At 58.1% G+C, this 54934-nt stretch carries 65 protein-coding genes (2 of these 65 running past the window's edge); 39 read left to right on the top strand and 26 right to left on the bottom strand.

The genetic code is table 11. The features are described from left to right. Positions 1–3, bottom strand: partial view of a UvrD-helicase domain-containing protein gene (locus tag AO353_RS00305; RefSeq protein ID WP_054593156.1) — the beginning only. 1989 nt of this gene lie to the left of the window's left edge; 3 of the gene's 1992 nt are visible here — the first part of the coding sequence; its start codon is at positions 1–3; its stop codon lies off the left edge, out of view. Further along, on the bottom strand, positions 1–1736 hold the 5' portion of the coding sequence (locus tag AO353_RS00300) for a DEAD/DEAH box helicase (RefSeq protein ID WP_054593155.1). Its footprint begins 1 nt before the window's first position; only the first 1736 of its 1737 coding nucleotides appear in the window; the start codon lies at positions 1734–1736; only part of the stop codon is in view: it crosses the left edge, with 2 bases visible at positions 1–2. The genes AO353_RS00305 and AO353_RS00300 overlap by 4 nt, the downstream gene beginning before the upstream one ends. A gap of 213 nt (positions 1737–1949) precedes the next feature. Then, entirely contained in the window at positions 1950–2960 is a 1011-nt protein-coding gene (gene dusA / locus AO353_RS00295) for a tRNA dihydrouridine(20/20a) synthase DusA (RefSeq protein ID WP_081013683.1), read from the bottom strand. A gap of 102 nt (positions 2961–3062) precedes the next feature. On the opposite strand from dusA, the gene AO353_RS00290 reads away from it, so the two are divergent. Then, positions 3063–4187 (top strand): site-specific integrase, encoded by a 1125-nt coding sequence (locus tag AO353_RS00290; protein WP_054593154.1) that lies wholly within the window; start codon positions 3063–3065, stop codon positions 4185–4187. A 1-nt stretch (position 4188) separates the two neighbouring features. Here the strand turns inward: AO353_RS00290 and AO353_RS00285 are convergent, their stop codons facing one another. The 8 genes from AO353_RS00285 to AO353_RS00250 form a co-directional block, all read right to left on the bottom strand. Beyond that, a complete protein-coding gene (locus AO353_RS00285; RefSeq protein ID WP_054593153.1) occupies positions 4189–4464 on the bottom strand; it encodes a pyocin activator PrtN family protein in 276 nt (91 codons plus the stop codon). Further along, positions 4461–4727 carry a hypothetical protein gene (locus AO353_RS00280; RefSeq protein WP_054593152.1) on the bottom strand — a complete coding sequence of 89 codons (267 nt, stop codon included), beginning with the start codon at positions 4725–4727 and terminating at the stop codon, positions 4461–4463. The genes AO353_RS00285 and AO353_RS00280 overlap by 4 nt, the downstream gene beginning before the upstream one ends. 77 nt (positions 4728–4804) lie before the next feature. After that, positions 4805–5200 (bottom strand): hypothetical protein, encoded by a 396-nt coding sequence (locus AO353_RS00275; RefSeq protein WP_054593151.1) that lies wholly within the window; start codon positions 5198–5200, stop codon positions 4805–4807. 31 nt (positions 5201–5231) lie between these two features. Next, positions 5232–7925 (bottom strand): toprim domain-containing protein, encoded by a 2694-nt coding sequence (locus tag AO353_RS00270; protein WP_054593150.1) that lies wholly within the window; start codon positions 7923–7925, stop codon positions 5232–5234. A 2-nt stretch (positions 7926–7927) separates the two neighbouring features. Then, positions 7928–8161 (bottom strand): hypothetical protein, encoded by a 234-nt coding sequence (locus AO353_RS00265; RefSeq protein ID WP_054593149.1) that lies wholly within the window; start codon positions 8159–8161, stop codon positions 7928–7930. A gap of 72 nt (positions 8162–8233) precedes the next feature. Continuing rightward, positions 8234–8599 carry a hypothetical protein gene (locus AO353_RS00260; RefSeq protein WP_054593148.1) on the bottom strand — a complete coding sequence of 122 codons (366 nt, stop codon included), beginning with the start codon at positions 8597–8599 and terminating at the stop codon, positions 8234–8236. Then, on the bottom strand, positions 8596–9075 hold the full coding sequence (locus AO353_RS00255; protein ID WP_054593147.1) for a YmfL family putative regulatory protein: 480 nt from the start codon (positions 9073–9075) through the stop codon (positions 8596–8598). The genes AO353_RS00260 and AO353_RS00255 overlap by 4 nt, the downstream gene beginning before the upstream one ends. Positions 9076–9104: 29 nt before the next feature. After that, on the bottom strand, positions 9105–9305 hold the full coding sequence (locus AO353_RS00250) for a DNA-binding protein (protein ID WP_054593146.1): 201 nt from the start codon (positions 9303–9305) through the stop codon (positions 9105–9107). A 92-nt stretch (positions 9306–9397) separates the two neighbouring features. On the opposite strand from AO353_RS00250, the gene AO353_RS00245 reads away from it, so the two are divergent. Further along, positions 9398–9745, top strand: a complete 348-nt coding sequence (locus AO353_RS00245; protein WP_054598141.1) for a helix-turn-helix domain-containing protein — start codon at positions 9398–9400, stop codon at positions 9743–9745. Between the two features lie 102 nt (positions 9746–9847). Next, on the top strand, positions 9848–10033 hold the full coding sequence (locus AO353_RS29435; RefSeq protein ID WP_081013681.1) for a hypothetical protein: 186 nt from the start codon (positions 9848–9850) through the stop codon (positions 10031–10033). A 75-nt stretch (positions 10034–10108) separates the two neighbouring features. Here the strand turns inward: AO353_RS29435 and AO353_RS00235 are convergent, their stop codons facing one another. From AO353_RS00235 to AO353_RS31450, 3 genes are all read right to left on the bottom strand, one after another. Next, positions 10109–10366 (bottom strand): ogr/Delta-like zinc finger family protein, encoded by a 258-nt coding sequence (locus AO353_RS00235; protein WP_054593144.1) that lies wholly within the window; start codon positions 10364–10366, stop codon positions 10109–10111. 65 nt (positions 10367–10431) lie between these two features. After that, on the bottom strand, positions 10432–11310 hold the full coding sequence (locus AO353_RS00230; RefSeq protein ID WP_054593143.1) for a phage portal protein: 879 nt from the start codon (positions 11308–11310) through the stop codon (positions 10432–10434). After that, positions 11222–13273, bottom strand: coding sequence for a terminase large subunit domain-containing protein (locus AO353_RS31450; protein WP_054593142.1), 2052 nt, complete (start codon positions 13271–13273; stop codon positions 11222–11224). Before AO353_RS31450 ends, AO353_RS00230 begins: the two co-directional genes overlap by 89 nt. 163 nt (positions 13274–13436) lie before the next feature. Between AO353_RS31450 and AO353_RS00220 the strand changes: the two genes are divergently transcribed. The 24 genes from AO353_RS00220 (at position 13437) to AO353_RS00110 (ending at position 30899) form a co-directional block, all read left to right on the top strand. Beyond that, positions 13437–14351 (top strand): GPO family capsid scaffolding protein, encoded by a 915-nt coding sequence (locus AO353_RS00220; protein WP_054593141.1) that lies wholly within the window; start codon positions 13437–13439, stop codon positions 14349–14351. 1 nt (position 14352) lies between these two features. Continuing rightward, positions 14353–15372, top strand: coding sequence for a phage major capsid protein, P2 family (locus tag AO353_RS00215; RefSeq protein ID WP_054593140.1), 1020 nt, complete (start codon positions 14353–14355; stop codon positions 15370–15372). Next, complete coding sequence (gene gpM / locus AO353_RS00210) at positions 15369–16091, top strand: phage terminase small subunit (protein ID WP_054593139.1); 723 nt, start codon at positions 15369–15371, stop codon at positions 16089–16091. The genes AO353_RS00215 and gpM overlap by 4 nt, the downstream gene beginning before the upstream one ends. A gap of 97 nt (positions 16092–16188) precedes the next feature. Continuing rightward, positions 16189–16650: a head completion/stabilization protein gene (locus tag AO353_RS00205; protein WP_054593138.1), complete on the top strand. Its 462-nt coding sequence runs from the start codon at positions 16189–16191 to the stop codon at positions 16648–16650. Then, positions 16647–17099 (top strand): phage tail protein, encoded by a 453-nt coding sequence (locus AO353_RS00200; RefSeq protein ID WP_054593137.1) that lies wholly within the window; start codon positions 16647–16649, stop codon positions 17097–17099. The genes AO353_RS00205 and AO353_RS00200 overlap by 4 nt, the downstream gene beginning before the upstream one ends. After that, the gene (locus AO353_RS00195; protein WP_054593136.1) at positions 17086–17769 is read left to right on the top strand and encodes a phage virion morphogenesis protein; all 684 of its coding nucleotides are present in this window, start codon (positions 17086–17088) and stop codon (positions 17767–17769) included. Before AO353_RS00200 ends, AO353_RS00195 begins: the two co-directional genes overlap by 14 nt. Positions 17770–17780: 11 nt before the next feature. After that, a complete protein-coding gene (locus AO353_RS00190) occupies positions 17781–18896 on the top strand; it encodes a DUF2586 domain-containing protein (protein ID WP_054593135.1) in 1116 nt (371 codons plus the stop codon). A 6-nt stretch (positions 18897–18902) separates the two neighbouring features. Continuing rightward, positions 18903–19355, top strand: coding sequence for a phage protein (locus tag AO353_RS00185; protein ID WP_054593134.1), 453 nt, complete (start codon positions 18903–18905; stop codon positions 19353–19355). Further along, the gene (locus tag AO353_RS00180; protein WP_054593133.1) at positions 19355–19564 is read left to right on the top strand and encodes a hypothetical protein; all 210 of its coding nucleotides are present in this window, start codon (positions 19355–19357) and stop codon (positions 19562–19564) included. Before AO353_RS00185 ends, AO353_RS00180 begins: the two co-directional genes overlap by 1 nt. Beyond that, positions 19564–19887 (top strand): hypothetical protein, encoded by a 324-nt coding sequence (locus tag AO353_RS00175; RefSeq protein ID WP_081013679.1) that lies wholly within the window; start codon positions 19564–19566, stop codon positions 19885–19887. The genes AO353_RS00180 and AO353_RS00175 overlap by 1 nt, the downstream gene beginning before the upstream one ends. After that, on the top strand, positions 19884–20411 hold the full coding sequence (locus AO353_RS00170) for a lysozyme (RefSeq protein WP_054593131.1): 528 nt from the start codon (positions 19884–19886) through the stop codon (positions 20409–20411). The genes AO353_RS00175 and AO353_RS00170 overlap by 4 nt, the downstream gene beginning before the upstream one ends. Beyond that, positions 20408–20875 (top strand): lysis protein, encoded by a 468-nt coding sequence (locus AO353_RS00165; protein WP_054593130.1) that lies wholly within the window; start codon positions 20408–20410, stop codon positions 20873–20875. The genes AO353_RS00170 and AO353_RS00165 overlap by 4 nt, the downstream gene beginning before the upstream one ends. Positions 20876–20927: 52 nt before the next feature. Then, on the top strand, positions 20928–21218 hold the full coding sequence (locus AO353_RS00160) for a putative phage tail assembly chaperone (RefSeq protein ID WP_054593129.1): 291 nt from the start codon (positions 20928–20930) through the stop codon (positions 21216–21218). A gap of 23 nt (positions 21219–21241) precedes the next feature. Continuing rightward, entirely contained in the window at positions 21242–21382 is a 141-nt protein-coding gene (locus AO353_RS31995) for a DUF6890 family protein (RefSeq protein ID WP_371917622.1), read from the top strand. Positions 21383–21387: 5 nt separating this feature from the next. Further along, on the top strand, positions 21388–23373 hold the full coding sequence (locus AO353_RS00155; protein ID WP_054593128.1) for a phage tail tape measure protein: 1986 nt from the start codon (positions 21388–21390) through the stop codon (positions 23371–23373). Beyond that, entirely contained in the window at positions 23370–23687 is a 318-nt protein-coding gene (locus AO353_RS00150) for a DUF2590 family protein (protein ID WP_054593127.1), read from the top strand. The genes AO353_RS00155 and AO353_RS00150 overlap by 4 nt, the downstream gene beginning before the upstream one ends. Continuing rightward, complete coding sequence (locus AO353_RS00145) at positions 23684–24859, top strand: baseplate J/gp47 family protein (RefSeq protein WP_054593126.1); 1176 nt, start codon at positions 23684–23686, stop codon at positions 24857–24859. The genes AO353_RS00150 and AO353_RS00145 overlap by 4 nt, the downstream gene beginning before the upstream one ends. Continuing rightward, on the top strand, positions 24856–25380 hold the full coding sequence (locus tag AO353_RS00140; RefSeq protein WP_054593125.1) for a phage tail protein: 525 nt from the start codon (positions 24856–24858) through the stop codon (positions 25378–25380). The genes AO353_RS00145 and AO353_RS00140 overlap by 4 nt, the downstream gene beginning before the upstream one ends. A 10-nt stretch (positions 25381–25390) precedes the next feature. Further along, positions 25391–27064, top strand: a complete 1674-nt coding sequence (locus tag AO353_RS00135; protein WP_054593124.1) for a phage tail protein — start codon at positions 25391–25393, stop codon at positions 27062–27064. A gap of 8 nt (positions 27065–27072) precedes the next feature. Continuing rightward, positions 27073–27780 (top strand): hypothetical protein, encoded by a 708-nt coding sequence (locus AO353_RS00130; protein ID WP_054593123.1) that lies wholly within the window; start codon positions 27073–27075, stop codon positions 27778–27780. Continuing rightward, complete coding sequence (locus AO353_RS00125; protein ID WP_054593122.1) at positions 27777–28700, top strand: hypothetical protein; 924 nt, start codon at positions 27777–27779, stop codon at positions 28698–28700. Before AO353_RS00130 ends, AO353_RS00125 begins: the two co-directional genes overlap by 4 nt. Next, positions 28697–29242, top strand: a complete 546-nt coding sequence (locus AO353_RS00120) for a hypothetical protein (protein ID WP_054593121.1) — start codon at positions 28697–28699, stop codon at positions 29240–29242. The genes AO353_RS00125 and AO353_RS00120 overlap by 4 nt, the downstream gene beginning before the upstream one ends. Beyond that, the gene (locus AO353_RS00115) at positions 29239–29943 is read left to right on the top strand and encodes a hypothetical protein (RefSeq protein ID WP_054593120.1); all 705 of its coding nucleotides are present in this window, start codon (positions 29239–29241) and stop codon (positions 29941–29943) included. Before AO353_RS00120 ends, AO353_RS00115 begins: the two co-directional genes overlap by 4 nt. After that, positions 29916–30899, top strand: coding sequence for a hypothetical protein (locus AO353_RS00110; RefSeq protein ID WP_054593119.1), 984 nt, complete (start codon positions 29916–29918; stop codon positions 30897–30899). The genes AO353_RS00115 and AO353_RS00110 overlap by 28 nt, the downstream gene beginning before the upstream one ends. Positions 30900–30927: 28 nt before the next feature. On the opposite strand, the gene AO353_RS00105 is transcribed toward AO353_RS00110, so the two are convergent. Both AO353_RS00105 and AO353_RS00100 read right to left on the bottom strand, forming a co-directional pair. Further along, a complete protein-coding gene (locus AO353_RS00105) occupies positions 30928–31611 on the bottom strand; it encodes a hypothetical protein (RefSeq protein WP_054593118.1) in 684 nt (227 codons plus the stop codon). 1 nt (position 31612) lies between these two features. After that, a complete protein-coding gene (locus AO353_RS00100; protein ID WP_054593117.1) occupies positions 31613–32851 on the bottom strand; it encodes an AAA family ATPase in 1239 nt (412 codons plus the stop codon). Between the two features lie 99 nt (positions 32852–32950). Here AO353_RS00100 and AO353_RS31055 point away from each other — a divergent pair, with 99 nt between their 5' ends. Next, positions 32951–33304, top strand: a complete 354-nt coding sequence (locus tag AO353_RS31055) for a hypothetical protein (protein WP_146016096.1) — start codon at positions 32951–32953, stop codon at positions 33302–33304. Positions 33305–34050: 746 nt separating this feature from the next. Here the strand turns inward: AO353_RS31055 and AO353_RS00095 are convergent. Both AO353_RS00095 and AO353_RS00090 read right to left on the bottom strand, forming a co-directional pair. After that, a complete protein-coding gene (locus tag AO353_RS00095; protein ID WP_054593116.1) occupies positions 34051–35424 on the bottom strand; it encodes a helix-turn-helix domain-containing protein in 1374 nt (457 codons plus the stop codon). Between the two features lie 58 nt (positions 35425–35482). Further along, a complete protein-coding gene (locus AO353_RS00090; protein ID WP_054593115.1) occupies positions 35483–35698 on the bottom strand; it encodes a hypothetical protein in 216 nt (71 codons plus the stop codon). Between the two features lie 996 nt (positions 35699–36694). Here AO353_RS00090 and AO353_RS00085 point away from each other — a divergent pair. After that, on the top strand, positions 36695–37405 hold the full coding sequence (locus AO353_RS00085) for an alpha/beta hydrolase (RefSeq protein ID WP_054593114.1): 711 nt from the start codon (positions 36695–36697) through the stop codon (positions 37403–37405). Between the two features lie 9 nt (positions 37406–37414). On the opposite strand, the gene AO353_RS00080 is transcribed toward AO353_RS00085, so the two are convergent. Together AO353_RS00080 and AO353_RS00075 are read right to left on the bottom strand one after the other, a co-directional pair. Beyond that, on the bottom strand, positions 37415–37993 hold the full coding sequence (locus AO353_RS00080; protein ID WP_054593113.1) for a hypothetical protein: 579 nt from the start codon (positions 37991–37993) through the stop codon (positions 37415–37417). A gap of 166 nt (positions 37994–38159) precedes the next feature. Continuing rightward, positions 38160–38972: a hypothetical protein gene (locus tag AO353_RS00075; RefSeq protein ID WP_054593112.1), complete on the bottom strand. Its 813-nt coding sequence runs from the start codon at positions 38970–38972 to the stop codon at positions 38160–38162. 237 nt (positions 38973–39209) lie between these two features. Here AO353_RS00075 and AO353_RS29430 point away from each other — a divergent pair, with 237 nt between their 5' ends. From AO353_RS29430 to AO353_RS00065, 4 genes are all read left to right on the top strand, one after another. Next, positions 39210–39377: a metallothionein gene (locus AO353_RS29430; protein ID WP_019689605.1), complete on the top strand. Its 168-nt coding sequence runs from the start codon at positions 39210–39212 to the stop codon at positions 39375–39377. A 116-nt stretch (positions 39378–39493) separates the two neighbouring features. Continuing rightward, entirely contained in the window at positions 39494–40282 is a 789-nt protein-coding gene (locus AO353_RS00070) for an AraC family transcriptional regulator (protein WP_054593111.1), read from the top strand. Positions 40283–40375: 93 nt separating this feature from the next. Next, complete coding sequence (locus AO353_RS29425) at positions 40376–40549, top strand: DUF1427 family protein (protein ID WP_081013678.1); 174 nt, start codon at positions 40376–40378, stop codon at positions 40547–40549. A 30-nt stretch (positions 40550–40579) separates the two neighbouring features. Continuing rightward, entirely contained in the window at positions 40580–41536 is a 957-nt protein-coding gene (locus AO353_RS00065; RefSeq protein ID WP_054593110.1) for a quinone oxidoreductase family protein, read from the top strand. A 174-nt stretch (positions 41537–41710) separates the two neighbouring features. Here AO353_RS00065 and AO353_RS00060 read toward each other — a convergent pair whose 3' ends face one another. Further along, on the bottom strand, positions 41711–42745 hold the full coding sequence (locus AO353_RS00060) for a purine-nucleoside phosphorylase (RefSeq protein WP_054593109.1): 1035 nt from the start codon (positions 42743–42745) through the stop codon (positions 41711–41713). 42 nt (positions 42746–42787) lie between these two features. After that, positions 42788–43744 carry a nucleoside-specific channel-forming protein Tsx gene (locus tag AO353_RS00055; protein WP_054593108.1) on the bottom strand — a complete coding sequence of 319 codons (957 nt, stop codon included), beginning with the start codon at positions 43742–43744 and terminating at the stop codon, positions 42788–42790. Positions 43745–44011: 267 nt separating this feature from the next. Here AO353_RS00055 and selD point away from each other — a divergent pair, with 267 nt between their 5' ends. Together selD and mnmH are read left to right on the top strand one after the other, a co-directional pair. Further along, positions 44012–45046 carry a selenide, water dikinase SelD gene (selD, locus tag AO353_RS00050; RefSeq protein WP_054593107.1) on the top strand — a complete coding sequence of 345 codons (1035 nt, stop codon included), beginning with the start codon at positions 44012–44014 and terminating at the stop codon, positions 45044–45046. Continuing rightward, entirely contained in the window at positions 45046–46143 is a 1098-nt protein-coding gene (gene mnmH, locus AO353_RS00045) for a tRNA 2-selenouridine(34) synthase MnmH (RefSeq protein ID WP_054593106.1), read from the top strand. The genes selD and mnmH overlap by 1 nt, the downstream gene beginning before the upstream one ends. A gap of 46 nt (positions 46144–46189) precedes the next feature. Here mnmH and AO353_RS00040 read toward each other — a convergent pair whose 3' ends face one another. Further along, a complete protein-coding gene (locus AO353_RS00040) occupies positions 46190–47245 on the bottom strand; it encodes a permease (RefSeq protein ID WP_054593105.1) in 1056 nt (351 codons plus the stop codon). Between the two features lie 91 nt (positions 47246–47336). Further along, complete coding sequence (locus AO353_RS00035) at positions 47337–48011, bottom strand: hypothetical protein (protein WP_054593104.1); 675 nt, start codon at positions 48009–48011, stop codon at positions 47337–47339. A 329-nt stretch (positions 48012–48340) separates the two neighbouring features. Between AO353_RS00035 and AO353_RS00030 the strand changes: the two genes are divergently transcribed. The 3 genes from AO353_RS00030 to hemB all read left to right on the top strand — a co-directional run bounded on the left by AO353_RS00030 (position 48341) and on the right by hemB (position 51067). Beyond that, positions 48341–49039, top strand: coding sequence for a glutathione binding-like protein (locus tag AO353_RS00030; RefSeq protein ID WP_054593103.1), 699 nt, complete (start codon positions 48341–48343; stop codon positions 49037–49039). Between the two features lie 47 nt (positions 49040–49086). After that, positions 49087–49929 carry a PhzF family phenazine biosynthesis protein gene (locus AO353_RS00025; protein WP_054593102.1) on the top strand — a complete coding sequence of 281 codons (843 nt, stop codon included), beginning with the start codon at positions 49087–49089 and terminating at the stop codon, positions 49927–49929. A gap of 163 nt (positions 49930–50092) precedes the next feature. After that, on the top strand, positions 50093–51067 hold the full coding sequence (gene hemB / locus AO353_RS00020; protein ID WP_019689616.1) for a porphobilinogen synthase: 975 nt from the start codon (positions 50093–50095) through the stop codon (positions 51065–51067). 19 nt (positions 51068–51086) lie between these two features. Here hemB and AO353_RS00015 read toward each other — a convergent pair whose 3' ends face one another. Then, entirely contained in the window at positions 51087–52616 is a 1530-nt protein-coding gene (locus AO353_RS00015) for an FAD-dependent oxidoreductase (protein ID WP_054593101.1), read from the bottom strand. 145 nt (positions 52617–52761) lie between these two features. Here AO353_RS00015 and AO353_RS00010 point away from each other — a divergent pair, with 145 nt between their 5' ends. Next, entirely contained in the window at positions 52762–53859 is a 1098-nt protein-coding gene (locus AO353_RS00010; RefSeq protein ID WP_054593100.1) for a DUF1615 domain-containing protein, read from the top strand. A 37-nt stretch (positions 53860–53896) separates the two neighbouring features. On the opposite strand, the gene AO353_RS00005 is transcribed toward AO353_RS00010, so the two are convergent. Further along, positions 53897–54556 carry a methyltransferase family protein gene (locus AO353_RS00005; protein WP_054593099.1) on the bottom strand — a complete coding sequence of 220 codons (660 nt, stop codon included), beginning with the start codon at positions 54554–54556 and terminating at the stop codon, positions 53897–53899. Positions 54557–54934: the final 378 nt, after the last annotated feature.

Raw genomic sequence — 54934 nt, 5'->3', positions numbered from 1 at the left:
CATATCTCAAATACCACTTTTCGACACTGGCTGATCAAGTGGCGATACTGTTCCGCCCACTGTTGAGTGGTGTCGCTGCTGCAAACGATACCCTGTGCCAATTCTGGCCCGATGATGATGAGTTTGGTCATGGCGCGGGTAATAGAGACATTCAAGCGTTCGGGCTGAAAGAAAAACTCTGCCACGGCGCCGATAAACACTTCGTCTCCACTGGCCAGAGAGAGAATGATCAGCTCACGCTCTTGTCCTTGCATACGCTCCACCGTATCGGCCACCACCATCTTCGCCGCGTCCCGACCAAAGCACTTGATCAGTAGATTTCTGATTGCGCGCCCTTGGGCCCGATAGGGCGACACGATGCCGATTTCATGTAATGACAAGCCCTGTGCCTTTGCGGTCTGACACAACTGCACGACCCGCTCGGCGTCTCGGAAATTGCGGTTTTTTGCGCCGGAGTCAGCAGTTGGAATAAACACTGCGCAAGCGTCAGGATCGAACACCTGTGCCAGTGGACCATTCAGGTCACAGCTTTGAAAACGTCGAAGTTTATTGCTACCAGCCGCGCGTAACCGGTTGCCGTAATAAGCCTTGCTTGGCCACTCGGTCAGCCATTGGTTCATTCGGTAAGTGTCTTCGAGCATGACCGTGTGATCAGCATCCTGGGAGGTCAATCGTCCGAAAATCGACATTGATTCATCCGAGAGAATGGATCGCGACAACATGACCGGAGGTAGTTGTTTCTGGTCACCGATAAAGATAAACCGCTTGGCTTTGCGCATAGCCATCAAGGCCAAGGGCAGCGTGATCTGGCTGGCCTCGTCGAAGATTACGGTGTCGAACGTGTAGTTTTCCAGGCGACTGCACGTAGCAAACGGTGTTGCCCCAATAACATAACCGCTACCGTCCTTAGGCCAACGCTTCCAGTTAGCGGGGTCTTGTACCCAGTCCACCGCCTTGTCGAGGTCTTCGGGACGGCCACCAACTTTGACAGTGGGCACATTGCGTCCGGCAATTTTGCTGAGTGCATTGTTGATGGCCATGTGTGTGTGGGAAGTTACGAATACGCGCTCACCTCGCGCCACCAAAAGCTGCGCAATCAACGCCAGCGCGCGGGTCTTTCCAGTTCCCGGAGGCCCCTGAATACAGGCGACTTGTTCTGCTCCCAACGCAAGTCCAACGGCCTGCGCCTGACGTTCATTACAACCTTCATCCAATGCAAATTTCTCAGCGTGATCCAGGTCGGCCTCGTTGAACGTAATGTCTGGCGATTCGCCCAGCAACGGAACAATCAGGTTATCGCCCTGGATGCTTGCGGCGATATCTTCCAGTGCCTTCACGTAATAGTGCGTCAGGTCCATACCATCGGGGTCGGCATAGCAAGCACCGCTCTGGTACTGGTCCCAGATGGTGGACGCCAGTTTTTCACTCAGCAGCCAGCGGCCATCTTCTTCGCGCTCGAACTTCATTCTTGCGCAAAGTACTTCACTGATCGCATGGCCCAAATGCAGGCGCAGCATGTCGCCTTCACGAAACCGTGAATCACCTTCGTCGAGATAAGCCCACAGTTGTGTTGGTTCCCCAGCTTTTTCAAGGCGAGTGAAGCCTTGCGTCAAGCCCTTCGTCAGCTTTTGCTCCAGCGGGAGTAGCCATGTTTGCTGAAGTTGTAACGCATTGGCGTCGCGTTCAGCTTCGACAAAGGTGTGAAGATCCTGGATAAGCGGATGCGGTCCTTGCATAGCGATAACTCGTCCTTAATCATCCGTAACATAAGAGAGCAGCGTCACATAATGCGCAAGTATTGCGCGATTAAGGATCAGATTGCCATCATGGCCGAGTTTTTCCGTCACCCATATTTCAAAAATGCGCCATAGAAAAAGGGGCAGCTCTGATTTCTTCGAATAGAAATGAAAGTCCGCCCCTTGTCGCGACAAGATCGATGCACTTGAGTTCTAGCGCCCCTCCAACAACTCCGCCGCCTGATCCAGCAACACCAAAGGCTCTTTTGCCTTGTGAATATCCACCGACAACAGCTGCCGAAACTTGCGCGCCCCCGGAAAACCGGTGCCCAAGCCCAGCACATGCCGAGTGATATGGTGCATCGCACCGCCCGCATCCAGGTGCGCAGCGATATAAGGCCGCAACTGTGCCAGCGCCTCAGCCCGCGAAATCACCGACGCCGTGCTGCCGAACAGTTGTTGATCGACCTCAGCCATCACATAAGGATTGTGATACGCCTCACGGCCCAGCATCACGCCGTCAAAGGTCTGCAAATGCTCGTGACAGGCCTCCAGCGTCTTGATTCCACCGTTGAGAATAATCTCCAGTTCCGGGAAATCCGTCTTCAACTGCGCCGCCACGTCATAGCGCAACGGTGGAATGTCCCGATTCTCCTTCGGCGACAACCCCTCCAGAATCGCAATCCGCGCATGCACGGTAAAACTGGTGCAGCCGGCATCCCGAACCGTCCCGACGAAATCACACAGCTGCGCGTAACTGTCCCGCCCATTGATCCCGATCCGGTGCTTCACCGTCACCGGAATCGACACCGCATCGCGCATCGCCTTCACACACTCCGCCACCAACACCGGATGCGCCATCAGGCACGCACCAATCATATTGTTCTGCACCCGATCACTCGGACAACCGACGTTGAGGTTCACCTCGTCGTAACCGTGCTCCTGCGCCATGCGCGCGCAGGCGGCCAGGTCGGCTGGGACGCTACCGCCTAACTGCAGCGCGAGCGGGTGTTCGGCTTCGTTGTGACGGAGGAAACGCTCGTGATCGCCATTGAGGAGCGCGCCGGTGGTGACCATTTCTGTGTAGAGCAGAGCGTGCTTGGAGAGCAGGCGTAGGAAGAAACGGCAATGGCGGTCGGTCCAATCCATCATGGGTGCAACGCTAAAGCGTCTAGACACTGTAGAGCTTGAGTTTACTGGGTATGTAGCTGATTTCTGTACCATTTTGCTCTACGTGTTTAAAGCTGGTTTTAGGGGGTAAATGGGCGTTTTCTGAGGGTCGTTGGTACAATGTACCAACCCCTTTAGCAATTGTACCAGTTGACCATGGCCACGATCAGAGCACGGAAACGCACGGACGGCAGCACCAGTTACACGGCACAGATACGCCTGTTTCGCGATGGTGCGCAAGTTTACCAAGAGAGCCAGACCTTCGCCCGAAAACAGGCCGCCCAGGCTTGGGTTCGCAAGCGAGAAACCGAACTGGATCAGCCAGGCGCGATCGAGCGGGCAAACCGCAAGGGCGCGACGGTAAAGGAAATGATCGACCGCTATTTGATTGAAATGGAAAAGGTCCGGCCGCTGGGTAAGACCAAGCTCGCCACGCTCAAAGCGATCAGTGAATCGTACCTGGGCAAAATGAATGACCAGGACATCAACAGTCAGCAGTTGGTGGAGTATGCACTGTGGCGGATGGGCAAGGAGGGCGGGGAGGTACAGCCTCAGACAGCTGGTAATGATCTGGCGCACTTGGGTGCAGTGCTTTCGATCGCTCGGCCAGCTTGGGGCTACGAGGTCGACCCGCACGCAATGGTGGATGCCCGACGGGTGTTGAAAAAGCTGGGGTACAACATGAAAAGTCGTGAGCGCGATCGACGCCCTACATTGGATGAACTCGATAAGTTACTCACGCACTTCCAGGGTATCCAAGCCCGTCGTCCAACGTCGATCAATATGCTCAAAATGACCGGCTTTGCGTTGTTCTCAACACGCCGTCAGGAGGAAATTACGCGGATTCAATGGGCGGACCTAGATGAAGTGGGTCAACGCGTATTGGTGCGCGATATGAAAAACCCCGGCCAGAAGATCGGTAACGATGTCTGGTGCCATTTACCACCGGAAGCCTGGGCCATTCTCCAAACCATGCCGAAGGCGCTACCTGAGATATTTCCGTACAGCGCAGAGTCTGTATCCACCTCATGGACCAGGGCTTGTCGGATACTTGGCATCGAGGATCTGCACTTTCATGACTTGCGCCATGATGGCGTTAGCCGGCTTTTCGAAATGGACTGGGATATTCCCCGGGTAGCGAGTGTGTCGGGGCATCGCGATTGGAACTCGATGCGGCGCTACACCCACCTACGCGGACGAGGTGACGCATACGCGAACTGGAAATGGTTCGAGAAAGTCCTACAGGCGCCCGTAAAATTGGGCGCCAGGACGCTGAAGTGAATTAGCTACTGCGTGGCGCGCTGTTTAACTGATTGCTCTCTTTGACGGCAGCAGCGCGCTGCATATCCAAGTATTCGGAAAGATCCGTGATGTGAATCCCCTTTGCGCTCTTTTGGCTCGGCTCCATGCGCGTAATGGGGATTTTTATTTGTCCGGCCCCCACCTTGCGTTGGAACATGTCTGTGGTCAGATGGGTGAAGTAGTCTTTGCAGACTCGCTCCAAAGGAATAACCACCTGGCCGTTGTATTGGGCCATGAGGACGAATAGCGTTTTCATAGTGTTACTCCTTCGATGGAAGTTGGTTTGGCCAACAGCTGGGCCACAACTGCAGCCTCGTTCGCGCTGATGTCGCCGAGTTTGTGGGCCATGGTGGTGAGACATTCGAGGCGGATCCGCGCATCGGGCGTTTTTCGCACCTGGTAATCGAACAGAGCGGTGCCGACGATCCGGATGGCCATCAGGTGCCTTGATGACTGGATGTCATTGTTCGGCAGTGTGTTAGCCTTCGGATCGCTACCGCTTTGGTGCTGTGCTTGCATGGTATTGCCCTCAGTGGTGGTTGGTGTCGAGGGGTTGCACCCCCTCGGCGCCCTTCGTTTACTGACGATCGCCGGCTTCAGTGAATCCGGTGAAACTCCCCGTCCCACTTGAACAGCAGGTCTACGTCTTCCACTCGGTAGCAGCCACCGAGCCCACCCTTTACGACGTAACCGGAAGGGTCATCCTCAAAGCGAACCGGGAACGGATATCCATTTCGAAGTTGCATCCAGCTAATCTGAGATGCGTACTTACTTGTCGCCTTGATTTCCGCGTAAAGCTGCTGACCGAGTACCTGCGCTGGGTTCGGTTTCAACCCTTCGAGGTATGCTTCAAACACTAACTGGACCGTTTGGTTATCGAAGCGCTTACCGTTGTGCGCTAGGTTCTGCGGGGCGATCTTGTGGAACATCACGTCCATGAACGTGTTGATGTTTAACTGGTTCTCTAGTTGTTGCTTCTCGTCTTCACGCATGGTTTTTGCTCCTCTCGTTTAGTGGCGGTGATCAAGCGGCCTGGAAGATCCAGCACCGCACGGTTTTTGGTTTATTGGCAGCGTCAACGTCCCAGGAGGAACACACGTTCCTGTTGGTTTCCACGAACTTGGGGCACTTGCTGGTCTTGAGGTGGCGTTTGAGTTCGGTCAGATCCGGCACTTTTTGCCGTTTCTCTGCGGCTTCCTTGGCGAAGTCGTTGAGGTTCACCGCGATCAGGCCGTCATTGCGGGAGTGGTTCAGCCCGCCGGCGGCGCTGTTCAGGTACTCGTACAGCTCCCAGAACTCGACGACGATTGGGTGATCAGCGTTGATGGCCAGCTGGCGTTCCTTGGCCATGCTCTGGATCTCGGCATGGGCTGCATTCACCTGGTGCTTTTTCAGTGGAACAACGTGCTCCAGGGCGTCGACCAGTGCGTGCAACTGGGCGTGATTCTTCGCGATCCGAACGGTGCGGATCTCGGGCAGGGCCAAGAGTTTTTGCTCGTAGAAGGGCACCTTTTCGCGGACGGTCTGCATCACGATGCATTCCTTCATCGTCGCCTTCACCAGGAACCCGCTCACGCGGTCGACCGGCATGCGCTCGAGCTTTTCCACCAACAACTTGGTCTGCGGCGTCTGGCCGTCCTTGGTCATGGCGATGTGTATCAGGCGCTGTAGGATTGGCTCGGAGGCGTTTACCGCATGGTTCTGGCCGATGACCACGGCGCCGCGAAATGGCGGTTCACGGGTGTCGTTGCCGTTGTTCTTTACGCCGGTGGAGCGAACGCTCCGGCCGTTGTAGGCAGTTTTCAGTTCATCCCAGTCGTACTGTTTGGTCTGGCTGCCATCCGTTTTTTCCCGCTCCGACTCGATGAGCACCACCGGCAGATTGCCGACCTGTGCGAAGTTCCGCGCTCGAGCGACCGGGGTGCCCTTGGTTGGGTCGAACCCCTCATAGTCGATGCGGCCGCACAGTTTCCAAAGGAACTCGATAAGCGTTGATTTACCGGCGCCTGGCTCACCAATGATCTCTGCGAAGGGGTAGCTCTTCTGGTGCTGGCGGATCTGTTCGGCAAACAGTGACCCGAACCAAAAGGCGAGAGCGACCAGGCCTTTGGCACCGAAACATTCCCAGATGATGTCCAACCATTCGGTGTCGAACTTCTCCAGATCCGTGTTCAGGTTGAGGATGACCGACTGGCTGAGGGTCTTGATGCTCAGGCGGTCCATGTCGAAAAAGTCTTCTTCATTCAGCTTGAACACTTTTCCGTCGCGAACTGCTACGTCGCCGTAGACGTAGGCACTGTGTTCACGGGTGTAGCCAGTGAAGTCGATTGTTTGAACGGTCTTGAGAGCGTCAGTTTGCTCTTCAATGAAGGCGTCCAGCTGCTGGGTCGTGCCAGTGAACATCCCACCAGGTGCAATGCCGAGCAGGCGCTTCTTGAACTCGGCAGACGAGGCGATCTGCGAACTGGTGAAGGTGTTCTTAATTGGCGCGGCGTCGTGGGCGAACGTGATCCGGAAGTAGTACCAGGATTCGTCGGTGAGCTTGTTCTCCTGGTAATACAGGGCCTTTGGGTTACAGGTGGCGATGCGCTGGAGTGCGCCGCACTGCTGCATGGCCTTGGACCGCATCTGTTTGTTGTTCAGCAGCTGGTCGTCGTGGTGGTCGCTGTCCTCGAGCTCCTGAATCGCTTTGTTGTACTTCTCCAGGTCGAGCTTGAACCAGTACAGGCGGTTGCCGTACTCCAGATGGAATTCGCTCCGGCGCTTCCAATCGAACATCACCAAGGCCTTCTCGGTGGCGTTCTCAGCGATCAGCAGTGCACCGTGATGCCGTGCGGTGGTTATGTCTTTGTCGAGCTGAGCATCACGCTTTTCGCCTTCGTCCAGGAATTGCCAACGCTGGTGCAGATCGTTCCAGTCGACCTTTCTGTTATCCCGCTGGGGGATCTGCGCTGCTTCACAGGTGAAGCCCAGTTCTCGGGCCATACGGACCCAACGCTTGGTGTAAGCGTGTGCACCTGGTTCGTTATCAAGCGCCCAGACCAGCTTCGGCAGGTTTCCCGGGCGGGCTTTTACCAATGCAGCCAGCGAATCGGCGGGGAAGGCGTTTGAGGACATCGCCGATACGGCGGCAATGTCGTGGTGCACCAGAGCGATCGCGTCAAAGATGCCCTCGACAATCCAGATCTCTTTCGCCTCGAGCACGTCGACGCACGGCGGGCACCACCACACGCCTTTGTAGGACTCTCCCGGCTTGAAGCGCGCCTTCATCTTGCCGAAGCGAGAGGGCCTGTCGATCAAGCGCTCCCAATAGCCGCCTTTCTCTAAGGCGAATCGAACCGTCGCACTCCCTGCGTCGTGTTGGGGCGCGTAGTACGAATCCTGTGTAAACCAGCCGCCGATAAGTGAAATATCGAAGCCGCGAGCAAACTCAAGGTATGCCCGGGCGGTAGCGGTGGGGGCGTTCTCGGTGGGGGGAACGCGCTTGCTCCAGTCTTCAAAGAGGTCGTCGTAGATCTCCTTTACGTGCACCGTATGGCCGCACTTTTCCTGGCGTCCACAGATGAGTTGCCATGGACTGTCGAAGCGGGTGTACAGCTCTTTTTTGTTGCACTTGGGGCAGGTGCCACCGCGCATGTATTTGGTGGGCGCGCGGTGCTTCAGGCCGAACTCAGATTCGATGCGCTGTAGTACGTCGTGGCGGAGATCGTCTCTCATGGTTATTTCACTGCTTTGAGGCTGAGGGTGAGGGCGCCGATTAGGTGTTTCTGAGCGGCCATCACAGGGCTGTTGGCAAGGATCGAACCGTGGCGAAGGCCATCGGGAATCAGGCGATATTGGTCTGCGTACCAGAGGTCATTGAGGCTGAGACGGTATTGCTCGCGCAGGTTGGCCAAGAGCGCTTGAGCCTGGGCAGGCGTCAGTTTTGCGTTGATGTTCATGGCGTTTTCCATCGTCAAACCTCAATTTCGGGCGCAGCTCACCCAAACCCACGGCGGTGGGACGGGCGATTTATTGGGTGGGTGTTACGAAGCGGTAACGCGGAAGCGCCCGTTGTCCGGTGCGATGAGAATGCGTTCGTAGATCAGGCTGACCGGGATTGCCCAGGCGTTGCCGGTGGCTGTATCGATGATGACGGTGTGCGTGGACGTGCTGCTGACAATGTCCAACCGCTGCCGATCGCTTACCGCTGACAGTTCGCTGCAGGCCAGATGCACCAACCTTTCGGCGGTCTGAGTCAGGACGTCGTAATCCGCGACCAGGTGCTGCACTGTGCGGTCGAACAGTAGCTGATCGTCACCCAGGTGTTCGCACTGGTGACGCTCAAGGAACACGAGGGCCGCGGCTTTGAGCGTGTCCTGATATTCCTGTACTGCGGGCAGATTGTTCATTGGCCATTCCCCGGTTTGGCGCGGTACAGGTCGATGGCTGCCAGCACTTCGGCGTGTCGTGCGGCCATGTGGAGGTTGTGAGCGTTGAGGATGATTTCGGCTTCTTCTGAGTTGATCGAGCCGTCTTCCAATGCTTGGGCAATCGCTTGGTCAACGCAACCGCGCTTCGCTGAAACCTGAACCGATCGGGCGTACAGCTCGACGTTATCCAGCGTTTCGGGGTCGGCGACCGGTACAAACAATCCGCCGTACATCTGCGCTACATAATTCGGAAAGTGGTTGGTGCCGCTGGATTGTTCCAGCATGTGAACCTGAGCGTCACTCAGCGGACTGCAGCCCGCGCTTTCATAGGCGTGGTTGTCGAACTTTTTGACTTTCATTCCCAAGCGAGCTGCAGCGCCTTCGCGTCCATCGGGGTAGCTGCGAATGATCTCGCGCATCGCTTCCTTGCGCGTCTCTAGAACGGGGCTTTTCATCTTCTACTGTTCCCTGTTGGTCCGTGCCGTTACTGTTCGATAACGCCGTCTTTGATGTTGAGCAGTACGGCGGCGCGATGTGCCTCCCCACGGCGACCTTTGATCCGACCGTTCAACAGGTCGCTGACTAAATTTTTGTTCAGTCCGTGCTTTCGGCTGAACTCCGCAATACTCATACCTTTGCGATCCAACGCCTCTCGGGCTTGCTCGGGTGTAACGGTGGCGGGCATAGTGCGCACTCTGTTCGGTTGTGTTTACTTGTGTTTGTCTGTGGTGATTCTTGGTCAAAAAAATGATCAAGTCAATGGTGGTGACTAAAAAAATGCTCATAGCGGATCGAGTAGGTGAACGCCTGAGGGAAGAGCGCGAGCGCTTAGGGCTGAATCAAACAGAGTTTGGAGTGCTTCTAGGAGTCAGTCGGGGGACACAAAAGAACTATGAGCTGGGAGCGAATTCGCTCGACCTTCGTTATGTTGCCGCGCTTGAAGAACACGGTGCTGACGCGGCTTTCATCCTGACTGGCCGTCGTTCCACACCATTTGGTCAGCTGTTTACAGCGGCCGAAGAGGAATTGATAAATCAGTTCAGGAGCATTTCGGTTGATGATCAAAAAGCAATTCGTCGCTTTCTCAAAGCCATGGCCGACGATGCTGCCAAAGGATCGAATTAACTTGTAACAATGCATGTTGGGCATTCGCCATCTGTCCGTTCTAAAGCCATCACCCACCCCCCAAAACGTCGATTCAGCAATGCACTTTATGGAGTAGTAAGCATGTTGGATCGCACGAACAACGAGCGCGCCTGCGTTGGATTAACCGAGTCCGAATGGCTTGGACTGACCAAATTTGAACGCCGCCTTGTCGGTCTTTACCGACGGTTGAGTGAACAGGAGCAACTTCAACTCCGACGGCTTTCCGAGGTTCTGGCCACCAATCCAGAAGAGACAGCCAGGCGCTGAATTCCCTTCGTCGTTGAGCTTCAGAAGACTCATTCGATGCAACCGATCGCCGGCGTTGAGCCGGCGGTTTGCGTTTCACGCCACCGCCTGTGTCCCAAGCTGTTCGAAGAGTTCCCGCTGTTTTGCCCTGGGCATTTCCCTTAAACGGTCGAACAACATCCTTTCGAATGACTGAGCTGATGGGCTCAACGTGTGCGAAAACGTCAGGTTCGCGACCCAGGTGTGCCCGCACTTTGCGTCGAGGCATTGGCAGTACAGCTTCGCGAACTCCGTGGATAGCTTCTCTCGTGAAGCGATTCGACCTCTGTGTCCGCATTTGCATTCAACTCGCATTGTGTCCCTCCCCAGGGCAGCCAATAGCCAACAGTTTGCCACAATATGTAGTGGTATTCTCTTTGCTAGGCACTAGATGCGGTTGAATCAACTGTCGAATCTGGCTCGCTCCAGGTGATTCGCCTGTCTTCACGTAGCGATTCGTTGACCTGATTAAACAGCTGACAGATTGGCCGGATCTCGTTGCTGGTGTACACCCGATCGATCTTCTCGATATCACCGAAGCCAGCGCTGTTTTCCGGGATGATGCCGGCCAGCGCAGGGTTCATGCGCCAGGCGGCAATCACGTCGTTGCGGGTGATGTTTTTCACCTTCTCCAGCTCGTCCTTGGCTTGGAAATCCCCCACGGGAATGATCTGAATGGCGTTCTCCTTGCCGTTGGGAATGTTGACGAACATCGAGCGGAAGTTACCCACGCCCTTGCTGGCGCTGATCTGGGCTCGCAGGTTTTCTTCGTCCTCCTCGGTCAGATCGGGATCGTTGGTGTAGAAGATGTAACCCGCGTGGGCACCGTTGCTGTAGTAGCGCCGGCGGAACAGGGTCGCGGCTTCGTTGAGCAACAGCGCCTGCAGGCCGCCCAAGTAATCCGGGATGCCGTAAATGGTCTGCTCGACGTCGTAGTCCATGACGTGCTCGATCTCGTCCTGGTCGAAGTCCATGAATTTGTTGTCCGGCAGCAGCATCCGGAAACCGCCGTCCACTTTCACCCGCATGTTGATGGCCGGCAGATGCTGCAGCTCCAGCACCTGACCGAAGGCGTTGGTGTCCCGATAGAAGAACGCATCGCCGAACACCATGTAATCCAGTCCCGCGCAGCCCATGGTCCGAGCACTGCAGCCCGCAGACGGGATGAACTCACGCAGCAACAGGTTGCGCTTGAACTTCGGAATGGCGCCGTGGTGTGCGTTGGCGCGCAACAGCTTGGCCAGGCCGGTGCGCGACACCGGTGGCTTGTAAATCTCGCCGTCGTCGCTGGGGAATACCCCCACGTACTCGCCGATATTCCCCGACAACACCTGTTCGGGTTCCCCGAAGGTGAATGCCCGCATGGGCTGTTGCTGTTGTACCTGCTGGTTGACCTGGCGTTTTTTGTGTCGAGGCTTGGGCATTGTTTCCACTCGTGACGTAGCGGCTGCGTCGCCGCTTGTTGGTGTTCAGGGGTTCGTTGGCCAGGGCGTGCATGACCGCCCAGGCGATGTCAGCGTGGCCGGTGGCGTCGGTACGCGAAGCGCTGTAGGTGACTTGGCCACTGTTGGTGGTACCGCGCTTGATGGTCAGGAACGCCTGGGCAATATCGGTCCAGCCGGCATCCCACTCGATGCGGCTACCTTGGATCGTGTCCTGCGCCTTGAGCACCAGGGCGTTCTTGGCTTCCAGGCTGTAGTGGATCGGCGTGGCTTTCGCGTAGAAGTCGCGCACCAGGTCGAACACGCCGTAACCCACGCCGGTGACATCGATGCCGATGTGCTGGACGTTGAAGCGCTCGGTGAGCTTCTTGACCTGGGCGGCCTGGTAGGTGAACGAGTGTCCACGCCAGCTGTGCTTCTCGAGGATGCGGAACTTCGCCCCGGGCTCCAGCGGCGGCGCGATGACCACACAGGTGGCATCGTCACGGGTGCGGCTCGGGTCGTAGCCAAGCCAGACCGGGCTGTTGCCGAATGGACGATCGTCGTCAGGTTTGTAGTCCTCCCACAACGACAGGTCGGAGTAGCAACGCTCCAGGTCTTTGAGGCCGAACGCACTCTGCGTGCTGTCGATGAACTTGCAATAGAACAGCTGCTGGAACTTGTCCTCGTCGTACTCCAGCTGCAGCTGCTCGAGGTCGAACAGATCGCACCCCCCATCGATCGCGTCCTGAATGGTGATGGTCTTGCGCCACTGACCATCCGGACACAGAGCGCCCTGGGTGTACGCCGCTTCCACCGGCCAGGTACCGCCGGCCTTTTTGCCGCGCTTGCTGTTGCGAAACTCCTCGCCGGACCAGAACGGATAAGCCTGGTGCGACACGGCGCTGGGCGTCGAAAAGTAGGTTTTTCGCCACTTTTTGTGGGTGCCCATGGCGCTGGCCACGGTGCTGAGTTTGTCGAAGTCGCGGATCCAGAAGTATTCATCGACGTAGACGTGCCCGTGGTAGCCCTGGGCGGTGCTGCTGTTGGTGCTGAGAAAACGCAGTTCCGCGCCGTTGCTCAGAGTGATGGGATTGCCGGTCAGCTCGATGCCGAACCACTGCTGGGCGAACTGGATGATGTAACTGCGGAAGATCTCCGACTGCGATCGGCTGGCCGACAAGAACACCTGGTTGTCGCCGCTCAATACGGCGTCCATGAACGCTTCGCCGGCGAAGTAGTAAGTCAGGCCCACTTGGCGGCTTTTGAGGATATTCCGGATCCGGGATGTCAGCGGATTTTGCTTGGCGGCGAACAGCTCCTGCTGGTAGCGGTACATCTTGGAGATGAACTTATCCAGGAAGTCGACTTCGGTCAGGCCGCTGATGTCGTTCTTGGTCTTCTTCTCCTTTTTCTTGCCGCCACCTTCGCCACGGCCTGAACGTTCGCCACGCGATCGCTGGCGTGGTTCTGCAGGTTCACCCTCGCCGTCGCCGATGGTTGCCGGTGCCGGTTTGACCGCTTGCTTCAACAGCCGCTCGCGGACGGCGGTCAGCCGGTCCAGTTCGTTTAGGTCGTCCTTGGACAGGCTACCGACCTTGTCCAGTAGCAGGGTGATACGCCGGCCGACGGCCGTCAGCGGTTCTTCGTCCGACAGCATGTCTTCCCATCCGCCCTGGCGGATCCAGTAGTAGACGATCCGGATGTTGGGCAGGTTGAGTTGCACCTGAATTTCCTTGGCCTTGCAGCGGCGCAGAAACAGGCGTTTGGCGGCTTCTTTAACTTCGGTCGAGTAGTACATGGGCCGCAGTCTATGCGGCGAAAACAGCGGAAACGCGGGGTTAAATTCTGCGATCCACCTATATCGTGAATATAGGAGGAACGCGCAATTGAACCGTTTGTTTGGAGCGGATCGGCTCCCTATCGTGGCGGCTCAAATCACCGATTGAGCGCAGTTATCGCCCATGCCCCGTTCCCTTGTTTCGTTCTGGAAACGTGTCGCCACCAGCGGCACTACCGCCGATGGTCGCGAGATCCTTCCCCAGGAACTGCGCGACATCGCTGAAACCTACAAACCGTCCAAATACACGGCGGTTATCTGGTGCGATCACGAGCGCTGGTCTGGCTCCCACGGCACCGTCTATGCCGTGCGTCTGGTGGAAGAGGGCGACGATCTGGAAGAGGGGCAAATTGCCCTAGAAGCCCAGCTCAAACCCAACGATCGACTGCTGTACCTGAATGACCAGGGGCAGAAGTTATTCACCAGCATCGAGATCACCCCGAACTTCGCCGGTAGCGGTAAAGCCTACCTATCCGGCCTGGCTGTCACTGACGAGCCGGCCAGCCTGGGTACCCAGGAACTCTACTTTTCCAAGAAAACCAACAAGACCGCGTATTACGCCTCCTCGGTTGAGTTGGGTTCCCTGCGTGACACCCAGCCACAAGGCGAACTGCAGAAGCTGCTTACCGCGTTTACGGGGTTGTTCAAGCGCTTCGGCATCGAAGAAATCCCCGCAAACCCGCAATCCCCAACAGAGAGCAAACCCCCAATGGATGAAGCTACAGCCAAGGCTATTCAGGCCCTGATTGAACAGCAGTTGATCGTGACTGCTGGTCTGCAGGCCCTGGTCGACGGTTTCGCTGAAGTAGTGCCCGAGATCGAGCAGGAGCCTGTCGACGACGTGCAAAGTGCTGTCGACGTGATCATTGCCACCGCTGAGGAAGAAAAGAACCTCAGCCGAAACTCCGGCAATAAGGCTGTTCTGGCCGGTCTGGCGAAGCTGCAAAAGCAGTTCACCGCGCTGCAGAACACCCCGACCGGTCGCCAGTTGCCACGTAACCCTGGCCCGGTGACTCCTGCCAAAAAGCGGGTGCTCTGATATGGGCCAGCCACTGAGCGCCAAGGGCGCCAAACAGTACGCTGAGCTGCAGGAAGCGATCGCCGAAACCTACGGGATTGAGCGCGCCAGCAAGACTTTCAGCGTTGAACCGTCGATCGCTCAAGAACTGAACGACTCGATCACTGCCAAGGCCGACTTCCTCGAGCGTATCAACGTCGTCCCGGTCAGCGAGATCAAGGGTGAAAAGGTGTTCATCGGTGTCAACGGCCCAGTTACCGGCCGCACCAACACCAAGACCACCGATCGCGAAGCCAAGGATGCTTCCGCGCTGGAAAACACCACCTACGAACTGAGCGACACGCAGTCCGACGTAGGTCTGCCGTACGCGAAGATCGATGCCTGGGCGAAGTTTCCCGACTTCCAGGATCGCTACTCCGCAGCTGTGCAGAAGCGTATCGCCCAAGACCGTATCGTGATCGGCTTCCACGGCACTCACGCGGCACCCCAGACCGATCTGGGAGCCAATCCCAAGCTGCAAGACGTCAACAAGGGTTGGCTGCAGCAGTTGCGCGAACAGGCTCCGCAGCAGGTGCTCAAAGAGGGCGCCGCTGCTGGCAAGGTCAAGCTCGGCGCCGGTGGCGACTATGCCAATCTCGATGCCCTGGTGCACGACACCAAGCAGATGGTCGACGAGATCCTGCGCGAAGACGGCGACCTGGTGGCGATCATCGGTTCGGACCTGTTGGCGGCTGACAAGGCCAAGCTGTACACCAAACAGGGCGACACCCCGACCGAAAAAGAGCGCATCGAAAACCTGCAGGTCATCGCGACCTATGGCGGCCTGCCTTCGTTCAGTGTGCCGAACTTCCCGGTCAACGCGGTGTTGGTCACCAGCTGGGACAACCTGTCGATCTACTTCCAGGACTCCAGCTGGCGCAAGCAGGCGGTCGACAATCCGAAACGGTCCCGCGTCGAGGACTACAACAGCCGCAACGAAGGTTACGTGATCGAGCAGTTGGAAAAGATCGCTTTGACCGAGAACGTGGAGCTCGTGGCGTGAGCCTGGCCCTGGCGCACAAGCGCCGAACCTTGGCCCTCGATAGCGCAGCAGCAGTGGCGCTCGCCTCTGTTGCAGTGGCTTACACCCCTGGTGAAGCGCTGAGTAGTCCTGCCAATGCCAAAAAGCATCTGCTGCTGCAGGAAGCGGCCCTGGACCAGGACCTGGAACGCCTGAGCGCAATCAAGGGTCTGGCCGGTCGCCAGGCACTGAAGCGTGAGGAACTGCTGCCCAAGTACCAGGATTTTATCCAGCGCTACATGGAATCGGGCCTGGTCATGCCGAACCGTGTCCTGGTGCAGGTGATGGTCTGGCTGTTCGACACCGAGCAGTTCGAAGACGGGCTGGAACTGGCGGACTTTGCCATCGAGCAGGGCCAGCAGATGCCGGAGCGCTTCAAGCGCCGAGACATCCAGACCTTTGTCGCTGATGCCGTGATCGATTGGGCCTACGCCGAGTACAACGCCAAGCGCAGCCCGGAGCCCTATCTGTCCAATTTGCTGCCCCGGGTTGATGGCGAATGGGATCTGACAGAGCAGATCCCGAGCAAGTACCACAAGTTGATCGGCATGCGGGCCATGGAGGCCGAGGAGTGGAAAACCGCGCTCGAGCATCTTGAACGCTCCACTGAGTTGTATCCAAAGGCCGGTAACGACACCCGTATTGAGAAATGCCGCAAGGCCTTGGCAAGACAAGAAACCGCCACCAACGGCGCCCAATAACCGACTACCCCCCCAGCGGGGACCTGTGGAAGTGAGCCGCCCATTTATGGACCGTCCCACTGAAAACAGGCTCCCCGCCCTATTTGAGCGGCCAGCAATGAGCTTTTCCGGGAAACCCACCACCTTTGTGGAACAGATCATAGAGAACGACGGCTTTTGGCCGGACCTCTCCCTGGCTGAGTTCCAGAAGGGTTACCGCCTGCCGGGGGAGTACCTGGTTGAGCTGCTGGTCACTGATCTGACCACCGCGATGGCCGAGGTCAATCGCGACCTGACCCAGTGCAAAGGCAAATGGCAGGCCGTTGGCATCACCAACGTGAAATCTGCTGACCCTATGGTGCTGCCCGAGCGCACATTTCACGTAGCGACGTACAAGCGCGCCGTGTATTGCCGCGCCAAGGCTAGTTTGCTGCCGCAGTTCGCCTCGGTGGTCCGCCGCGAAAGTGCCGAGAACCTGGGCAAAGAGGAGCCGGAGCGCAAGGAAACGTTCCTGGCATTCAGCCAACAGGCCGTTCGCTCGTTGCAAGGCCGTGGCCGCATCACGGCGGCGCTGCTATGACCAAACTGCAAGCGCTGACCCGCTATCTGATCGAACGCCGCCTGGTACTGCCGGAACAGCTCGACAGCTGGACCGAGCAGGTCACCCTCGAACTGGTGTGGAAACCCGACGTCGACGGCATGCACCTGGGCAACATGCGCTACCGCGCCGCGATCGTCCTAGAGCGCTTCGCCGACCATCCCGCACGCCTGATGGCCCTGATCGGCAGCTGGCTGGAAACCAACGATCCCGGCCGCGATCGGGACGAGTTGCCGGCGGCGCAGTTCGCCATCGAGATGCTGGACAACGACCTGGCCGACGTGGACATCACCTTGGAGTTCGTCGAACCGCAGTACCTGGCCGAAGACCCTGCCGGCGAGATCCAGGCCTTTGGCAAGACCTGGGCATTTGTTCCGTTTGACCTGTGGGTCGCGGAGCGCGGCGAGGTGGCCACCCATGGCGCGGCGTAGCACCTTCGAACTCGACGCACGCGGTTACCTAGCCGTGGACGCGCAACTGGCGCTGCTCGCTTTACCACCGCAGCTGCGCCGGCGGCTGCTGAACAACGTCACCAAGCGCGTGCGGACGATGAGCCGCCGACGTGTGCGCGATCAGCAGAACCTGGACGGTTCGCCTTTCGAGGCGCGCAAGGGTTCGGGCAAGGGCAAAAAGAAGATGGAAGCCGGCCTGGCCAAGCTGATGGTGGTGACCCGTGTCAGCGCTGACGAAGCGGAACTGGGTTGGAAAAACGCTCTGACTCGCTGGGTCGCGGCGCAGCAACACCATGGCGTTAGTGAGCGCCGCACCGCCGCGCAGATGCGCCGCTGGAACAAAACCCCACCCGGCCTGGCCGCCACCGACAAGCAAGCCAAGCGCCTGCGCCGGTTGGGCTTTCGTGCGCGCCAGGCAGGCAAAAAGACCCTGACCCGACCATCAGTGGCGTGGATTCAAGAGCATGTGAACTACGCCAAGGCGGGGCTGTTGATCCGCATCCTCGACGACGAGCGCAGCGAATCCAGCGGCGCACAAAGCTGGGAAATCACGTTGCCAAAACGCCAGTTCATCGGCGTCAACACCGACCGCGACACCAGCCTGCTGATTAACCAGGTGTTGCAACAAATCCTACATTCACCCCGCTAACGAGGCACTGCATGGCACTCGGTCAAGTCACCGTCGACAATCTCAATCTGGGCCAGGGTGCCGTTACAGAGATTGAGCGCTACTTCCTTTTCATCGGTCCGGCGACCAAAAACGTCGGCCAGTTCGTTCCCTTGAACACCGACAGCGACCTGGACGCAGCCCTGGGCGTAGCGCCCAACGATCTGAAAACCCAAATCACCGCCGCCCGTCTCAACGGTGGCCAGCGCTGGGCGTGCGTGGCCGCTCCAATCGGCGCCGAAGGCAACTGGCCCGAAGCACTGGAAAAAGCCCAGCACCAGGGGTTTTCGGTCGAGGCCGTGGTGATTACCAAGCCGGTGACCAAGGCCGATGAGCTGTCGGCTATGCACGACGCGGCCATTGCTCTGAACAACACCTACGGGCGCCGCATATTCATCATGGCGGCCGTTGCGGGTATCAACGTGCAACAGACCTGGGCGCAGTACGTCACCGAGCAGAAAGCCCTGGTAGCCGATCTGGCGGCGCCGCGTGTCCTGCCGGTACCGCAACTGCACGGTAATGACCTGGGCGTGTTGGCCGGTCGCTTGGCCAACGCGGCCGTAAGCATTGCTGATAGTCCGATGCGCGTGGCCACCGGTGCCGTGTTGGGCCTCGGCCCGGTGCCTGTCGATGCCGACAAAATCCCGCTGCCGTCGGTGGTGCGCAGTGAGCTGGACCGGGCGCGCTACTCCGTGTCGCAGACCTATCCCGATTACCCGGGCGTGTACTGGGCCGACGGCAACATGCTCGACACCCCGGCGAGTGACTTTCAGGTCGTTGAACACCTGCGCATCACCGACAAGGCGGCGCGCCTGGTCCGTGTGCTACTGATCCGCCGTGTGGCCGATCGCCGCTTGAACCGCACCCCCAACAGCATGGCGGTCAACACCAACCAACTGATGGCGCCGCTGCGTGCCATGGCCAAGACCACCACCTTTAACGGTGAAGTGTTCCCCGGCGACATCGAGCCGCCGAAAGACGGAGACCTGGTGCTGAGCTGGCTGAGCAAAACCAAGGTCGTGGCCTACATCAAGCTCAAACCCCTCAACTGCCCGAAAGACCTCACGGCGAACATCGCCCTGGATCTTTCCAACGACAAAGCGGAGTAACGCCCAATGGCAAAAATTGGCGGCAAGAACTTCGACGTGAGCCTGGGTGACCTGTCGCTGCACGTCGAGAACTGCACCCTGGATATCACCGACAACTCAGCGGTGGCGCAAACCCGGGGCGTGCCGGATGGCTTCGTGGATGGCGATGTCGCCGCTGCCGGCGAATTCGAACTGGACACCACCAACTTTAACTTGCTGATCGACGCTGCTCGATCCGCTGGCAGCTTCCGATCCCTGAAACCGTTTGACGTGGTGTTCTTCGCCAAGGCCGGTGAAGACGAGGAACTGCGCGTCGAGGCGTTCGGCTGCAAGGTGAAGATTTCCAGCTTGCTGGGGATCGATCCGAAGGGCGGCGAAAAGAGCAAGCACAAGGTGCCGTATGAAGTCACCAGCCCGGATTTCGTCCGCATCAACGGCGTGCCGTACCTCGACGCCAAAGAGATCGAGGGGCTGCGCTGATGGGGGATTGGTTCGAACAGGCCTCGGCGCTGGAACAGCTGGAGCGTGAACACGCGATCAAGGCTCAGCGTGCGCGGCCGCGTCCCTCGGGGCCGAGCCGCATCCACTGCCTGGACTGCGAAAAGCCAATCCCCGAACTGCGCCGCGCCCTGGGCGGGATTCTCCGCTGCACACCCTGCGAATCCCTTTCAGAGCGGAGTAACCGCTGATGACCACTGCCCAACACCCCGTCGAGCCCGTCGCTGATACCGCACGCCTCGGACGCCTTGAGCGAAAAATGGCGGTGATCGAGCACCGGGTGGGCGAGATCGAAGACCGGCACGAAACCGTGCCGACGCGCGTCACCAAGCTGGAACAGCAGTTTGAGCACATGGCTGGCCAACTGTCGGAACTCAACGCCGGCCAGCAGACGCTGACCGTGGCGGTGAACGACATTGGCTCAAAGGTGGGCCGGTTGTTGACCATCCTGACGTTGGTCGGCGCGGTGCTGCAAATGGCAGTGCCGGCACTGCTGCGAGTGTGGTTTCCATGAGCCTGCGCGGCAAGATCTCCGCCGGTGCCATTGCGCTGTGCAGTACCTCGTTGGTGGTGTTCCTGGGCACCTGGGAAGGCCAGGGCCAGAACGTCGTTTACGCCGACAAGCTGGCCCGAGGGTTGCCGACCGTGTGCCTCGGCATTACCCGTTACACCAGCCCGTTTCCGGTCGTGGTCGGTGACTACTGGTCTCCCGCTCGATGCGACCAGGTCGAGCAGTTGGTGATTCAGAAAGGACAGTTGCAGCTCGCCGACTGCATCACCAATCAGCAAGTGGGCCAGAACACTTTTGACGCCTTGAGCAGCCATTCCCACAACGTCGGCGTGCCCAGTACCTGCGCCAGTCGAGCGGTGGGCTTGATCAACGCCGGCCGCATCGTCGAGGGCTGCAAGGCCTTGGCCTGGGCACCGGACGGCAAGACGCCAGTGTGGGCTTTCGTTACCGATGCTCAGGGCCATAAGCAGTTTGTTCAGGGCTTGCACAACCGCCGATTGGCCGAGCTGGAGCTGTGCCTGAAATGACTATTCCACCGTTTCGGCTCGCTCTAATTGTGATGCTGATTACTGCCCTGGTGCCTTTGTATTGGTTCATGCGTGTTGTGGATCAACGCGATGACGCGCTGGAAGATCTGCGCAGCGTGCAATCGGAAGTGCAAGGTCTGCGCGAAGCAGCCCGAATCAGCGGCGAAATGCTCGCCGAGCGTGACTCTATCGACCTTGAACGAACCACGGATCTGAACCATGCACTCACTGAAAACCAAGGCCTGCGCCGCGCTGTTGACGCTGGCCTTAAGCGGCTGCGGATCAAAGCCACCTGTCCAGTCGCAGTGCCCGCCGACTCCGGCGCCGGCCGCCTGGCTGATGCAGGAACCGCCGAACTCACAGCAGACGCTCGACGAGATTATTTCACCCTCAGAGACCAGCTTGCCCTCAGCAAGCAAATGATTCTGGGCCTACAGCAACACGTCCTCAGGGTGTGTCGGTAATAGCCGGCGTCCCTGGGCAACCCCTTTTTAACCTCAACAAGAGAGCTACCCCATGAACGAGCAAAACGCAGAAATCACCCTGGAAGTCGGCGAGCTGGAATTCACTTTCACCCTGACCCCGCCAGACGTCACCAAGTACTTCAACGCCCTGACCCAGACCAACAAGGTCGCCCCGGGTAATAACCTGCTGATGACCACCGTGAAGCAGGACGAAAAAGCCACCTTGAAACCACTCCTGGTCAATCCGGTGATGGTGATGCAACTCGCCGGCGCGCTGCTCGAGGAGTACGGGCCAAAGGTTGAAGTGATCGTAAAAAAGCGCTCGGCCACGCTGAGCGCCTGACCGAAAACGGCCTGGGCCAGTTGGTGGCCCTGACGAACCACTGGCTGCCTGGAGTCGAGCTCACGCCTGAAGCGATGGGCACGGCCAGGTGGCTGGAGGACGAATACTGGAGACGCATGGAGATGTCCGTAGCTAACGGCATCGCCGTTGCGCTGAACGGGTAACGACAGTGGCAGACCGTAGCGCCAGCCTGGCTTTCATCTTGAGCCTGACCGACAAGGTCACCGCGCCCCTGGGCAAGGTGAAAATGGGCTTTTCCGACCTTGCCGAGCAGAGCGAAAAGCACATCAAGACGATAGGCCTCGGCCTGGGCGGTCTGACGGCGGCCGTGGTCGGGATTCAGCAATCCATGGCGCCGGCGCTGGAGGTCAATCGCGCCCTGGGCGACGTTCGATCGTTGGGCGTGGCCGAGGACGCGTTGACCGCGCTCAACAGCAAGTCGCTGGAGTTCGCCGTGAATTACGGCGAGAACGCCCGGGAGTTTGTCGCCTCGGCGTACCAGATCGATGGCGCGATTAAAGGACTGGCCGGCAGTCAGTTGGCCACGTTCACCAACACCAGCAACCTGGTGGCCAAGGCTACCAAGACCGACGCCGCGACCATGGGCGAATACGTCGGCACCCTCTACAACCTGCAGAAGTCCCAGGCCGACGCCATGGGCAAGGGTGCGTGGGTGGAGAAACTCGGCGGTCAGACGGCGCTGGCGGTGCAGTTGTTCCGCACCAGTGGCGCCGCCATGAAAGACGCGTTCAAGGAAGCCGGCGCGATCGCTACCACGGCCGGCGTAGACCTGGCCGAGCAGATGGCGGTGATCGGCACCCTGAGCAGCACCATGGAAGGCGGCGACGCCGGCGGGCGCTACAAAGCGTTCTTTGAGAACATCGGCGCCGCCTCGGAAAAGCTCGGCATGAAGTTCACCGACCAGCAGGGCAAGATCCTGCCGATCATGTCGATCCTGGACAAGCTCCAGGGCAAGTTCGGTGATCTGACCAGCGCGTCGGCCGGGGCCAAGCTGATGGAGGCCTTCGGCGGTGAAGGTGCCCAGGTGATTGGCGCACTTGCCAAAGACACCGGGCGTCTGCGCGACAGCCTCGATCAGTTGGGCAAGGTGCGCGGCCTGGAGAAGGCCGAGCAGATGGCCCAGGCGATGGTCGATCCCTGGCAGCAATGGGCGTCCCTGGTCGAGGTCATGCGCGTGGTGTTTGGCCAGGTGCTAATCCCGGTGCTGACGCCGTTCATGAACAAGATGGTCGACATCGGCAAAACCCTGGTGCGCTGGTCGCAGCTGTTCCCCAACATCACCCGCGTGATCGGCATCACCGCGTTGACCATCATGGGGATTGTTGGCGCCATGTCCTTGCTGACCCTCACCGTGGGGATCGCAAAAATCACCTGGTTGGGGCTGGTGACGGTCTGGAAGATCCTCAACATGACCGGCCTGCGCAGCGTGGCGATGTTTCTTTATCACACCGTGGTCGCACTGGTGTTCATTGCGCAAATCATCCTGATGGTGACCTGGCTCGGCCTGGTCAAGGTGGCCATGCTGCTGTGGCAGGGCGCGGTCTGGCTGGTCAACGCGGCACTGCTGGCCAACCCGGTGGTGTGGATCATCATCGCGATCGTGGCCCTGGTCGCGATCGTGGTGGCCGCCGTTTACTACTGGGATGAATGGACCACGGCGCTGCTCAACAGCGAGGCGTTCAAGTTCGTCAGCGAGCAATTCCAGAAGCTGGCCGACTGGTTCAACTCCATGGGCGGCTGGTCCGGTATGGCCCGTGCCGCGTGGGACAGCATCGTCAGCGTCTTTCACAAGGCCGTTAACGGCCTGATCGAGCTGATGAACAGTATTCCCGGCGTGAACATCGAGGCACGTTTCGGCGGCATGCCCGAGGTGCCCGGGATCGACGCGGCGACCAGTGCCGCCGACACGGCCAACGCCGCGCAGAAAGCCCAGCAGACCATCAACTCGGCCATTCCAAGCCTTTCCCCGACGCGCCCGACAGCGGTGCCGCCAGGCGGCTTGCTGACCAAAATCCAGAACAACAGCAACAGCCAGAACAAGGGCACGCATGTGGAGAACGTGAACATTCACACCGGCAAGACGATGTCGCCGCTGGAGATGGAAAACATGCTCGCTATGGCGGTGGGCGGATGAGCGAGTACGTCGACCTACTGATCATCGACAACGACCTGGCCCTGGACCCTTCGCACCAGCCGCGGCTGATCGATGACCGCGCCTGCATCGCCCAGGACATCGCGCACATGATCCGCGACAGCGGGCTGCTGGTCACGTTGGTGGCCGAGCGCGATCGCCTGCGTCAGCGCGACTGTATCCAGCAGCTGGAACTATTAGTGGAGGCCGACGAGCGCCTGGTGCCCGGTACGGCGCACATCTCGCAGCTGGAGCCAGGCCAGTACCTGGTCACCGCTAAAACCCTGAAGTTCGGACTGATCGAGGTAAGCCTGTGAGCGAGGTCAATTTTAAGCAGGTGATCGCCGACGCCGGCATCCCGACCACCGAGGCCGGGTTGAAGGCCGCCTGGGAAAAGGAAGTCGAAGCCCAAGGTGCCAAGGTGGCCAACACCAGCAGCTATTCGCCGTTCTGGCGGGTGATGACCGCCCTGGTCACCAAGCCGGTGCTGTGGCTGCTCGATTTCCTGTGCCTGACCATCCTGCCCAATTTCTTTGTGAAAACAGCGGTCGACGCCTGGCTGGACATGCTGGCCTGGGCGGTCAACGTCGAGCGCAAGGGCGCGACCAAGGCCCGGGGCACGTTGCTGTTTACCCGCGCTACGCCTGACGGCGTGATGGAGCTGGAAAAGGGGATCGCGGTGCAGTCTGCCGCAATCAACGGCAACGTCTACCAGTTGACCACAACGGCCTCCGCCACTTTTCAGCCGGGGCAGTTGCAACTGGAAGTGCCGGTGGAAGCAGAGAGCGCCGGCAGTGGCTACAACCTGGCCCCGGGTTACTACGCGATCTTGCCTGAGCCGGTGCCCGGGATCGTCCAGGTCGCCAACGTGGACGGCTGGCTGGAATCACCTGGTGCAGATCCGGAGCCCAACGACCAGCTGCGCCTGCGTGTGCGCAACCAGTTTTCGGCGGTCAACCAATGGCACACCGACGCGGTGTATCGCGCCATGATTTCCGCCTTCCCGGGCGTGCGTCCGGACGGCGTGTATTTCGAGCACGGAGCACCGCGTGGACCGGGCAGTGCAAACGCCTATGTGCTGTTTGATGCGGGTGTGCCGGCGGACAGTTACCTGGAGCAAATCAACGCGCACATCCGCGACCAGGGCAATCATGGCCACGGCGATGATCTGCTGGCCATGGTCATGCCCGAAGTGCCAGTGGTCCTTCTGGTCAACGTCTGGCCCAGGGCCAATCTAACACCTGCCCAGGTGATCGATCTGCAAAGTGAAGTCGAGTTGTTCGTGCGAGCCGCGTTCCGTGAAAGCACTCCCCGGGACTATCAACCGACGCTGACTTACCCACAGTCACGGTTCAGCTTCAGCCGGTTGATTGAGGAACTGCACGGCCAGTTTCCTGACATCGAGTCCCTGCGAATTGCGCCGGCAGACGACATCGTCAGTGGGCTGAGCATCCCCCGGATCGAGAAACTGACGGTGGCCATCCAGTGATCAAACTCAAGTTGCCGTTCTGGCTCGCCGGTACCGAGCTGTCAAAGCTGGTCGCGGCCGCACAGTCCTGGTGGGAAACCGTCGCCGGCTGGCTGCGCTGGCCATACCTGCAAATCGACCCGGACACCTGCCACCTGACCATCCTCGAATTGTGGGCCTGGCAGCGTGACGTGACGCGCTTCAAAGGCGAGCCAGAGGCCTTGTTCCGACTGCGGGTGAAGTACGCCTTTATCAACTCCGTGGACGCCGGCAGCACCGCCGGCATGAAGCGCATTTTCGAGCGCCTGGGCGTGGGCTACGTCGAGATCGAGGAGCGCCACCCCGATCGGGATTGGGACGTGGTGCTGCTCAAGTTCAGCAACGCGCAGCTATCGCTCAACCCCGAGTTGCTGCGCGTGTTGATCCAGCAGTACGGCCGGACCTGCCGGCGCTATGACTTCGTGACCATCACCCCCGTGGCGCTGAAAATCGCCCTTATCGACTTCAACGACGACCAGCAAACGCTGGTTGCCACCCTGTAGGAGCGCAACAGTGAGCGCCAGTATCACCTTGGCCGGCGAAAGCCAGATTGCCCTGAAGCAAAGCCAGAAAAAGCCGCTGATCATCAGTAAATTCATCTTTGCCAACGTGCCCGGGCTGGACCCTGTGGCGCCTATCGATCGCGCTGCCGGCAAACCGCCGGCGGGGCAGATCGTCCAGGTCTACACCATCCCCAAAGAAAACGCCGGTTACGTGAACCCCAACCAGGTGGTGTACAGCGCGCAGTTGGGGTCGGACATTGGCGACTGGGATTTCAACTGGGTCGGCCTCGAGGACGAAGACGGTGTGCTGTTCGCCGTGTCGTCTGTGCCGTTGCAGCAGAAGCGCAAGAACATCCCGCCGTTGCAGATTGGCAACAACGTCACCCGAAACTTCCTGGTGGCGTTCGACGGCGCCCTGGAGCTGACCGGCGTCACCATCGACGCCAGCACCTGGCAGCATGACTTCACCGTGCGCCTGGCCGGCATTGACGAGCGCGAGCGGCAGAGCAACCGCGATGTATTTGGTCGCGCCTGCTTCTTTGGCTCGGGGCTGTCCTTCAGGTGGTTGAGCGACGGTTTCTATATCACCCCTGGCGTCGCCTACCTGGAGGGAATCCGGGTGGTGCTTGCTGAGCCGTTCCCCGTCACAGGTATCGTCATCACCGACACGATCTGGCTGGATGTTTGCCTGGAGCGTCAGGCCAGCGACACGGTGACCAGTTGGAAAGTGAAGTCTGGTAATCACACTGACTACATCGACAGCGCCGGTGCACGTCACTACTGCGTGCCGATCGCCAAAGTGGTTTCGAGTACCCAGGTCGATGATCTGCGCACCGTTGAGCCGATCAATGGCGCGCTGGTGACGCACTTCGCAGCCCGCACCGGTGACTATCCCAATCTGCGCGCCCGGGGCACCACCAAGGACGACGTGGGTCTGGGCCAGATTCCCAACGCCAAAAGCGATGATCCAGCGACCAACAGCAGCGAGATCCTGGCCACCACTGCGGCACTGAACAAACTGAATCAGATGATAGGCGAGCCGCTGGTGGGCATGGTGGCCTCGTTCGCGATGTCAGCCGTTCCTTCGGGCTGGTTGAGGTGCAACGGGGCCGCTGTGTCGCGCACCACCTTCGCCAAGCTGTTTACCCGTGTAGGTACAACGTTTGGCGGCGGTGACGGCAGCACAACTTTCAACCTTCCCGATATGCGAGGCCTATTTCCACGCGGCTGGGATGAAGGCCGAGGCATAGACGGTGGGCGCCCGTTCGGCTCACATCAAGACCACATGATGCTGTCTCACCACCACAGCGCTTGGTCGGCGGCGGCAGGGGATCATATTCACAGCGCGTGGACTGATGCACAAGGCGAACACAGCCATAGTGCGTGGTCAGACGTACAAGGCAACCATGCCCACCAAGTTAAAGAGGGACATGCTCAACCAGGGGGAAATGATGAAGTCATGGCATCAGGTGATGACTACACAAGAACAATCGCACACTGGTCAACCAGCTCAGCAGCTGGGGCGCATAGCCACAATATTGGCGTAAGTTCCGCAGGGAACCATGGGCACAACATTGGTGTGGGTTGGGCCGGTAACCACAGTCACGCTGTCACAGTCGATCCAAATGGTGGGCACGAAAACCGCCCAAAAAACATTGCACTTCTGTACTGCATTAAATTTTGAGACTGACCATGACTGAAAAAATCGTTTACCAGGCCAGCCCGCAGGGGCTCTACATTGGTCCAGTGCTGGCCGACCCCTGCCCGATTGAAGAAGGGGTATTCCTTGTGCCGGCAGGTTGCGTAGAGGTTGCCCCACCAGATGCTCCAGAACACAAGGTCGCGCACTGGAATGGGAAAAAGTGGCAATTGCTGGACTACTTCGAGAAGGTCACGGTTTACAGCATCACCACCGGCGAGTCCCTTGTGCTCGATGGCATGCGCCCGATGCCCAGCGGTTACACCCTGAAGCAGCCAGGACCGAACCAGATCTGGAAGGGCGGAAAGTGGGTGGACGACGTAGAGGTCATTCTCGCGTCGTTGTACCAAAAGAAACTGGCTGCGATCGGGGCCGACTGTAGCAGCTATATCCAGGGTGGGTTTTCCTCTCAAGCGTTGGGTTGGTCGTTCCGCTATGCCAGCGAGCTGGAGGACCAACTAAACCTGACCGGGCTGATTCTGGCGCAGATCGATGCGGATTATCCATGCTACGACGAGCACCAGGTGAAAGCCTTTCGCCCGCACACAGCCGAACAGCTGCAGGAGGTAGGCAAGGACTTGGCCAAGTTCCGCCAGGTGGCCCTGCAGCACGCCGAATCGCTCAAGCAGGAGCTGGCCAAAGCCCTGGAGAAAAAAGACATCAAGGCCATGCAGACCATCACCTGGGCGCCATCGGCATGACCTGGGCACCGGTGACGATGCGCTGGCCAGAGCAAGCCACGCAGTGGATGGGCGACCTGTCGGCGGCCAAGGATCTGGCCAGCGGCGAGCTGGCCAGCACCGCGTTACGCCTGACCGGCCTCGACGGCCTGGCCGGCACCAACCCGGGGCCGGTGGGTGACGCCGCTAAAGGCGCGATCGCTGCCGGCCGTGCGGCCCTGGCTGAGCAACTGGGCCAGGCACCGGCGTGCCTGGTGGTGACCCCGTTCCAAAGTGGCATTGGCCAGGGCAGTGGCTACCAACGCTTTTTGTCCGCGCCCAACCTGCTGGAGCACCTGGCGAAAAAGCTGGAGGACGTGACCGACACCGGGCGACCGGCTGGCCCGCAATACGCGTTGTCGATCCTGTTCCTGAGTACGCGCCTGGAACAGTTGGCCAGCAGCTTGTCGCGGTTCAACGCCTTGTTGCCGATCCCTGACCTGGTGCGCACCGAACGCCGTGCCCAGCACCTGGTCAAGCTGGAAACGGAAAAATGGGAGATCCCTGGCGCCGGTCCCTTGCCGCGCTGGCAGGCGTTGCCCCTGGAGCGCTGCACGGTGGTCAAAGCTGCCAAGCAATCCATGGCCGGCCAACTGGCGGTGCTGGAGAGCTACGCGGCCGACAGCTCGCCGCTGGGTGATCTTGCCGCACTGGCGAGCCGCAAAGCCGCCCAGCAGAAGGGCCGCGATCAACAGCTGACCGACCTGAAAAGTCAGCTGGCTGGGGGAAACCCTGATACCAGTATGCGGGCTCGCCTGATCGGCCCGGGCAACACCAGCGAGTTGCGGCGCGAGCTGCTGGCCGGTGACGCCCCGGGGCATGAGTGGGTGCTGTGTGCCGGCATCATGCTGGTGGGCTCGAAAGAGGCACTGAGTTTTGTGCAGGAGCTGGTCGGCCTATGACGCTGTTACTTGATGGCCACAAGGTCCAGGGCAAGAACCTCAAGGTGACGGCGAACCTGCGCATTGAAAGCGGCGACATGTCGGGCCAGACCAGCAACACCGACAAGGCGCACAAGGGCTTCAAGCCCAAGACCCTGACCATTTCGCTGATGATTCCGTTTGCAGATAAGTCCCAGCTGATCGACCTGATGCGCCTCGCCGAAGCCACCGCCGGTGGCGGCCAGTTGCACTTGTATCGCGTCGTCAACGACTCGGCCGAGGCCTTCGGCGTGCGCCAAGTCGAGTTTTCCGACGGGATCAGCGCCCGCGAGGACGACTCCCTGCGCGCCTGGCTGGTCCAGTTCACGCTGAGCGAACGTCAGTCCAACCCGGAAAAAGTCGAAGGCCGGCGCGCTGGCAATGCGGTCAACGCACAAGGCGGGCCAGGGAGTGCGGTCGGTGGCGATGGCAAGGATTCAACAACTGACGACCTGGCGTTGAGCGGCTTTGAAAAGGTGCTGGGCCGCGTCGACAAGTGGTTGGGTGGGAGTGAGCAGAAGTGAAGCTGCACAAGGTCTTGGCGATCAACGGCGCGCCGTTCACCCTGGTGAAAGAGGATGTTCGACTGGACGCCGCCAGCCCGGGGCGGGCGACGTTCACGATCAAATCCGCGGTGCCGGTGAAAGGCCTGGTGACGCTGGATATCGGCTACAACGACGGCACGCTGCAACGGCACTTCATTGGCTACGTCGAGCGCTGTACCGCCGCCAACGCCATCGAGCAGCTGCTGTTCTGCCGCGAGCTGGCCGCCGTGCTGGCCAATCCGTTGCCGCTGAACCTGCGACACGTCGATCTGCGCGCCGTGTTGGCCCAGGTCAGCGAACAGACCGGCCTGCGCTTCCGTGTTCCCGATCGGCCTTACGCCAGTGTCAAAGCGCCGTTCTTTTACAGCCTGGCTGCCGGCTTCCAGGCGATGGACAGTCTGGCCCGGGTGTTCAGCATCCCCGACTTCACCTGGCACCAGCTGGGCAACGGCGAAGTGTTTGCCGGCAGTTGGGCCGACAGCTTCTTTGGTGCTCGAGCACCGCTGCAAATCCCCACGGAGCTGTTCGACGGCTACCAGGGCAACCAGAGCGCGATGATCGCGGCCCTTCCCGGGTTGCGACCAGGTGCAACGATCAACCACGGCGAGCGCATCACCAGTGTGGCCCTTGCCAATGACCAGATGGCCATCCGATGGAAGACGCAATCCGCCGCGCTGTAGAGCGGCAATTCCCCGAACTCACCGGTGGTTACCATCTGCCGAGATTTGCCCGCGTCGTTGCCGTGGCCGATGCGCCCAGCGGTGCCGGGATCTGCGACGACTTCCGGCCGCGTTATGCCGTGGACATCGAAGTACTCGGTCCGGATGGTGAAGCCGATCCGCAGCTACCCCAGCTCGCCGGCGTGCCTCTGCCGCTGCCCACCGGTGGCGAGGAAATGGGCATCTATGCCTTTCCGGAGGAGGGTACTCAGGTGGTGGTGTGCTTTGCCTACGGCCTGCCGAACAAGCCCTATATCCAGACGATCCTGCCTCACGGCTTGAGCATGCCCAAGGTGCCGAAAGGGGATCAGGTCTGGCAGCACAGCGAAGCCGCTCAGCAGCGCGTCGACGCCGATGGCAACTGGCTGCGCCAGACCGACGGCAAAATCACCGACAAGGCAATCGAGCGAGACGTGGAAGCCCTGGATAACCGCGAACAGTTCCAGAGCCACACCAGGACGGTGGACGACCATTCGACCGAGTCAGTGGGTGGCATCAAGAAGATTGAAGCCCTGGGCGCGCTGAAACTGCTATCCGGCGGATCAGCGAGCCTGGCGGCGGTCGATGATTTACACCAGGCCACCGGCCGCGACTTTAACCTGGTGGTGGGGAATACGTACAACGCCACAGTAGGTGGCGACATGCGGGAGAAGATCCAGGGGCTACGCACTAGCGTGGCAGGGATCAGTCAGTGCCTACAGGCACCCAAGACCTGGGTGGGATCCGAGAGTATCAATGTACTAAAGGTTCTGTGTGAATTATTGGATCTGGTGGCGCAGATGAATGGTCAAATAGCTGGACATGTGCATGCATCTAGCCCCCCACCGAGCAACGCTTCCGAATTCACTATCGCGGTAGGCACTGCCCAACTATTATCGGGGGGGCTAAAATCTATCACATCTTTAGATGTGCGGTGACTTAATGAAAGTAGAGTGAAGATATTTTCTAAAGCTCGAAATTAAAGGGCTGAAAGCTGTCCAGTGTGGCAATAAAATCATTAAGACTTTCGTTTAGTTTTGCAGCTCTTCTTATGTCGCTTGGCTTTTTTAAGCTTTTGCAGAGTTTATTGTATCCTGGGCCATCTTTGGCGTACGCAGTGTTGCTAAGGTTCAATGCTCGGTTTAAATGAGTTTCGCATGATAGTCTTCTATCTTGATCAACTCTCTTGTTGGAGAAGAAAGGTAGCAGCCAGCACTCTGTAGAGTGGACTGATACGCCGAAGATTATTCTGTTTTGGTGTTCGTTGTAGAATTCTGGAGTTATTTTTTCAATCAAAGAGCTTTTTACATCGTTAATTAGTTCTTCTGTGCTGACTTCGCGGCCGCCTTTATTTAGCGCAAGTCCAAAGCCAGGGTGTTCGCATCTGTCTGTATCTACCTGGATTATCAAGTATTGATTGAATTCCAGTGCGTCTGCCATCTTGGAAGGGTCGGCACAATAGGCTAATAAATTTTCGAAGCCGCCAAATGAGTTTTCGGCTTGCTTGGAGCGATCGTTCTCATCGCAAAGAGGTTGTAGTCTATTTATCTCGACTTCAAAGTCGGATTCACACTCAAGTATTATTGATACTAAGCGTTCGATTACAATTTGATCGGTGATCCCTTCAGTGATTAGCGCAAAGCTCAGCATTCTAAAATCCCTTTGGCAGACCGCCCAGTACGCCTCTCATAAACATCTCGGATAGTTTTAATTCAACGTTTTTAGGCTTTTTGATCCGTTTGATTCGTGTTTGACCTGTGAGGTTTCGGCTGACTACGAATAGACGTTGATCATCATCTTCTAGATTCATACCGTCTAGAACGGCGGGGTTGTGAGTGGTGAGTAGAACTTGTTTGTTGTTTTTGCGTGCGAGACCTGCCAATTGCTTCATCAGTTCAACGCATAGTTTTGGATTGAGGGAGGTATCTATGTTGTCGATAGCAAAAAAGCTCGGTGTAAGATTTGTGGAAAGAAGTGCGTAGTAAAAAATTAGGAAAAGAAAACCTTCGTTAGCGCTTCTATGGTCAAAGACTTTTCCACTTTCTGAAGTGAAGTTGTCGCTTATGTCCATTCCGACGGGCGACATCGAGCTATCTTTTGCTATGCGTAAAGACTCAAACCATCCCAAAACCTTTAGACGTTCACTTATGTCGTTGAATGCTTTTCCATTGTCTATTTCAGATAGCACCGAAAGAAGCTTGAGAAGACCTTCGCCTTTTACTCCAAGAGGTTCGATTTGGCCTTCCTGATCAAATGTTCGTAGGGCAGTTTGTTCAGGCGAGTAAATGACGAAATCTTCGAGCTCTTTCGGGAGCTCTCGGAATTCGTTTTGATAATTAATTATAATTTTTGATATGGTGTTGTCGGTGTCTTTGAACGGATTGAGAATTGATTTTTTGTTTTCTGATTCTAGTTTTGATTTTATTGCTCTGGCTTGCTCTAGGAATTGTGTTACTTGTTGCAGTATCTTGTCGAGATCTGCGTCCGGTTCGCGAATGTAATTTTCGAACTTTTTAGAAGTGTATTCTGAAGCGTTTTTGCCGTTTTTCTTTAGATTTGATTGCCAGCTGGAGTAGTGTCCGTTGTCGTTATTGATTTCGAACGTGATTGGTTCAAAATCTTTAATTAGTACATCTATTTTGATAGGGAGAAGGTCGGTATTTTTATGAAATTGTGAGCGCATTAGTTGTGGGGCGGTAACGCGAATGCCCCTTGACAAAAGGAATTCATTGTCAAGTTTGTTTGATGCTGCTGCACTCATCAAACTGATGGCCTCAAGAAGGTTGCTCTTCCCTGCACCATTTTCTCCGATAAATAAGTTAACTCTTCCTAGTTCGAGTTTTACTTTTTCGATCGATTTGTAGTTGCTGATTTCGATCGTATCAATCACTGGATTACCCTACTCAAGATAGTTCTAAAAAGCGTAGCTTAGAGGTGCTGGCTTGCTGAGGCAAGGTGCAAATCCTCTCGGCGCAAGGGGGGCGCCTCTATGCTGCCGAAAAGCTCTCTTTGCTCAGAAAAATGTTCTGGAAACTCACTTATCCCCCTCCCGCCGACGGGCCTTGCGTCCTTTTTTTTTGCAAATCCGGATGTAGTGCAAACGAACCTGCAGCCCAGGCGGGCCGTGGGCCTCTGCAGGGGATCGGCCATTGCACAAAATGAAAGGTTTTTCAGTGAAATGCAGCGCGGTTGCACAGCGTCGCTGCAGGCAGTCACGAAGGTGGAAAAGCTGGAGCCCCCGGTTTCATTGGGCGAAAAATTGAAAACCGTGGTTTTCGGTGGGTTTTCAAAAACGCGCACGATCTTTTTTGGCGAGGACTGGCTGGGTACGGGGAGAGGCTGAATTCCCTGCAGGCCACAACTGGCGGGGGCTGTGGTGTGTTTGATGGATTGCACAGAACTGAACAAGATCGACGATCAGCTTTCCCTTTATGCGACCGATCCAGGTTCCATGAAAAAACGTCGTTTTATTGAGATCGATTCTCAGACGTAGGGTGGTCGTTTCAAAAAGAGCGATATCAGCTATACGGGGGTGGCAATGGGTCTAGAGGTCCCGGTTTTACTGGGCTTTCGGTATTACAAGGGAAGGTAATATGAAGCGATATGAAAAGTAATATTTCCGGCAAACCCCCGGATTCATTGGGTTTTAAGGAATAGAAATATAGCTTTTAAGAAAGGTAATACTATCGCCTTCCTATCGCTTAAATATCGCCTTTTCCACAAAACGCTGGAAGCCTTGATCTACAAGGGATACAGCTGTTTTTCGGATGGGATATTACTAATATTACTTTTTTTTCGGGACCCCACGGATTTTAGGATTGGCACCTATACGGGGGTTGGGGTCAGGTTGTGCGGCTGTTTGCGTCTATTCTGATCAAACGGTCCCCAATACGGCCCCCAAGGCGATGCGGTAAGGGATGAACAGAGCTGCAGGCCTTGAAAACAGTGGAGCGGGTGAAGGGAATCGAACCCTCGTTATCAGCTTGGGAAGCTGATAACGAGTTGTGTCAGAAGGGCCGTGGATGCCGTGGTCTGGGGAATCTGTTCCAACTAGAATCAATATTGATCCGTCGAATCGGGTTTCTATTTTTAGTATTTCTTTTGCAGTTGTTCGCTAGCGATTTCTTCGATGATGTTTTTCGAAAAAGCGGCCCCATTAAAAGCGCTAAATAGTTCACCTACTATGTCTGGAACTAGTGAAGGTATTGAAGAAGGTGCGAGATCCAATGGGATGTTTATATGGCTAGTAATCTCGTTGTCGCCGCAAACTTTGCCTGGGCTAATATATCGTCTAGTGTCGTAAGATGTCATATTTCGATTTTCCAGCCCGCTCCAACGAAAAGCGAACTCTAGATTCGTTTTGTCACCCTCGAAACCCATGGATTTTGCGAACGAAATCGCAACAGAAATGGCTTCAGCTACATTTATAATGGCAACGTCCATGCCAAAAAATAAGTTTGGTGCGTCGCCTTTCGAAATGGCTATCGCGTCCTCCCACAGAACACGAATATGGTAAAAGCTTCCTGGAGGCTCAACTCTCCAATAATCTAAGCGTGGTCGGATAAAACTTCCAACGTAGTCCTCAATAAGAGCTTCCCATCCATTTGCGCGAGTTCTAGGTCTATCGTTTTCTTGTTGGAAACTACTGGTATCTACCCATAGAGGCCAGCCTGAATGATGAGGATTGGCGTAAATAAAAGAAGACAAGAAATTGGTGTCTGCTCGTACCGCTTCTCGTTCTTGCTTGCTATTGATGACAAATGCTACTTCAAAACGCCCGTTACCTAGATCCCGCGCACCATCAGCTTTCGGTGCATCTAGAAATCTTTGACGGCATTTACTCATGAACGCATCAATAACCGCTGTTCTGGACTCGATTGGCTGACTGCCGAAGTGTGCGAGCAGGCTAGGGATATCTAGCCCTGTAAGGTGGCGTCTGACGAAGTTTCCAATGTCGGCTTCTCGATTGTCAAAACAGACGTTCATTATTTGAGGCCAATCACTAAAAAGTGCAGCAGCGGTACTAGGCGTATGGTTTGCTCGCAGAGTTCGAACGTACACCGTGTCCTGTTTTACTAAATCTTGTGAGTTCAAATCTTGCAAGCGGCATTTTGCTGCAACAGGAGTGCGTACTCCAGAGGGGATGACTATAAATGGAAAGCGAATCCCTTGAAAGTTTCCGAATTGAACTGTTACTTCAAAAGGCTCTGATGAGTGCTTTGTTATAAGTGCCTGGATTGTATCCTGATGGAACTGCTCATCTAGATTTTCTGGAGCCTCTGAGGTTAAGGGAATTCCTTCATTAGAAATTCCGATCCCAAAATACCCGCCATCAAAGTTTCTCAGAGCAATTGCTGCTTTGACAATCTTTGCTTTTCCCTCTGGTGTCGAGGGATCTATCCACGCTTTCAGTTCGATATTTAGACTTTCGCGGGGAGCCTGTAAAAACTCATCTAAATCCATGTGCTAGTCCTGCCTTGATTATTATTTCGCCTACTGAAAGGGCTTATTTCACTATCTGCTAACCAGCGTCCAGCGATTTGAGGCGAGCGAGACCTTGCTTGATATAGCCTGCGTTTTCGCCAATTGTGCAAAGCGTCCCCCGGACATTCGCGCCCACCTCAGCAGCGTTTTGCCGCTCAGCCCACAGAGTCACCTCCATCACGGCCGCTTCCAGGGCTAGTTGATTTTGATAAATCCTTTCCAGCACATCCGCCAGTGAGTACTCGCTTGCCACGTTACCGACTCCTTTCGAAAGAACTAAAGCATAGCAGCGACAGTGCTGGTGATTGGAGCCGAAACAGATTGCTTATTTTTTGCTACGGAGAAGGTGGCAGGCGGAAAGAAGCGGGCGCAGTGGAAGATATTGGTACGAAAGTGGTACGGGGAAAATCATGGAGCCCTGATAGCCCTTTACTTACAAGGTGGGAGCGTCTAGTACGGCCAATCCATCATCGGGGCGACGGAGAAGCGGCGGGAGAGGGTTGGTGTCGTATTTGGAGCAGATGTTGGGAGCATTGGGTATCTAGGTGGGTAAGGCGAGGGATGGGAGTTTATCAGGAATGGGGTTGGATGGCTGACGGGGCGAGTGCGTAGCTGTCTGTAGGATGTACGATTTTGGCTGCCCCATCTCCTGTGGGAGCCGAGCTTGCTCGCGATGACGGCCTGACAGCCGGCCCATCTCCCTCAGATGTACATAGATCTACTGTGGGAGCTAGGCTTACCCGCGATGGCGGCCGGACAGCCGACCCATCTCTTGCAGATGTACATAGATCTACTGTGGGAGCTGAGCTTGCTCGCGATGACGGCCTGACAGCCGATCAACCTCTTGCAGGTGTACATATCCATTCCTGCGGTAACGGCCACTTGGGGTTTCGCCCTGACGGCGACTCCCTTTGGCAGACGCCCCAAAGGAAGCAAAGGTCTTCGCCCCAAGCGTACGGCACCTCGCCTAGGCTCGGCGTACCCTCACTCCGGTGTCCATCAGGGGGCATCGCCTACGGTCTGCTTCGCGACGACCTCCTCTCGATGTGTCCGGCTGCGCCGTACGGCGCTGCGCGCCCACCCCCCTGATGAACACCTGCGCTCGGCCTTCCGAAGGGGCGGGTGGATCAAGATCAACAGCGGCAGGCGAGCTAACGCTCGGCCTGTTGAGTGGTTGAGGCGGTTTTCGGGAGCGCTTCTTGTGGTGTTAGGCTCTGGGGCGAGCTCGCCGTATTTTTAAGGAAGGTCCATGTTCCGTTTTTTTGCTGTGTTGATGTTGATGGTGTCTTCCGTTGCCCATGCGGCGCTCAACGATGATTTGCCGTTGCCGTACCTTGAGCAGTCCAATCCTGATTCACGCAATCAGCCGTTGGTGATTTTTCTCCACGGTTCGGGCAGTAACGAAGAGGACCTGTTCGACATCAAGGACGAGTTGCCGGTGCAGTACACATATCTGTCGGTGCGGGCGCCGCAGGCGGTGGAGGCGGACAGTTATCAGTGGTTTCGCAAGAAGGGTGAAGGTGCCTATGACGGCGATACCGATGACCTGAATAGCAGCAGCGCGCTGATTGTCGATTTCGTGGCGCAGGCGGCGAAGAAGTATCACACGGAGGCCGACAAGGTGTTTCTGGTGGGGTTCAGCCAGGGCGCGATCATGTCGTATGAAGTTGCCTTGCGTCATCCCGAGACGGTACGCGGGATTGCGGCGTTGAGCGGTAAGGTTTTGCCAGTGTTAAGGTCGCAGCTCAAGGCCGACAAGGCGCTTGAGCCGTTGGCGATTTTCATCGGTCACGGGACGGCCGACCTGAAACTGCCCTACAGCGATGGCAGCGAGGCCAACAGCCTGTTGCAGGGCATTGCGCTCACGCCTGAGTTTCATGCCTATCCAGGCGTCGGCCATACCATCAGTGCGGCCGAAATGCAGGATCTGAATGCCTGGTTGCTGCGGATCAATCAGTAGCCTGAAGGCTTATTTATCACCAAGGATCTGTTTGACCAATGCCGCATGCCCAGCCTTGTCGTCGGCGCGGGAGATGATCTGGATCAGCATCATGCGCGTACCGGAGCCGGCCAACAGGCTGGTGTCGAGCGTCAGACCGCCGCCCTGGGTGGCGGTGCTGTCGATCTGGCGCAGGCCCAGGCCTTTGATGGTCAGGCTTTTCTCGCTTTGCTTGTTGAAGTCAGGCAAGGCATCGCGTTGCTGAGTGGCAAAACCGGACACTGATTCGTCGAGAAACACAGTGTCGTTGTCTTTGACGTTCAGGCCATTGGGCAAGGTGTTTTCAGCAATGATCAGGACGGTTTTGCTCGCCTGATTGGTGTACATGGTGCCCGTTGCACCAGCGGTGCCCTTGGCGGCGTCGCCACCGGGCAGTGGGTTGGCGATGAAGCCCTGGGGCAGTGCGAAGGCGAATTTTCCGCCCAGCGCCGAGATCTTTTGCGCGGGGGCGGTTTTCGCGGCCGGTTGCTTGGCAGCGTAAACGCTCACGGCAGCGAAGCTGGTGACCGCTGTCAGCAACAGGACAACGGCTTTTTTACTCAACGACATGCAAACTCTCCGGGGTAATCGCGTAGTGGCGGCGATCATCCCACGGCCAACCTTGATCACTCCAGCGCGATCTTGAATCAAGGTGCCAGAGGCGACGTGAGGTCATTTGACGCGCACGGCGTGGGTTCGGATCCTTACTCGGCACAATCGGCTGGGCGTTCGCTGGCTACCGTGGCTGCGGGTCGCTTGGCTCGATCGTCACTTCAGGCATTTGCCGGGCATTACCATGCGATGGTGCGGCCAGCCGCTTGGTGATCAGCAACATGCCAAGGGACACTGCCACGCCGAGGACGAATGCGCTCCACCCCCAACGAGGCAGTGCCAAAGCCAGCGTCAGGCAGAACGCCGCGAACGAATACATGCCGGTGGCCGTGGCCCGCAGTAACGCGGCGGTGAATGCGGGCCCCCGGGTTTGTTGAGAGAACACCGCCATGACACTGCCGAGTACCGGGAACACCGCGAGCAAGCCACTCCAGCGTTCGCCGACGGTGCTGGCGAGCAAGGTCACCGCCAGGGTCAACAGCGCCCCGGCCAGCATGCGCAGCAAGAGTTTGTCGGATTTCGGCGCAGGGCCTGAAACCAAGGGCTGAACATGCGGGAACAGATAAGGTGCTGCGAGCAACGCAGTGATCGCCGCGAGGGTCGAAAACACCAGCGACGCTGGAATCAGCGACAACACTACGGCCGCCGTGGCCCAGCTCAGCAGGGCGATCGACAACGCTGCAGGCCAGTTGAATTTTTGCGCCGCCTGGGCGTAAACCACGCAGAACGCAATCATCGCAAACATCGCTGACAACGCCGCGGTGGCTGCTTGCGTCACAAAGACCGGGCCCTGTTCGACGGCCAGAAAAAACAGAATTGGCCCCACCACCACCGGCAATCCCGACAGCCAACCGGCTACGCTCGGTCCCCAGCGTTTGCCGGCGAGGGATATCAGTAAGAGAAATCCGGGGATTAGCGACAGTTTCAAAAGCAGCACGGCCAAGTCCTTGGTCAATTGTCATTGTTGTCACAGCATACCCGGCTTCGTCATGCCATTTCCGGCTTGGGTACGCAGATTGCAATCGCAGGTCATGGTTGCGAGTGCATCGACTACCCTAAGAGATGAGCGAAGGCCGCCTGTCACGTCATCGGAACCGGTTTTCAATGTGCGGTCATTGCTTCAGGTGCGGCATTGGTGCCGCCTCTGGACCACCACACACATGGAGTCAGTTAGATGAAAGCAACGACCTGCGCCTGCCCCAACTGCAACTGTAAACTGGGTGAGCACTCTATCGTCCGCCACGGTAAACACTATTGCTGCGAGGGTTGCGCCAAGCATCACGAGCATGGCGAAGCCTGCACCTCGGCGGGCTGCCAATGCGCCAAGGGGGCTCACGGCTGAAAACATCTGCCTGAACGTGGAGCCGTATGTGCTCCACGTTGAGCGGGTGTCAACTGGCGGCAGTCATGGCGCCTCGTTACCATGGGACTTTCTCCCTCACATCACGATTCTTGCCCATGGCCCTTGCCGCTCCGCCTGATCTCAGCGACACCGATGTGCCGGTGCAGCCATTGGCGCGCACTTATCCGCGCGGCCTGTACATCGAGCCGCACGAACATGTCTGGGGCCAGTTGCTGTATGCGATGAGCGGGGTGATGTGGGTCGAGACACCCGACGAAGCATTGGTCGTGCCGCCGCAACGGGCGGTCTGGTTGCCACCGGGGGTGGTGCACGGGATTCGGGTGGTCTCGGACCTGCAAATGCGCAATATCTACCTGCGCCCAGCGTTGGCTGCGACGTTGGATAGCAGCGTTCAGGTGATCGAGGTCGGCGGTTTGCTGCGCGAGTTGATTCTCGGGTTGGTCGAGCAGGGCGACAGTGGGCCGACGGACTATTATGAGGCGCTGGTGGGGCTGGCGTTGCTGGAGCTGAAACGGGCGAAACGCTCTCTGTTGAAGATTCCCATGCCGGACAACGCCGAGCGGCGGCTGATCAATCTCTGTCAGGCAGTCATGGCCGCACCGTCACTGGATATCCCCTTCGAGCAGCATGCCGAAAATGCCGGCGCCAGCGTGCGCACCCTGGCGCGGTTGTTCAAGGATGGGCTGGGCATGGGCTTTGCCGAATGGCGGCGACAGGTGCAATTGGCGATTGCAGTCGCCGAGCTGATCCAGGGCGTGCCGGTCAGCACAATCGCCCGTGAACTGGGCTATTCGCCGAGCAGCTTCAGCGACATGTTTCGCCGCGAGCTGGGCGTTCCACCCTCGCAGTTCGCCCGCGAAGGCGATTTCAGCTCAGCACCGTAGCAGGGCATTTGGCCGAAATCCTGAAGTACTTGGCCGATCGCTTTGGCGACCATTCTCTAGACTCTGTGTATCCCCGATTACACGGAGCTCAGCATGAACTACCTCATTTCAGTGGCTATTGGTCTTGGCGTCGGCCTGCTCTACGGCGCGCTGGATTTTCGTTCGCCCGCGCCACCGGCCATTGCATTGGTGGGGTTGCTGGGCATGTTGGCCGGTGAACAGCTGTGGCCGATGGGGCGGCAGCTGGTCGCTGGCTGGATCTCCTGAAATCCCTTCATTTGTCAGATGGACATTCCCATGAAAGCACTGCAATTCGATAAAACCGGTGATCTGGCGGCCCTGCGTTACGTTGAGGTACCCACCCCGGTTCCGGGTGCCAACGAGGTATTGGTGCAGATCAAGGCTGCGGGCCTGAATCCCAGCGATGTGAAGAACGTGCTTGGACGTTTTCCCTACACCACGCTGCCACGGATTCCCGGCCGCGACTTCGCCGGCGTGGTGATTGAAGGCCCGCAGGCGCTGATCGGTCAGGAAGTCTGGGGCACGGGCCGCGAGTTGGGTTTTTTCGCCGATGGCTCCCATGCGCAATACGTGAAGCTACCGGCCAAGGGCGTCGCCCTCAAGCCAACGCATTTGAGTTTTGCCCAGGCTGCTAGCCTTGGCGTGCCCTACACCACGGCGTGGGACGCGCTGGAGCGCAGCCTGGTGACCGCGCAAACCCGTTTACTGGTGATCGGTGGTGGCGCGGTGGGTAGTGCGGCGCTGGCGCTGGGAAAAATTCGTGGTGCCGAGGTGTTGGCGGCAGCGCGACGTCCCGAGCAGGTCAAGGCCTTGCAGGCCCAGGGCTTTAACACGATTCAACTGGAAACACCGGAAGCGCTGGGCGCTCAGGTCAATGCGATTTTCACCGGTGGTGCCGACGTGATTTTCGATACCACCGGTTTTTGGCTGCCGGCGTCGGTAGCGGCGTTGGCCACCTTCGGCCGCATCGCAATCATCGCCGCACCAGTCGACGGGCAGGTGCAACTGCCCGCGCTGGCGCTGTATCGCCGGGGTGGTTCGGTGGTCGGGATCAACTCGTTGCTGTACGGCGTTGAAGCCTGCGCGGCGATGCTTGAGCAGTTTGGCCGGTTCTTCGATGACGGGTTGTTGCCGTTGCCGGATGGGCTGCTGGAGTCGCCACTGGCCGAGGGGCTTGAGCGTTATGCCGAGGTGAATCAGGGCGGTGGCGACAAGGTGATTTTGTTGCCGTGATGGCTGTCGGGTTCGAGGTGTTCCATCGACGGGTGATGACGGTGGCGAGGGAGCTTGCTCCCGCTGGACGGCGCAGCCGGCCTAGTAACGATAGTCGCGTTCCAAATGTCGGAACGCGTCGTCTGCATTACGACTGCTTCGCAGTCGAGCGGGAGCAAGCTCCCTCGCCACAGGTTATGCCTCAGGCACACCCTTCTCCCACGCCGACCAGTTCTTCAGAATCTCCTGCACCAGCGGGTTGCCGGTGCGGAAGAGGTTTTCCAGGGCCGGCACAAAACCACCCTGATCGGCGTACTTGAGCAGGTTGTCGACTTCGCTGTAACCCGGATACGGACGGTCGAAGTCGGAGCCAGCGCGCACCACCGCCAGGCGCTGGATATCCACCAGGCCTTCACGGCTGGCACGCAACAGCGCCTCATACGTCGAGTTGTCTTCCTGCTGAGTCGTGCAGTAAACGCCTTTGTTGTCCGTCAGCAAACGGGTCCAGACTTCGGCACGTTCGCTCAGGCGTGTTCCGGAAAACCAGGTATTGCCGGCCAGCGTGTCGCATTGAGTGACCACCGGTGGTTGATTGGCCGGCGCGTAGGGGTATTTCACCCGCCACGCGGCGGACTCCTGGCTTTCGCTCAGAACAACTTTCGCGCTCAGGGCGAAGGCTTTGGCTTGCAGCTTCGGGTTGAGTTCGAAGACTTCGGTCTTGTAGTCCAGCGGAGGTTTTTCGTTCGGACCTTTGGTGTTGATGCCGATGTAACCGGTCGGCCACTCTTTGGGAGCGTCCCGCGAATCCAGTTCCCATTGCGTGCCGAACTCCACCAGATAATGCGCCCACGCGGCGGTGCCGATAGTGCCGTGGTGCGGGTTGATGCCGGCGATTCCGGCAATCAGGAAATAGCTTTTGCGCAGGTCGAATTTCGGTGACAGGGCCAATGCCAGCGTGGATGCCGCGGCGTTGGTCTGACCCATACCGGTGACCATCAGACACACCTGCTGCGTATTGCAGCGAATGCTCGGATACTCGGCAGAAAGCCCCGGCACGCGGATCTCCTGCTTGAGCTCCAGGCGATCAATCCAGGTTTGCGCTTCCGGGGCGAACATGCTGATCAGCATGACTTTCGGCGTGATCGGGGCCTCGGCTGCCCAGACACTGGAAGAGAGCAGGGCGCTGCAGGCCAGGCTGGCGGACAGAGAAAGGCGTGTGACGGTGTGCATGGAACCTCCTTGGTAGATGTTGATAGCGAAGCAGCTTGTCACTCAAAACTGATACCCGACACCTGCGTAGTAACCCCAACCATCGGAACGAGCGCGGAAGTTGCCTTCACCGAAATTCAACTCGCTGCCATCCTCCCAGTTACCGCCGTTATGGAAATAACGCCCGACCAGGGTGAAGCGCAGGTGCGTGAATGAATAGAGCAATACGTTGGTGGCCACGGTGGCGTTGGCCGTGCGTGCCGGATTGTCTTTATGCAGGTCCGAACCAAAGTCGAAGTTGGTGAAGCCAATGTAAGTCAGTGACGCGCCATTGCTGAAGCGGTCGATGGGCACGATGTACTTCAACTGGGCACGATACCCGTCCCACGAGTACTCGTTGCTGGCGCCGTAGTTTTCCCACTGATAGCGCCCATAGAAGTTGGCCGACAGGTTGACCCGCGAATGGGTGTCGATGTCGGTGCCCAGGCCGCTGTAAAGCGTGTTGGCGCGATTGGCGGTGCTGCTGCCGTGGTCGTAGATCCAGTCGAACGCGACATACCATTCCTTGAACGGCCCGACCGCCAGGCTGCGACCGGCCAGGTAGTCGATGGAAATACGTGGCTCGTGCTCCATGAACAACGGCGAACCGTGGTCCCAGGCACCTTTGTCGTGGCTGTTGCCGATGCCGAGGATCTTCGGGGCGTCAATATAGCCATACAGTTCGAATGGCCCTTTGCGCCCGAAGTACTCGTATTCCAGGTAAACGTCGTCGGCCGGTTGCGGGCCGAAGCTAATGTCCTTGCTGCCGATCAGCGTCAGATCCTGATTGAACCAGTCCGACAGGTACGCGCCTTTCTTTGGTGGGCTGGCTTCAGCGCTGAGCGTCTCGCCTTGGGCGGATTCATCAACGGTTTTTTCTTGAGCCAGGGCAGCGCAGCTGAGTAGTCCCGTAACGGCGCTTAGTAGCAAGGAAACAGCAACAGTGGGGCAGGACGCGGTGCGTCTGGAAGTGGCGTGCATTGAAAATCCCTGTTCGTGCAGTGGTTGGCCGAACGTGAGCGCTCATGTAGTGATCGGGCGTTCACGTGACTGACGCAAACGTTTGCATGTTGCGGACCAACTTGGAACAGACGATTGAAATAAAGGGAGATTTTGTGAATTAGCTGACGTTTTGGTTAGCAATTTGCTCCCTTGGCGAGCGTGTCTGCTCGAAAGCGGGGCAGGCTCTGCCAGCGCTTGCGCCGTGCTCTGTTAGAATTGTTGAACTTGAATTCCAGAGGTGCCCCCATGAGCGAGCCGATTCGCCTGACCCAATACAGCCACGGCGCAGGTTGTGGCTGCAAGATTTCACCTCAGGTGCTGGAGGTGATTCTGGCCGGCAGCGGCGCGCAGAATCTCGACCCTAAGCTCTGGGTGGGTAATGCATCGCGCGACGATGCGGCGGTGTATGCCATCGACGACGAGCGTGGCGTGGTGTCGACCACCGACTTCTTTATGCCGATTGTCGATGATCCGTTCGATTTCGGCCGCATTGCCGCCACCAATGCCATCAGCGATATCTACGCGATGGGCGGCGATCCGTTGATGGCGATTGCGATCCTTGGCTGGCCGGTCAACGTGCTGGCGCCGGAGATTGCCCGGGAAGTGATTCGCGGCGGCCGTTCGATCTGCGATGAGGCGGGTATCCCATTGGCCGGCGGGCACTCGATCGATGCGCCGGAGCCGATCTTCGGCCTGGCGGTCACCGGGCTGGTGCAAAAGCGCCACATGAAGCGCAACGACACGGCCACCGCCGGTTGCTTGCTGTACCTCACCAAACCGCTGGGCATCGGCATCCTCACCACCGCCGAGAAGAAGGGCAAGCTGCGCGCCAGCGACGTCGGCCTGGCCCGTGACTGGATGTGCACACTGAACAAACCCGGTAGCCGTTTCGGCAAACTCGACGGCGTGACCGCCATGACCGACGTCACCGGTTTCGGGTTGCTGGGGCATCTGGTGGAGATGGCCGATGGCAGCGGCGTGACCGCGCGTATTGATTACGACCGCGTGCCACGTTTGCCGGGTGTCGAGTACTACCTCGATCAAGGCTGCGTGCCGGGCGGTACCCTGCGTAATTTCGACAGCTACGCCAACAAGGTCGGACGCATACAGGAATTGCACAAGCGCGTACTGTGCGATCCGCAGACCAGCGGTGGTTTGCTGGTTGCCGTGACGCCCGAGGGCAACGAGCAGTTTCTTGCCGTTGCTGCCGAATTGGGCCTGAACCTGGCGCCGATCGGTGAACTGGTTGAGCGACAGAGCAACGCGGTAGAGGTGATTTGATGCTTATCGATTTCACTGATTACCGCGACATCTTCCTCAACGACCGGCCGATGATGGATGTCCGCGCGCCAGTCGAGTTCACCAAGGGGGCGTTCCCTGGGGTGATCAACCTGCCGCTGATGACGGACAACGAGCGTCAGCGGGTCGGCACTTGCTACAAACAGCACGGTCAGCAGGCCGCCATTGTGCTTGGGCATCAGTTGGTTTCGGGCGAGATCAAGGCGGCGCGCATTCAGGCCTGGGCTGATTTTGCCCGGGCCAATCCCGACGGTTACCTGTATTGCTTTCGCGGCGGTTTACGTTCGCAGATCGTCCAGCAATGGCTCAAGGACGAGGCCGGCATCGACTACCCTCGGGTCGGTGGCGGCTACAAGGCGATGCGGACTTTCTTGTTGGAAACAGTCGACCAGGCCGTCGAACAGTGCGATTTCGTGTTGCTCGGCGGCATGACCGGCACCGGCAAAACGGATGTCCTCACCCAATTGAGCAATGGTCTGGACCTTGAAGGCTATGCCAATCATCGCGGTTCCAGCTTCGGCAAGCGTGCGACCGGTCAGCCCGGCAACATCGACTTCGAGAACCGCCTGGCGGTGGACGTGCTGAAAAAGCGTGCCCGTGGCATTGAACAGTTCGTGCTCGAAGATGAAAGCCGTATGGTCGGCAGTTGTGCCTTACCGCTGCCGCTGTATCAGGGCATGCAACGTTTTCCGATGGTCTGGCTCGAAGACAGCCTGCAAGACCGGGTCGAGCGGATCCTGCGCGATTACGTGGTGAATCTCTGCGCAGAATTCGTCGCTGTATATGGCGACGAGGGGTTTGCACAGTTCTCCGAACGTATGCTGGCAAGCCTCAACAACATCAGCAAACGCCTGGGTGGCGAGCGTCATCAGCGCATGTTCGATTTGATGGAGGCCGCGTTGGCCGAGCAGGCACGCAGCGGTGCAGTGGACTTGCACCGTGGCTGGATCGAAGGTTTGCTGAACGAGTATTACGACCCGATGTACGCCTTCCAGCGCGAGAAGAAAGGCGACCGAATCGAGTTTGTGGGGGAGGAGGCTGCGGTGCTTGAGTATTTGCGTGAGCGCGGTAATCGTTAAGATCGAGACGCAAGCGCTGGTTAACACCAGCGCCTGCAATCCCCGTTTAAAGCACCATCGCGCCGATCAGGCCGCAGATCACGCCAACCAGCATGGTCAGCACAGCTACGGTTACCAGCACCCGGGTATCGAAATCCTTGCGCAGCATCAACAGCGACGGCAGGCTGATGCTCGGCAAGGTCATGAGTAGCGCCACGGCCGGTGCGGTGCCCAAACCCAGGGTCATCATGGTTTGCACAATGGGGATTTCCGCGGCGGTGGGAATCATGAACAGCGTGCCGACGATGGCCAGCGGTATCAGCCATAGCAAGCTGTTGGCCATCGCTCCGTCAACGTGCGGGAACAGCCAGACCCGGGCTGCGCCCAGAACCAGGACTGCCAGCACATAGATCGGAATGGTGGTCCAGAACAATTGCCACAAGGTCCGCGCCCAGCGACTCAGAAAGGGTTGTGCGTCGGTTGCGCGGGTCGCTTCGGCCACTGCTTCCAGCGCCGCCTCCGGCATGTAATCGGGTCGCGAGATGCGTTGGGCGACCAACGAAACACCCAGCACCAGCACAATTCCCGCCACCAGCCGCAGTGCGGTAAAGCCCCAGCCGAGTACGAAGCCCATGAACACCAGCGTTGCCGGGTTGAGTACCGGGTTGGCAATCCAGAATGCCAATGCCGCCCCCACCGAGACGTTCTGACGGCGCATGCCGGACACCACGGGCGCGGCGCAGCAGGTGCACATCATGCCTGGCAAGGCGAACAAGCCGCCGCGCAAGGTCGAAGCAAAACCGGCACGGCCGAACAAGCGCAGCAGCCAGTCTCGCGGAATCAATACCTGCAACAGCGAACCCAGGATCACCGCCAGTACGGCCGCTTTCCAGATCGCCAGGAAGTACACCTTGGCGTACACCAGTGCAGCGGCGAGCGGTGAGGTTTGTTCATCGTTGAGGATGGAGGCGCCGATGCTGTGGCTGTCGGCAGCCACGAATGCCTTGAGGTAGTAGGGCGACCACTTGACGTAGTAGAGGCCGATACAGGCAACCAGCAGGAACAGGGCGGGTTTCCACCAGAGCGCCAGGCCCCGGTTGGGGACCGCTAAGGAGTTGGACATACAGAGGCTCCGGACAATTAGGACAGTGGGGCATCATACTCCAGTGCAGTTTAGTCCAGAGGCCCGGAAACGGTGGGCACACGCCGACCCGTTATGTGGGACACGTCTGCGGGCCGTTGTTCAGCTCTTGCTTGTAACGATGACTGAGCAAGGTGGCCTTGCCGTTGTGCCAGGTCAGAGTCAGCACATACAGCGAGTCGAAATCGTTGGATGGCCAGTCATCGAGAAGGGCGCGTTTTTCACCGGTGGCCTCTTCCGCCACCTTGTTGATCAACTCCGGCAGATAGCCGTGGGACCAGGCCGTGTAGATGATCGAGTTGCGGTACTTGGCGTGAAGTAGCTCGTCGGCCAGTTCGCTGATGTCGTTGGCCGAAAATTCGATGTTCACCGGCAGCCCGAGTTTGATTGCGGTGGGGCTGATGGTCAGCAGGGGGCGGAGGTAGCTGTAGGAGTTGTTGAACTCGCCTTCCTCGACGTTGCGTGTCGGATTGGCGGCAAACACGTAATTGGCTTTGCCGAACTTTTCTGGCAGTAGCTCTGCCAGTTTGATCGCGCGGTTCAGGCCCTGGCAGTTCAGCTGGCCGAGACCTCCGGCGGGCTTTTCTGCATGGCGCAAGAACACCAGGGTCTGGGTGCCGTCAGCCGGTTGGGCGCGGGTCTCACTGGCTTCCAGCGCCAGGAACAGGACGCAGGTCATGAGCAAGGCCGCACAAAACACCAGGGGGCGCGGCTTCAGGGTTTTAACGAAGTTCAGGTGCTTTTTCATTGAGTTATTATTCTTCAGCGCATTCGTTTAAGGCTGACAAAACATCACACCGGAAGCTCGCGGCTTCAAAGTGCTTTTCATGTCGTGGGGTCGATTCGTCTAACGCAAGGGCAGCCTTGGAGTCCACGTGCGCCCTTTGGTTCGATTCGAATCGGCGCGCATTACTTTATCTGCGGAGCGGGTTGGCTGACCGGAAGGTTATCGACAGAATGTTTCTGAATTAACCTGGCCCCATCAGCGTCGTGCTTATAATCTAACCGCCTTGAAGGCCGGGCATCTGCCGCGACCAGCCCCCATCATCGCCATTCAACTGTCACTGGATGTTCACCATGACCGATTTGTCTGCATTCCCGATTACTGAGAAATGGCCTGCGCAGTTTCCCGAGTGGATACAGCTCTATTCGTTGCCGACACCCAACGGTGTCAAAGTCTCGATCATGCTCGAAGAAACCGGCTTGCCTTACGAGCCGCACCGGGTGGGTTTCGATACCAATGATCAGTTCTCTCCAGCATTCTTGTCACTGAACCCCAACAACAAGATTCCGGCGATCCTGGACCCCCACGGGCCGGGTGATCAGCCACTGGCATTGTTCGAGTCCGGAGCGATTCTGATCTACCTCGCCGACAAAAGCGGGCAACTGCTGGCGCAGGAATCGGCCGCACGTTACGAGACGATTCAGTGGTTGATGTTCCAGATGGGTGGCATCGGACCGATGTTTGGTCAGTTGGGCTTTTTCCATAGATTTGCCGGCAAGGACTACGAGGACAAGCGCCCGCGTGACCGCTACGTCGAAGAGAGCAAGCGTTTGCTTAAAGTGCTCGACGGTCGCCTGGAAGGCCGCGACTGGATCATGGGTGAGCGTTACACCATTGCCGATATCGCGACGTTCCCGTGGGTGCGCAACCTGATCGGTTTCTATGAGGCAGGGGATCTGGTCGGGATCAACAACTTCCCGAACGTATTGCGCGTGCTGGAGCGCTTCCTGGCACGGCCGGCAGTGATTCGCGGGCTGGAAATTCCCAAGTGACGGCAAGCGTCACGACTCCATGATTTAGCCCGGCTTAAGGAAGAGCAATGCCTCGATACGACTTCAAACAGGTGGACGTCTTCAGCCGTGTTGCACTGAAGGGCAACCCGTTGGCCGTGGTCTTGGGGGCTGACGAACTGAGTGACGAACGCATGGCGGCGTTTGCGACCTGGACCAACCTCAGCGAAACCACCTTCTTGCTGGAGCCCGGCGATTCGCGGGCCGATTATCGAGTCCGAATCTTCACCACCTTGCAGGAGTTGCCGTTTGCCGGTCATCCGACCCTGGGCAGTTGTCATGCCTGGCTGGAGGCCGGTGGCATTCCCAAGGGTGAGGAGATCATTCAGGAGTGTGGCGTTGGCCTGGTGCGAATCCGCCGCCGTGGCACCGACCTGGCGTTCCTCGCACCACCGTTGCTCAAGTCCGGCCCGCTGGATGTGGCACTGGTGGAGCGGGTGCGCCTTGGGCTCGGGCTGGAAGCCGGTGCGATTATTCGGGCGCAATGGGTTGATAACGGTGCTGGCTGGTTGGCCGTGATGCTCGCCGAGCGTGAGCAAGTGCTGGCGCTGCAACCCGATCATTCACAGATGCTCGGGCTGGCGATCGGTGTCATTGCGCCGTGGCACTCCGAACGTGATGGCGACGAGGCCCAGTTTGAGGTGCGCGCGTTCATATCCGGGGACGGCATGCCCGAAGATCCGGCCACCGGCAGCTTGAATGCCGGCGTTGCCCAATGGTTATTGGCCGAGGGGCTGGCGCCGGAGGTTTACGTGGTCAGCCAGGGCCTGACCATGGGCCGCGCCGGGAGAATCCGGGTCGAACGGATCGGCGCTGACATCTGGATCGGCGGCTCGGTCGTGACCTGTATCGACGGCAGCTTGAACCTGTAACGCTGGCGAGCTTCTTGACCGTTGCTCGCCGCCAAACTGTTACCGAATCGGAAATAAACTGTTCTTCAACTTACGTTTGTGTCGACGGGGGAGAGGGGCATAAGCTCCCTTCCTTTATGACTTTCGTCTTGTCCAGGCCGTTGGCCTCCTGCCAGGAAAACCCATGTCCAGCCAGTTCCCCGAAGCTCGTCCACGTCGTTTGCGTCGCAATCCGCAGTTGCGCAGTCTGTTCCAGGAAACCGAGTTCACCCTCAATGACCTGGTGCTGCCGATCTTTGTCGAAGAAGAAATCGACGATTTCGTGCCGATTACCAGCATGCCCGGCGTGCGGCGGATTCCGGAGTCGAAACTGGCAGGCGAAATCGAACGCTATGCGCGGGCGGGCATCAAGTCGGTAATGACTTTCGGGGTCTCCCATCACCTGGATGGCAGCGGCAGCGACACCTGGAATGAAAACGGTCTGGTGTCGCGTATGGCACGGATCTGCAAGGACGCGGTGCCGGAGATGATCGTGATGTCCGACACCTGTTTTTGCGAGTACACCGATCATGGTCACTGTGGGGTGATGCATGCGGGGGAAGTCGATAACGACAAGACCCTGATCAATCTCGGCAAGCAAGCTGTCGCCGCTGCACGGGCCGGGGCCGACGTGATTGCGCCTTCAGCGGCAATGGACGGGCAGGTCCAGGCGATTCGCCGGGCGCTCGACGAAGCCGGCTTCAGCCAGACTTCGATCATGGCCTATTCGACCAAATTTGCCTCGGCGCTCTATGGTCCGTTCCGCGAAGCCGGTGGCAGTGCGCTCAAAGGCGATCGTAAAAGTTACCAGATGAACCCGATGAACCGCCGTGAAGCAGTGCGCGAGTCGTTGCTCGATGAGCAGGAAGGCGCTGATGCGCTGATGGTCAAGCCGGCTGGTGCATATCTGGACATCATCCGTGATATCCGCGAAGCGTCGCGTTTGCCGTTGGCGGCATATCAGGTGAGTGGCGAATACGCGATGATCAAGTTCGGTGCCGCCGCCGGTGCGATCGATGAGGACCGTGTGGTGCGCGAGAGTCTGGGGGCGATCAAGCGGGCGGGCGCGGACCTGATCTTCACCTACTTTGCGATGGACCTGGCGTTGAGCGGCATCTAAGCCGCCGGGCGTTCCATTGTTACCAGAGGAACGGTTTGATCCCGTGGTCCCGGAAGTAACGCTCGATGACTTTCGGGTCGGCGGACAGGTCGGCGACGGCCACATAACTGTCGGGCCTTAATAGATAGAAGCCATTGCGCGCCAGCCCGGCGGCTTCGTGGGTCGGATGCCAGTCGAAAACGTGCAGTGCCAAGTGATGCTCGGCGCACCAGGCGAGCATTTCTTCGCTGGTGTCGCCGTATACGTGAACCTGCCAGTTGAGGCTTGTCAGGCTGTCGAAGTTATCGGCCTCGCTGTCATGCGCCCAGGGCAGGCGATCACCGCCAAAAACATGGCCGGCGTGGCCTTCGCTCAGAGGCATCCCGCGATAATTCAGGGTGATTTGCGACACCGTACGAAACAGATACTCGCGCGCCAATTCAAATGAGACCATTTTGGGTAGCAGGAACGGTGCAATGCGGGTGCGTATCACGTCGGCCATTGCGCCTTCGGCGGAGACGAAATTGAACACCCGGTCGGTGGTTGCCACCAGTCGCCGGGCAAAGGCCATGCGTTCGACTTCATAACTGTCGAGCAGTTTGTCGTTGGCTGCTCCATTGAGAACGGCAGCGAGTTTCCAGGCGAGGTTGATCGCGTCGCCAATACCGGTGTTCATGCCCTGGCCACCGGCGGGGCTGTGCACATGGGCAGCGTCACCGAGCAAAAAGGCGCGCCCGAAGCGGAAGGTGTCCGCTACCCGGTGATGGACCCGATAGGTCGAAAACCAGTTGACCTTGTTTACCTGAACTTTCAGGTGTTCGATGGCCCGGCTACTGACGTCTTCAAACTTGAGGGTTTCAGCCTGTTCCGCGCGTTCATCGCGCACTGTTCCGATCAACCTTGCACGGCCTTCGCCGGCCAGCGGAAAAACCGCCAGAAAGTCGGCTTCATCCAGATCCACATGCAGTTCACCATTGAGCGCCAGACCTGAGGCTTCGACGTCGGCGACATAAAACACTTGCTGGTAGGTGCCGCCGGGAAAGCCGATGTCGAGTGCCTTGCGCACGGTAGAACGAGCACCGTCACAACCGGCCAGGTAGCAGGTCTGACAGGTATGTTCCTGGCCGTCGGGCAGGAGCAACTGCGCGGTAATGCTGCCGCCATGTTCGCTGAAACCGATCAGCTCGGTGTCGCGCTCGACCACCACGCCGAACTGCTCCAGGCGTTCGATCAACAGTCGCTCGTGCTGGTCCTGCGGGAACATTTCCAGAAACGAGTAAGGGGTCAGGTCCTTGCCGATATCCTCGAACGGTAACCGCGCCACTGGTTCGCCTTTGACCCACAGATTGACTGCCGGTACTTTGTGGCCGTTCTGCACCACGGCTTGGCTGAGGTCGAGCTGGCGGTACAATTCCAGCGTCCGTGCCTGAACCGCCAGGGCGCGAGAAGTGGTGCCGGGTGCGCTGGTCTTGTCGAGTATGCGCACCCGGACTCCAAGCTTGCTGAGCCACAGCGCCAGGACCAGTCCTGTGGGGCCGGCGCCAACGATCAGTACATCGCTGCGGTTCATGTCGTTGCCCTCGGTCGAGAGTCCCGCTGAACAGGGGTGTATCCAGTTTAGATCCGATTGACCGAGGTGCTTGCATCCTCCGATGCAATGGTTCAAGAAGCGATATCCTCGGCGGTCAGGGCGCTTAAAAGGACCCATGTAAAAAATGCGATCCCATCGATTGATCATGAGTGTAGTTACGTTGCTGCTATTGGCCGGCTGCGCGAATCAGGCTGCTCGGCAAGCGGCTCAACCGACGCCCGTACAGGTGAAAGCGCAGATTGCCCGTTTGTTGCCGAGCAGCACCGCAGACCGTGAAGGTTGGGCCGCCGACATTTATGCAGCGTTTGCGGCACAAACGATCCCGCCCACCACGCAGAACCTGTGTTCGGTGCTGGCGGTAACCGAGCAGGAGTCGACCTTTCAAACAGACCCGACAGTGCCGGGGCTGGGAAAGATCGCCCGGGATGAAATCGATCGACGTGCTGCCAGGGCACACATTCCCGATCTGTTGGTGCGCGGAGCCTTGCAGGTCAGCTCAACCAATGGCAAAAGTTACAGCGAGCGCTTGAATGCGGCGCGCAGCGAGAAGGAACTCAGCGCGATATTCGACGATTTCATCGGCCGGGTGCCGATGGGCAAAACACTGTTTAGTGGTTTCAATCCGGTGCATACCGCTGGCCCGATGCAGGTCAGTGTCGCGTTTGCCGAGCAGCACGCACAGCACTATCCCTATCCGGTAGACAGCTCGATTCGTCATGAGGTGTTCAGTCGCCGTGGCGGCATGTACTTCGGCATTACACATTTGCTTGGCTACCCAGTGAGTTACCACCAAGCGTTGTACCGCTTCGCCGATTTCAATGCCGGTTGGTACGCCAGCCGCAACGCCGCGTTTCAGAGTGCGCTCAATCACGCTTCGGGAAGCAGTTTGGCACTGGATGGTGATCTGATCCGCTACGACTCGATCATGCCCGGCACGACGGAATTGGCGGTTCGCGCGTTGGGTAAACGGCTGGACATGCGCAATACGACGATCAGGGACCAGCTGGAGCTGGGTAACCGCCTGGAATTTGAAGACAGCAAGCTATATAAGAAGGTGTTCGAACTGGCGGAAACGGCTGAAGGCAAGCCGCTGCCCAGGGCAATCCTGCCGGGTATCCAGTTGCAAAGCCCGAAAATCACTCGAAAGCTCACCACGGCCTGGTTCGCCAAGCGTGTCGATGAGCGTTATCAGCGCTGCATGGCGCGTGCTTCGGCGGAGTAGAGGTAAGCGTTGGCTGTGCAAGTACCGGGCGCTGATCTCAGTAGAGCCCGGGGATGAGCCGCCAGGTCTTGGCACAGTAAGCGTCATACTCGGCACCAAACTCACTGCGCAACAGGTCTTCTTCGGCGTTTATGCGAGCAATGAGGGCAGGGAGCAGCAGGAGGACGAGCACGATCCCGACACTGGAGCGAAAGGCCAGCGCCCAACCCAGCGCGTTGATCAATAAACCGAGATAACTCGGATTACGCAGCCTTCGGTAGATACCGTCAGTCACCAGCGTATGCCCAGGTTGAATGGCGACCAGGCCGCTGAAGCGTTTGCCAAGTACGAATACGGGCCAGATCCGCAACGCGCCGCCCGCAATGAATAGTGCTGCGCCAACCCAGCGTATGCCTTCGCCATCAAAGGTCCAGAAGTCCATTCGGTCGGTATAGGCCGGAATAAACGCGGACAACACGCCAATCACCCCAAATACCGGTAGCACCCAACGGTTGGCCCGGTCTTCACGTACCCCGGAGTTCAAGTTGGCTTCGGTGAGCAACGAAGCTCCCACCATCACCAGCGTCGCAAGGGCAATGATCACCAGGGCTGGATGCGAGAGAAACGCAGCAAAGCCACCCAGTCCCAGAATGGCGAGCCCGAGATAGACCAGAACTGCTGCAATGCTGAACACGGCCAGCTTCAGGGAGATCTTCATGGCGGGGGTGCTCGTTGAATCGTCTCTATATAAGCGTAGTGGGGTCAGGCTGATTACGGTGCCTGATCGGCCGCTTTCACCCGTCAGGATAGAAAAACTAAATTAAGTGTTGACGGCAGATTCTGGAAGTCTATAATTCGCCCCACTTCCGGCGCAGTCGAAACGGAAAACTCCTTGGTAAACAAAGAGTTACGCGGTTTTCGGCAGCGGTTACGCTTCAGTTCATCGAAGCCTGAAGGAGTTAAGAGGGCGGTGTTGTTTGGCTCTTTTAACGGTTCGATCATCTCGGTCGAAAGCGGAGAAAAAGAGGTGTTGACAGCAGCGAGTAACGCTGTAGAATTCGCCTCCCGCTAACGAGAGATCGGAAGCGCAAGTGGT

Source organism: Pseudomonas fluorescens, assembly GCF_001307155.1.
Lineage (GTDB): Bacteria > Pseudomonadota > Gammaproteobacteria > Pseudomonadales > Pseudomonadaceae > Aquipseudomonas > Aquipseudomonas helvetica.
The sequence above is the reverse complement of the archived record's forward strand: the minus strand, read 5'-3'. Positions and strand labels throughout refer to the sequence as shown.

Bases quoted from the DNA above. Each gene is read 5' to 3' on its own strand.
- dusA (WP_081013683.1), bottom strand. From the start codon at position 2,960: ATGGTACAGAAATCAGCTACATACCCAGTAAACTCAAGCTCTACAGTG.
- AO353_RS00290 (WP_054593154.1), top strand. From the start codon at position 3,063: ATGGCCACGATCAGAGCACGGAAACGCACGGACGGCAGCACCAGTTAC.
- AO353_RS00285 (WP_054593153.1), bottom strand. From the start codon at position 4,464: ATGAAAACGCTATTCGTCCTCATGGCCCAATACAACGGCCAGGTGGTT.
- AO353_RS00280 (WP_054593152.1), bottom strand. From the start codon at position 4,727: ATGCAAGCACAGCACCAAAGCGGTAGCGATCCGAAGGCTAACACACTG.
- AO353_RS00275 (WP_054593151.1), bottom strand. From the start codon at position 5,200: ATGCGTGAAGACGAGAAGCAACAACTAGAGAACCAGTTAAACATCAAC.
- AO353_RS00270 (WP_054593150.1), bottom strand. From the start codon at position 7,925: ATGAGAGACGATCTCCGCCACGACGTACTACAGCGCATCGAATCTGAG.
- AO353_RS00265 (WP_054593149.1), bottom strand. From the start codon at position 8,161: ATGGAAAACGCCATGAACATCAACGCAAAACTGACGCCTGCCCAGGCT.
- AO353_RS00260 (WP_054593148.1), bottom strand. From the start codon at position 8,599: ATGAACAATCTGCCCGCAGTACAGGAATATCAGGACACGCTCAAAGCC.
- AO353_RS00255 (WP_054593147.1), bottom strand. From the start codon at position 9,075: ATGAAAAGCCCCGTTCTAGAGACGCGCAAGGAAGCGATGCGCGAGATC.
- AO353_RS00250 (WP_054593146.1), bottom strand. From the start codon at position 9,305: ATGCCCGCCACCGTTACACCCGAGCAAGCCCGAGAGGCGTTGGATCGC.
- AO353_RS00245 (WP_054598141.1), top strand. From the start codon at position 9,398: ATGCTCATAGCGGATCGAGTAGGTGAACGCCTGAGGGAAGAGCGCGAG.
- AO353_RS29435 (WP_081013681.1), top strand. From the start codon at position 9,848: ATGTTGGATCGCACGAACAACGAGCGCGCCTGCGTTGGATTAACCGAG.
- AO353_RS00235 (WP_054593144.1), bottom strand. From the start codon at position 10,366: ATGCGAGTTGAATGCAAATGCGGACACAGAGGTCGAATCGCTTCACGA.
- AO353_RS31450 (WP_054593142.1), bottom strand. From the start codon at position 13,273: ATGTACTACTCGACCGAAGTTAAAGAAGCCGCCAAACGCCTGTTTCTG.
- AO353_RS00220 (WP_054593141.1), top strand. From the start codon at position 13,437: ATGCCCCGTTCCCTTGTTTCGTTCTGGAAACGTGTCGCCACCAGCGGC.
- AO353_RS00215 (WP_054593140.1), top strand. From the start codon at position 14,353: ATGGGCCAGCCACTGAGCGCCAAGGGCGCCAAACAGTACGCTGAGCTG.
- AO353_RS00205 (WP_054593138.1), top strand. From the start codon at position 16,189: ATGAGCTTTTCCGGGAAACCCACCACCTTTGTGGAACAGATCATAGAG.
- AO353_RS00200 (WP_054593137.1), top strand. From the start codon at position 16,647: ATGACCAAACTGCAAGCGCTGACCCGCTATCTGATCGAACGCCGCCTG.
- AO353_RS00195 (WP_054593136.1), top strand. From the start codon at position 17,086: ATGGCGCGGCGTAGCACCTTCGAACTCGACGCACGCGGTTACCTAGCC.
- AO353_RS00190 (WP_054593135.1), top strand. From the start codon at position 17,781: ATGGCACTCGGTCAAGTCACCGTCGACAATCTCAATCTGGGCCAGGGT.
- AO353_RS00185 (WP_054593134.1), top strand. From the start codon at position 18,903: ATGGCAAAAATTGGCGGCAAGAACTTCGACGTGAGCCTGGGTGACCTG.
- AO353_RS00180 (WP_054593133.1), top strand. From the start codon at position 19,355: ATGGGGGATTGGTTCGAACAGGCCTCGGCGCTGGAACAGCTGGAGCGT.
- AO353_RS00175 (WP_081013679.1), top strand. From the start codon at position 19,564: ATGACCACTGCCCAACACCCCGTCGAGCCCGTCGCTGATACCGCACGC.
- AO353_RS00170 (WP_054593131.1), top strand. From the start codon at position 19,884: ATGAGCCTGCGCGGCAAGATCTCCGCCGGTGCCATTGCGCTGTGCAGT.
- AO353_RS00165 (WP_054593130.1), top strand. From the start codon at position 20,408: ATGACTATTCCACCGTTTCGGCTCGCTCTAATTGTGATGCTGATTACT.
- AO353_RS00160 (WP_054593129.1), top strand. From the start codon at position 20,928: ATGAACGAGCAAAACGCAGAAATCACCCTGGAAGTCGGCGAGCTGGAA.
- AO353_RS00150 (WP_054593127.1), top strand. From the start codon at position 23,370: ATGAGCGAGTACGTCGACCTACTGATCATCGACAACGACCTGGCCCTG.
- AO353_RS00130 (WP_054593123.1), top strand. From the start codon at position 27,073: ATGACTGAAAAAATCGTTTACCAGGCCAGCCCGCAGGGGCTCTACATT.
- AO353_RS00125 (WP_054593122.1), top strand. From the start codon at position 27,777: ATGACCTGGGCACCGGTGACGATGCGCTGGCCAGAGCAAGCCACGCAG.
- AO353_RS00120 (WP_054593121.1), top strand. From the start codon at position 28,697: ATGACGCTGTTACTTGATGGCCACAAGGTCCAGGGCAAGAACCTCAAG.
- AO353_RS00110 (WP_054593119.1), top strand. From the start codon at position 29,916: ATGGAAGACGCAATCCGCCGCGCTGTAGAGCGGCAATTCCCCGAACTC.
- AO353_RS00105 (WP_054593118.1), bottom strand. From the start codon at position 31,611: ATGCTGAGCTTTGCGCTAATCACTGAAGGGATCACCGATCAAATTGTA.
- AO353_RS31055 (WP_146016096.1), top strand. From the start codon at position 32,951: ATGCTGCCGAAAAGCTCTCTTTGCTCAGAAAAATGTTCTGGAAACTCA.
- AO353_RS00095 (WP_054593116.1), bottom strand. From the start codon at position 35,424: ATGGATTTAGATGAGTTTTTACAGGCTCCCCGCGAAAGTCTAAATATC.
- AO353_RS00085 (WP_054593114.1), top strand. From the start codon at position 36,695: ATGTTCCGTTTTTTTGCTGTGTTGATGTTGATGGTGTCTTCCGTTGCC.
- AO353_RS00080 (WP_054593113.1), bottom strand. From the start codon at position 37,993: ATGTCGTTGAGTAAAAAAGCCGTTGTCCTGTTGCTGACAGCGGTCACC.
- AO353_RS29430 (WP_019689605.1), top strand. From the start codon at position 39,210: ATGAAAGCAACGACCTGCGCCTGCCCCAACTGCAACTGTAAACTGGGT.
- AO353_RS00070 (WP_054593111.1), top strand. From the start codon at position 39,494: ATGGCCCTTGCCGCTCCGCCTGATCTCAGCGACACCGATGTGCCGGTG.
- AO353_RS29425 (WP_081013678.1), top strand. From the start codon at position 40,376: ATGAACTACCTCATTTCAGTGGCTATTGGTCTTGGCGTCGGCCTGCTC.
- AO353_RS00065 (WP_054593110.1), top strand. From the start codon at position 40,580: ATGAAAGCACTGCAATTCGATAAAACCGGTGATCTGGCGGCCCTGCGT.
- AO353_RS00060 (WP_054593109.1), bottom strand. From the start codon at position 42,745: ATGCACACCGTCACACGCCTTTCTCTGTCCGCCAGCCTGGCCTGCAGC.
- AO353_RS00055 (WP_054593108.1), bottom strand. From the start codon at position 43,744: ATGCACGCCACTTCCAGACGCACCGCGTCCTGCCCCACTGTTGCTGTT.
- selD (WP_054593107.1), top strand. From the start codon at position 44,012: ATGAGCGAGCCGATTCGCCTGACCCAATACAGCCACGGCGCAGGTTGT.
- mnmH (WP_054593106.1), top strand. From the start codon at position 45,046: ATGCTTATCGATTTCACTGATTACCGCGACATCTTCCTCAACGACCGG.
- AO353_RS00040 (WP_054593105.1), bottom strand. From the start codon at position 47,245: ATGTCCAACTCCTTAGCGGTCCCCAACCGGGGCCTGGCGCTCTGGTGG.
- AO353_RS00035 (WP_054593104.1), bottom strand. From the start codon at position 48,011: ATGAAAAAGCACCTGAACTTCGTTAAAACCCTGAAGCCGCGCCCCCTG.
- AO353_RS00030 (WP_054593103.1), top strand. From the start codon at position 48,341: ATGACCGATTTGTCTGCATTCCCGATTACTGAGAAATGGCCTGCGCAG.
- AO353_RS00025 (WP_054593102.1), top strand. From the start codon at position 49,087: ATGCCTCGATACGACTTCAAACAGGTGGACGTCTTCAGCCGTGTTGCA.
- hemB (WP_019689616.1), top strand. From the start codon at position 50,093: ATGTCCAGCCAGTTCCCCGAAGCTCGTCCACGTCGTTTGCGTCGCAAT.
- AO353_RS00015 (WP_054593101.1), bottom strand. From the start codon at position 52,616: ATGAACCGCAGCGATGTACTGATCGTTGGCGCCGGCCCCACAGGACTG.
- AO353_RS00010 (WP_054593100.1), top strand. From the start codon at position 52,762: ATGCGATCCCATCGATTGATCATGAGTGTAGTTACGTTGCTGCTATTG.
- AO353_RS00005 (WP_054593099.1), bottom strand. From the start codon at position 54,556: ATGAAGATCTCCCTGAAGCTGGCCGTGTTCAGCATTGCAGCAGTTCTG.